This window comes from Streptomyces sp. NPDC057565 (assembly GCF_042801455.1).
In the GTDB taxonomy this organism is placed as follows: domain Bacteria; phylum Actinomycetota; class Actinomycetes; order Streptomycetales; family Streptomycetaceae; genus Streptomyces; species Streptomyces yanii.
Map to the genome: position 1 here is coordinate 112,543 of NZ_JBHVFU010000012.1, position 43,001 is coordinate 155,543.

Annotated in this window: 42 protein-coding genes; 23 read left to right on the plus strand and 19 right to left on the minus strand. The window is 69.8% G+C overall.

The annotated features are described in order from the left end of the window. Positions 1-78 precede the first annotated feature (78 nt). A complete protein-coding gene (locus ACFU8W_RS22790; protein ID WP_384040027.1) occupies positions 79-777 on the minus strand; it encodes a response regulator in 699 nt (232 codons plus the stop codon). Then, a complete protein-coding gene (locus tag ACFU8W_RS22795) occupies positions 774-2,372 on the minus strand; it encodes an ATP-binding protein (RefSeq protein ID WP_384040030.1) in 1,599 nt (532 codons plus the stop codon). The genes ACFU8W_RS22790 and ACFU8W_RS22795 overlap by 4 nt, the downstream gene beginning before the upstream one ends. 217 nt (positions 2,373-2,589) lie before the next feature. Here ACFU8W_RS22795 and ACFU8W_RS22800 point away from each other — a divergent pair, with 217 nt between their 5' ends. The 8 genes from ACFU8W_RS22800 to ACFU8W_RS22835 all read left to right on the plus strand — a co-directional run bounded on the left by ACFU8W_RS22800 (position 2,590) and on the right by ACFU8W_RS22835 (position 8,677). Continuing rightward, entirely contained in the window at positions 2,590-3,405 is an 816-nt protein-coding gene (locus ACFU8W_RS22800; RefSeq protein ID WP_037693453.1) for an ABC transporter ATP-binding protein, read from the plus strand. Continuing rightward, a complete protein-coding gene (locus tag ACFU8W_RS22805) occupies positions 3,395-4,258 on the plus strand; it encodes an ABC transporter permease (protein WP_345510790.1) in 864 nt (287 codons plus the stop codon). The genes ACFU8W_RS22800 and ACFU8W_RS22805 overlap by 11 nt, the downstream gene beginning before the upstream one ends. Before the next feature lie 52 nt (positions 4,259-4,310). Beyond that, complete coding sequence (locus ACFU8W_RS22810; RefSeq protein ID WP_384040033.1) at positions 4,311-5,360, plus strand: ABC transporter substrate-binding protein; 1,050 nt, start codon at positions 4,311-4,313, stop codon at positions 5,358-5,360. A 343-nt stretch (positions 5,361-5,703) separates the two neighbouring features. Continuing rightward, positions 5,704-6,168 (plus strand): hypothetical protein, encoded by a 465-nt coding sequence (locus ACFU8W_RS22815; RefSeq protein WP_384040036.1) that lies wholly within the window; start codon positions 5,704-5,706, stop codon positions 6,166-6,168. A gap of 84 nt (positions 6,169-6,252) precedes the next feature. After that, positions 6,253-6,795: a DUF664 domain-containing protein gene (locus tag ACFU8W_RS22820; RefSeq protein WP_384040039.1), complete on the plus strand. Its 543-nt coding sequence runs from the start codon at positions 6,253-6,255 to the stop codon at positions 6,793-6,795. 255 nt (positions 6,796-7,050) lie between these two features. Continuing rightward, positions 7,051-8,040, plus strand: coding sequence for a D-cysteine desulfhydrase family protein (locus ACFU8W_RS22825; protein ID WP_384040042.1), 990 nt, complete (start codon positions 7,051-7,053; stop codon positions 8,038-8,040). A gap of 44 nt (positions 8,041-8,084) precedes the next feature. Then, positions 8,085-8,264: a hypothetical protein gene (locus ACFU8W_RS22830; RefSeq protein ID WP_384040045.1), complete on the plus strand. Its 180-nt coding sequence runs from the start codon at positions 8,085-8,087 to the stop codon at positions 8,262-8,264. Positions 8,265-8,437: 173 nt separating this feature from the next. Continuing rightward, a complete protein-coding gene (locus tag ACFU8W_RS22835) occupies positions 8,438-8,677 on the plus strand; it encodes a DUF6296 family protein (RefSeq protein ID WP_345510798.1) in 240 nt (79 codons plus the stop codon). 58 nt (positions 8,678-8,735) lie between these two features. Here the strand turns inward: ACFU8W_RS22835 and ACFU8W_RS22840 are convergent, their stop codons facing one another. Beyond that, complete coding sequence (locus tag ACFU8W_RS22840) at positions 8,736-8,888, minus strand: hypothetical protein (RefSeq protein WP_384040049.1); 153 nt, start codon at positions 8,886-8,888, stop codon at positions 8,736-8,738. Between the two features lie 563 nt (positions 8,889-9,451). Here ACFU8W_RS22840 and ACFU8W_RS22845 point away from each other — a divergent pair. Continuing rightward, positions 9,452-9,919, plus strand: a complete 468-nt coding sequence (locus tag ACFU8W_RS22845) for a GNAT family N-acetyltransferase (protein WP_384040052.1) — start codon at positions 9,452-9,454, stop codon at positions 9,917-9,919. A 538-nt stretch (positions 9,920-10,457) separates the two neighbouring features. Here the strand turns inward: ACFU8W_RS22845 and ACFU8W_RS22850 are convergent. Then, positions 10,458-10,649: a DUF6381 family protein gene (locus tag ACFU8W_RS22850; protein WP_327248010.1), complete on the minus strand. Its 192-nt coding sequence runs from the start codon at positions 10,647-10,649 to the stop codon at positions 10,458-10,460. A 140-nt stretch (positions 10,650-10,789) separates the two neighbouring features. On the opposite strand from ACFU8W_RS22850, the gene ACFU8W_RS22855 reads away from it, so the two are divergent. Then, positions 10,790-11,485, plus strand: coding sequence for a ribonuclease H (locus ACFU8W_RS22855; RefSeq protein ID WP_384040055.1), 696 nt, complete (start codon positions 10,790-10,792; stop codon positions 11,483-11,485). A gap of 133 nt (positions 11,486-11,618) precedes the next feature. Further along, on the plus strand, positions 11,619-12,386 hold the full coding sequence (locus ACFU8W_RS22860; protein WP_384040058.1) for a CDP-alcohol phosphatidyltransferase family protein: 768 nt from the start codon (positions 11,619-11,621) through the stop codon (positions 12,384-12,386). Here ACFU8W_RS22860 and ACFU8W_RS22865 read toward each other — a convergent pair. Then, positions 12,352-12,801: an adenylyltransferase/cytidyltransferase family protein gene (locus ACFU8W_RS22865; protein ID WP_345510803.1), complete on the minus strand. Its 450-nt coding sequence runs from the start codon at positions 12,799-12,801 to the stop codon at positions 12,352-12,354. The genes ACFU8W_RS22860 and ACFU8W_RS22865 overlap by 35 nt on opposite strands. A 213-nt stretch (positions 12,802-13,014) precedes the next feature. On the opposite strand from ACFU8W_RS22865, the gene ACFU8W_RS22870 reads away from it, so the two are divergent. The 3 genes from ACFU8W_RS22870 to ACFU8W_RS22880 are packed head-to-tail and all read left to right on the plus strand — an operon-like array spanning position 13,015 to position 17,200. Continuing rightward, positions 13,015-14,277 (plus strand): glycosyltransferase, encoded by a 1,263-nt coding sequence (locus ACFU8W_RS22870; RefSeq protein ID WP_384040062.1) that lies wholly within the window; start codon positions 13,015-13,017, stop codon positions 14,275-14,277. Then, positions 14,274-15,959 carry a lipopolysaccharide biosynthesis protein gene (locus ACFU8W_RS22875; protein ID WP_384040064.1) on the plus strand — a complete coding sequence of 562 codons (1,686 nt, stop codon included), beginning with the start codon at positions 14,274-14,276 and terminating at the stop codon, positions 15,957-15,959. The genes ACFU8W_RS22870 and ACFU8W_RS22875 overlap by 4 nt, the downstream gene beginning before the upstream one ends. Further along, positions 15,956-17,200: a hypothetical protein gene (locus ACFU8W_RS22880; RefSeq protein ID WP_384040067.1), complete on the plus strand. Its 1,245-nt coding sequence runs from the start codon at positions 15,956-15,958 to the stop codon at positions 17,198-17,200. The genes ACFU8W_RS22875 and ACFU8W_RS22880 overlap by 4 nt, the downstream gene beginning before the upstream one ends. Here ACFU8W_RS22880 and ACFU8W_RS22885 read toward each other — a convergent pair. Continuing rightward, positions 17,169-18,683 carry a hypothetical protein gene (locus tag ACFU8W_RS22885; protein WP_384040069.1) on the minus strand — a complete coding sequence of 505 codons (1,515 nt, stop codon included), beginning with the start codon at positions 18,681-18,683 and terminating at the stop codon, positions 17,169-17,171. The genes ACFU8W_RS22880 and ACFU8W_RS22885 overlap by 32 nt on opposite strands. A gap of 106 nt (positions 18,684-18,789) precedes the next feature. Between ACFU8W_RS22885 and ACFU8W_RS22890 the strand changes: the two genes are divergently transcribed. After that, entirely contained in the window at positions 18,790-19,956 is a 1,167-nt protein-coding gene (locus tag ACFU8W_RS22890; RefSeq protein WP_384040072.1) for a glycosyltransferase, read from the plus strand. Between the two features lie 22 nt (positions 19,957-19,978). Here the strand turns inward: ACFU8W_RS22890 and ACFU8W_RS22895 are convergent, their stop codons facing one another. The 5 genes from ACFU8W_RS22895 to gmd are packed head-to-tail and all read right to left on the minus strand — an operon-like array spanning position 19,979 to position 27,543. Next, positions 19,979-20,806, minus strand: coding sequence for a glycosyltransferase family 2 protein (locus tag ACFU8W_RS22895; RefSeq protein ID WP_384040075.1), 828 nt, complete (start codon positions 20,804-20,806; stop codon positions 19,979-19,981). Continuing rightward, positions 20,803-21,501, minus strand: coding sequence for a hypothetical protein (locus tag ACFU8W_RS22900; protein ID WP_384040078.1), 699 nt, complete (start codon positions 21,499-21,501; stop codon positions 20,803-20,805). The genes ACFU8W_RS22895 and ACFU8W_RS22900 overlap by 4 nt, the downstream gene beginning before the upstream one ends. Continuing rightward, positions 21,498-23,750: a LamG-like jellyroll fold domain-containing protein gene (locus tag ACFU8W_RS22905; protein WP_384040255.1), complete on the minus strand. Its 2,253-nt coding sequence runs from the start codon at positions 23,748-23,750 to the stop codon at positions 21,498-21,500. The genes ACFU8W_RS22900 and ACFU8W_RS22905 overlap by 4 nt, the downstream gene beginning before the upstream one ends. Beyond that, complete coding sequence (locus tag ACFU8W_RS22910) at positions 23,750-26,533, minus strand: LamG-like jellyroll fold domain-containing protein (protein WP_384040081.1); 2,784 nt, start codon at positions 26,531-26,533, stop codon at positions 23,750-23,752. The genes ACFU8W_RS22905 and ACFU8W_RS22910 overlap by 1 nt, the downstream gene beginning before the upstream one ends. Then, the gene (gene gmd / locus ACFU8W_RS22915) at positions 26,530-27,543 is read right to left on the minus strand and encodes a GDP-mannose 4,6-dehydratase (protein ID WP_266989069.1); all 1,014 of its coding nucleotides are present in this window, start codon (positions 27,541-27,543) and stop codon (positions 26,530-26,532) included. The genes ACFU8W_RS22910 and gmd overlap by 4 nt, the downstream gene beginning before the upstream one ends. A gap of 114 nt (positions 27,544-27,657) precedes the next feature. Between gmd and ACFU8W_RS22920 the strand changes: the two genes are divergently transcribed. Then, complete coding sequence (locus ACFU8W_RS22920; RefSeq protein WP_384040085.1) at positions 27,658-28,641, plus strand: GDP-L-fucose synthase family protein; 984 nt, start codon at positions 27,658-27,660, stop codon at positions 28,639-28,641. Between the two features lie 109 nt (positions 28,642-28,750). Here ACFU8W_RS22920 and ACFU8W_RS22925 read toward each other — a convergent pair whose 3' ends face one another. Next, positions 28,751-30,301, minus strand: coding sequence for a sugar transferase (locus ACFU8W_RS22925; RefSeq protein ID WP_384040258.1), 1,551 nt, complete (start codon positions 30,299-30,301; stop codon positions 28,751-28,753). Between the two features lie 324 nt (positions 30,302-30,625). Between ACFU8W_RS22925 and ACFU8W_RS22930 the strand changes: the two genes are divergently transcribed. Beyond that, entirely contained in the window at positions 30,626-31,891 is a 1,266-nt protein-coding gene (locus tag ACFU8W_RS22930) for an FAD-binding protein (protein WP_384040088.1), read from the plus strand. 15 nt (positions 31,892-31,906) lie between these two features. Here the strand turns inward: ACFU8W_RS22930 and ACFU8W_RS22935 are convergent, their stop codons facing one another. After that, complete coding sequence (locus ACFU8W_RS22935; protein ID WP_384040261.1) at positions 31,907-32,902, minus strand: MASE1 domain-containing protein; 996 nt, start codon at positions 32,900-32,902, stop codon at positions 31,907-31,909. 82 nt (positions 32,903-32,984) lie between these two features. Continuing rightward, on the minus strand, positions 32,985-33,827 hold the full coding sequence (locus tag ACFU8W_RS22940; protein ID WP_384040091.1) for a PP2C family protein-serine/threonine phosphatase: 843 nt from the start codon (positions 33,825-33,827) through the stop codon (positions 32,985-32,987). A gap of 289 nt (positions 33,828-34,116) precedes the next feature. Between ACFU8W_RS22940 and ACFU8W_RS22945 the strand changes: the two genes are divergently transcribed. The 4 genes from ACFU8W_RS22945 to ACFU8W_RS22960 all read left to right on the plus strand — a co-directional run bounded on the left by ACFU8W_RS22945 (position 34,117) and on the right by ACFU8W_RS22960 (position 36,904). Next, positions 34,117-34,416 (plus strand): DUF1876 domain-containing protein, encoded by a 300-nt coding sequence (locus ACFU8W_RS22945; protein WP_345510815.1) that lies wholly within the window; start codon positions 34,117-34,119, stop codon positions 34,414-34,416. Between the two features lie 164 nt (positions 34,417-34,580). Beyond that, positions 34,581-35,033: a VWA domain-containing protein gene (locus ACFU8W_RS22950; RefSeq protein WP_384040095.1), complete on the plus strand. Its 453-nt coding sequence runs from the start codon at positions 34,581-34,583 to the stop codon at positions 35,031-35,033. Further along, a complete protein-coding gene (locus ACFU8W_RS22955; protein WP_384040097.1) occupies positions 35,026-36,138 on the plus strand; it encodes an XdhC family protein in 1,113 nt (370 codons plus the stop codon). Before ACFU8W_RS22950 ends, ACFU8W_RS22955 begins: the two co-directional genes overlap by 8 nt. A 10-nt stretch (positions 36,139-36,148) precedes the next feature. Beyond that, positions 36,149-36,904, plus strand: a complete 756-nt coding sequence (locus ACFU8W_RS22960; RefSeq protein WP_384040100.1) for an SRPBCC family protein — start codon at positions 36,149-36,151, stop codon at positions 36,902-36,904. Here the strand turns inward: ACFU8W_RS22960 and ACFU8W_RS22965 are convergent. Beyond that, on the minus strand, positions 36,892-37,122 hold the full coding sequence (locus tag ACFU8W_RS22965) for a hypothetical protein (RefSeq protein ID WP_384040264.1): 231 nt from the start codon (positions 37,120-37,122) through the stop codon (positions 36,892-36,894). The two genes, ACFU8W_RS22960 and ACFU8W_RS22965, sit on opposite strands and share 13 nt — an antisense overlap. Positions 37,123-37,316: 194 nt before the next feature. Between ACFU8W_RS22965 and ACFU8W_RS22970 the strand changes: the two genes are divergently transcribed. Continuing rightward, positions 37,317-37,958: a DUF6629 family protein gene (locus ACFU8W_RS22970; protein WP_384040103.1), complete on the plus strand. Its 642-nt coding sequence runs from the start codon at positions 37,317-37,319 to the stop codon at positions 37,956-37,958. Between the two features lie 3 nt (positions 37,959-37,961). Here the strand turns inward: ACFU8W_RS22970 and ACFU8W_RS22975 are convergent, their stop codons facing one another. The 4 genes from ACFU8W_RS22975 to ACFU8W_RS22990 form a co-directional block, all read right to left on the minus strand. Next, the gene (locus ACFU8W_RS22975) at positions 37,962-38,558 is read right to left on the minus strand and encodes a hypothetical protein (protein WP_384040106.1); all 597 of its coding nucleotides are present in this window, start codon (positions 38,556-38,558) and stop codon (positions 37,962-37,964) included. Further along, positions 38,519-38,752 carry a hypothetical protein gene (locus tag ACFU8W_RS22980; RefSeq protein ID WP_384040109.1) on the minus strand — a complete coding sequence of 78 codons (234 nt, stop codon included), beginning with the start codon at positions 38,750-38,752 and terminating at the stop codon, positions 38,519-38,521. The genes ACFU8W_RS22975 and ACFU8W_RS22980 overlap by 40 nt, the downstream gene beginning before the upstream one ends. A 433-nt stretch (positions 38,753-39,185) precedes the next feature. After that, positions 39,186-40,886 carry an acyl-CoA dehydrogenase family protein gene (locus tag ACFU8W_RS22985; protein ID WP_384040112.1) on the minus strand — a complete coding sequence of 567 codons (1,701 nt, stop codon included), beginning with the start codon at positions 40,884-40,886 and terminating at the stop codon, positions 39,186-39,188. Between the two features lie 74 nt (positions 40,887-40,960). Further along, the gene (locus ACFU8W_RS22990) at positions 40,961-41,572 is read right to left on the minus strand and encodes a TetR/AcrR family transcriptional regulator (protein ID WP_384040115.1); all 612 of its coding nucleotides are present in this window, start codon (positions 41,570-41,572) and stop codon (positions 40,961-40,963) included. Positions 41,573-42,032: 460 nt separating this feature from the next. Here ACFU8W_RS22990 and ACFU8W_RS22995 point away from each other — a divergent pair, with 460 nt between their 5' ends. Next, complete coding sequence (locus ACFU8W_RS22995) at positions 42,033-42,821, plus strand: hypothetical protein (protein ID WP_384040118.1); 789 nt, start codon at positions 42,033-42,035, stop codon at positions 42,819-42,821. Positions 42,822-43,001 lie beyond the last annotated feature (180 nt).

The following is a 43,001-nucleotide window of genomic DNA, read 5'->3' on the forward strand; positions in this document are numbered from 1 at the left end:
CGTGATCTCCGCCGGCACCGCAGCCGCCCCGAGCACCGCTGATGGTGCTGTGCCGGATGCCTCAGCGCCTCACGGTCCTCAGCTCGCCCCGGCCCACGCGTAGCGGTGTTCCGGTCGGCCGGTGTCGCCGTACTTGAGACTGAGGATGATGCGGCCCGCGCTCTCCAGATACTTGAGGTATCGCTGGGCCGTGGAGCGGCTCAATCCGGCGCGGACAGCGACCTCGTGTGCCGACAGCGGTTCGTCGGCTGCCGACAGGACGTGGCGGATGACGTCGGCGGTGGGCGCGGAGTGCCCCTTGGGCAGGCCCGCCGCGGCAACGGCCTGCGGAGTGCGAAGTGCCCCGAAGATCTGGTCGACCTGCTCCTGCCCGGCCTCGCCCCGGCCGCTGCCCACACCTTCCAGAGTGCGGCGCAGGGCGGCGTAGCTCTCCAGCTTGGACCGCAGACCGCCGAAGTTGAAGGGCTTGACCAGGTACTGCAGGGCGCCGTAGCGCATGGCGGTCTGCACAGTCGTGACATCCCGAGCGGCCGTCACCATGATCACGTCTGCCGTGTGACCGCGCTGGCGAAGCCGCCGTACGAGCGTCAGTCCCGTCTCGTCCGGAAGATAGTGATCGAGCAGTATGAGGTCGACATGTTCGCGCTCCAGCACGGACAGTGCCTGCGCGGCGGTGTGCGCGCGAGAGACGACGCGGAAGCCGGGCACCTTGGCCACGTACGCCGCGTTGATCTCGGCCACACGGAAGTCGTCGTCCACCACGAGGACGTCGATCATTGAAACTCTCCCACTTCGGTCAGCTGCCGGACGGCGAGTGTCTCGGGCAGGACGACGGTGAAGACCGCCCCACCGCCGGCCCTGGCACTGACGCGGGCCACGCCGCCGTAACGCTCCGCGAGCCGGCGTACCAGTGCCAGGCCGAGCCCACGACCCCGATGTGAGGGGGACTCCTTGGTGGACCAGCCCTCGGTGAAAATCTGTTCGCGCAGATCGGGCGCCACACCAGGACCGTTGTCGCTGACCCGCAGGACCGCTGTGGTGCCCTCCGCGAAGAGTTCCACTTCGATGAGTGAAGCGACGTCCAGTGCGTTGTCGATCAGGTTGCCCAGGACGGTCACCAGATCGCGCGGGTCCACCACCACGTCGGGGAGCAGGGTGTTGGGGGAGATGCGCAACGACGCGCCCCGCTCTGCGGCGATGGCCGACTTGCCCACCAGCAGCGAAGACAGCAGAGGGTCATTGACGCGTTCCGCGACCTGCTCCGCCGATGCCCGGTGGCCATGGGCCACCTCCGCGACGAACTCCATCGCCGCGTCGTGCCTCCCGAGTTCCAGCAGCCCGAGCAGGGTGTGGAGCCGGTTGGCATGCTCGTGGTCCTGGGCGCGGAGCGCGTCGAGAAGGCCGTGCGTGGAGTCCAGTTCGCGGCCGAGTAGCTCCAATTCGGTGCGATCGCGCAGGGTGACCACCGCGCCGCCGTCACCGGTCGGCATACGGTTGGCGATCAGCACGCGTCCCCTGCAGACGGTGAGCAGGTCCGCGCCGTCGACGTGCCCGGCCAGCACCTCTGCCGTACGGCCCGGGGGCAGCACCTCACCCAGCACGCGTCCGACGGCGTTCTGGGTCAGCTCGAGCAGGCGCTGCGCCTCGTCGTTCAGCAGGCGGATCCGCCCCCGGGCATCGACGGCGAGAACTGCTTCGCGGATGCTGTGCAGCATGGCCTCGCGCTCGTCCAGCAGCGCCGAGATGTCGGCGAAGGCCAGTCCATGCGTGCTGCGCTGCAGGCGTCGCGAGACGGCCAGGGCAGCCAGCACACCCGCGGCGAGCGCAGCCCCCGCGTAGAGCAGAAGTCCGGGAATGGTTCCGAGCAGCCGCTCGTGGACGCTGTCGTAGGCAATGCCCACCGAGACGGCACCGACGACGGTCCCGCTCCTGTCGCGGAGGGGGACCTTCGCGCGCGCGGAGCGGCCCAGGGTTCCGTCGTCGATCTGCATGATTTCCCGGCCGGCCAGGGCCGTGCTGGGATCGGTGGAGACGTGCTTGCCGATCTGTCGGGTGTCGGTGTGCGACCAGCGGACCCCGCGGGTGTCCATGACCACGATGTAGAGCGCACCGGTGGCCCGCCGGATCCGCTCCGCCTCGGCCTGCACCGGACCGCTGGGGCTGGGCTCGGTGCTCGTCAGCTGGAGCACCAGCCCGGGTTCGGCGGCAGTGGTCTGGGCGATGGACAGGGCCTGACGCATCGCCTGGTCGTCAAGCTGGTGGCTGAGCGGGGCAAGGAAGAGTCCGGTGACGAGCATGACCACCCCGGTCGTGATGGCCACCTGAGTGAGCAGGACCTGCGCGAAGACACGGCGGGGCCAGTGAATTCGCATGCGTTCGCCCTCTGCCTTCCGCCAGCCTGGAACCCGAAGATCCGTTTTGCCTTGTGTGAACGCAACGTAAACGTCGCCGCCGCCTCTGACTAGCCCTCGTTGCGCTTTCGTTCTGCGAGCGTGAGCAGAACGAGCAGAACCGCAGGTTATGGGCAGAAGCGGGAGTTGTGAGCGCAAGGGTGCCGCCGCGCTCAGGACACACCTAGCGTCCCGCCTCATGAACAGCGAAACGAGCCCCGCCATCGAGCTGCGGGGCGCGAGCAAAGCGTTCCGGACTCCGTCGGGGGCGCTCCACACCGCCGTACGAGATCTGGACCTCACGATCGGGCGCGGTGAGTTCGTCGCCGTGGTGGGACCGACTGGATGCGGCAAGTCGACCACGCTGACCCTGGTCAGCGGCCTGGAGGAGCCCACCGAGGGCGAGGTGTTGGTGGCCGGTGAGCCGGTGCGCGGCATCGGCGACAAGGTCGGCTTCGTCTTCCAGCAGGATGCGGTCTTCCCCTGGCGCACCGTGCTCTCCAACGTGATGGCAGGTCCCCGCTTCCGGGGTGTGCCGAAGCCCGAGGCGAAGGAACGCGCCCGGGAGTGGCTCGCCCGGGTCGGCCTGTCCTCCTTCGAGGACCGCTATCCCCACCAGCTGTCCGGCGGTCAGCGCAAGCGTGTCGCGCTGGCGGCCACGTTCGTCAATGATCCCGAGATCCTGCTCATGGACGAGCCCTTCTCCGCACTTGATGTGCAGACCCGGGCCCTGATGTCGGACGAACTGCTGGAGTTGTGGGCCGGAACCGGCGCCTCCGTCGTCTTCGTCACCCATGACCTGGAGGAGTCCATAGCGCTGGCCGACAAAGTCGTGGTCATGACTGCGGGACCGGCCACCGTCAAGGAGGTCTTCGAGATAGACCTGCCCCGCCCGCGCAAGGTCGAACAGGTGCGTCTGGAGCCCCGGTTCCTCGAGATCTACCGGGAGATCTGGTCCTCGCTCGGCGAAGAGGTTCGCATCACCCGCGAGAGGGGTGCTCTCCATGTCGCCTGAAACCATCACCGCGAGCGCCGCCGTGACCAAGACCGAGCGGACCCAGGCCAGAGCGAGGGCCAGCCGCAACCGCAGGTTCCTGGTGCTCGGCAGCCGGATCGCACTGCTCTTCGCGGTCATCGGGCTGTGGGAGTGGCTGGCCCGGACCGCGGTCATCGACCCGTTCAACTTCTCCATGCCGTCGAAGATCTGGGACCAGATCCGCACCTGGGTCGTCGACGGCACCGCCCAGGGCTCCCTGTGGGAGCAGATCTGGTACACGCTCTACGAAGCGCTGCTCGGCTGGGTCATCGGTGTGATCGCCGGTGTGCTGCTCGGTATCGCGCTGGGCCGGATCCGCTTCGCCGCAGATGTCCTGGGCCCGTACATCAAGGTGCTCAACGCCCTGCCGCGCATCGTGCTCGCCCCGATCTTTCTGATCTGGTTCGGCCTCGGCCCCGCCTCGAAGGTGGCCTCCGCGGTCGTCCTCGTGTTCTTCCCCGTCTTCTTCAACGCCTTCCAGGGCGCCAGGGAGGTCGACCGCAACCTCGTCGCCAACTCCCGCATCCTGGGGGCCAGCAACCGCCAGGTCACCTTCCAGGTGGTCATCCCCTCGGCCACGTCGTGGATCTTCACCAGCCTGCACGTGAGCTTCGGCTTCGCGCTCATCGGCGCCATCGTCGGCGAGTACATCGGCGCCACCAAGGGCCTCGGGCTGCTGGTCGCCGCTTCCCAGGGCACCTTCAACGCGGCCGGCGTCTATGCCGCCATGGTCATCCTCGCGATCGTCGCGCTGCTGGCCGAGGGGCTGTTGACCTTCCTCGAGAAGCGGCTCTTCCGCTGGAAGCCTGCCGACGCCGATTCCGCACGCTGACGCCGCACGCCATCCGAACATCCCATTGCTTCTTCACAAGGACGTGAACCAGTTGCGTACATTCACCCGGATCTCGGCCGCCGCCGTCGCAGGCGCACTCGCCCTGACCACGCTGACCGCATGTGGCGACAACTCCACCTCCACCTCCACCTCCGCCTCCGGCGACAAGAACGTCAAGGTCAAGATCATGGTCGGGGGCCTCGACAAGGTCATCTACCTGCCCGCGATGCTCACCGAGCGCCTGGGCTACTTCAAGGACGAAGGGGTGTCGGTCCAGCTTCTGACCGAGCCCGCGGGCGTCCAGGCCGAGACGGCCCTGGTCTCCGGTGATGTGCAGGGCACCGTCGGCTTCTACGACCACACCCTCGACCTTCAGGTGAAGGGCAAGCAGGTCGAGTCGGTCGTCCAGTTCTCACAGGCTCCCGGCGAAGTCGAGATCGTCTCCAACCAGGCAGCGGGCGACATCAAGTCGGCGAAGGACTTCAAGGGCAAGAAGCTCGGAGTGACGGGCATCGGCTCCTCGACCGACTTCCTGACGAAGTACCTCGCCGTCAACAGCGGTGTCCAGACCGATCAGTTCTCACCCGTCGCGGTGGGAGCGGGGCAGACCTTCATCTCCGCCCTCCAGCAAGGCTCCATCCAGGGCGGTATGACCACCGACCCGACTGTCGCCACCATCCTGGACAAGAAGCTCGGCAAGATTCTCATCGACATGCGCACCCCGGAAGGCTCCAAGCAGGCGCTCGGCGGGCTCTACCCCTCCTCCAGCCTCTACATGCAGACCGAATGGGTCAACAGCCACAAGGAAACCGTCCAGAAGCTGGCCAACGCCTTCGTCAAGACGCTGAAGTGGATGTCGACGCACAGCGCCGACGAAATCGCGGCCAAGATGCCCGCCGACTACGCGCAGGGCGGCGGCACGGCTCTCTACGCGCAGGCCATCAAGAGCACGCTGCCCATGTTCACCACGGACGGCGTCATGCCCGCGGACGGACCCGCCACCGTCGAGCGCGTTCTGAAGTCCTTCAACCCGAACCTGAAGAACGCCAAGGTCGACCTCGACAAGACGTACACCACCGAGTTCGTCAAGAACGCGGGCTGACCGCACGCGTCGATCGCGCCTGCGCACCGGCGTGCCGGCTCGCCGGAAAGTCTCGGTGCGCAGGCGCCTCCGGCTCACGCGACGGCCCGAATGACGTACCCACTGGTTGGCGGAGCTCCCGAACTCGAACGACTCGCCTCGGCGAAGACGTCGTTCGCCCGGGGCTCCGCTTTCCTGCGAACGGCGGAAGGCGCGGAAGGCGGCCGTGCGACACCGGCGGGCGTCCGGGCAGAGGCGGCATACGTGATCCGGCACCGAGAGGCAGGACCTCACCGTGAGGCGCCGACGCCGCCTTCTGGCTATGGTCGACGAGGGGTCGAGTAGCTGATCGACGGAGGCTCCCATGATCATGAAAGTTGAACCACGCGATGTGGCCCCGCGCCTTGCCACCGGCGCGTTCATCCTGAACTCAGGGTTGAGCAAACTGAAAGCGGACGAGGGGACGGCCGCGGGAGTGCACGGCATGGCCTGTGTGGCCTATCCATTCCTGAAGAAGCTGGACGCACAGCGCTTTACCCGGCTGCTCGCCTGGTCGGAGATCGCGGTCGGCGGAGTACTGCTCGCTCCCTTCGTTCCGACCCCACTGGCCGGGCTCGCCCTGACCGGGTTCTCCGGCGGGCTGGTCGGCCTGTACCTCCGTGTCCCCGGACTGCGGGAGCCCGGCGGCCTGCGACCCACGCAGAACGGCGTCCCGATGGCCAAGGACTCCTGGATGCTGGGGATCGGGATCGGCTTCCTGGGCGCGAATTCACGCTGGGGAGGCGGGTGTGCGACCCGGCGCCGGCGGCGCCGGTGCGGACGGCACTGACCGGACGACCGACGCCGGACCGGCGGTGCTCTTCGAGGCGTGTCGATGGCAGGGCCCGGGTGGGGGAGCGGCGATGGTGGTCGCATGAAAAGCGCGGACCTTTTGACGGATGCGTTCACACGAGTCCAGGAGTCGGTGCACTCGGCGGTCGAGGGTCCTTCCGTCGACGATCTGCACGTGCGGCTCGACGAGGGCGCCAATTCGATCACATGGCTGGTGTGGCACCTCACCCGGATTCAGGACGACCATGTCTCGGACGCGTTCGGTGTGGAGCAGGTCTGGTTCTCCCAGGAGTGGGCCTCCCGATTCGACCTGCCTTTCGAGAGGGGAGCCACCGGGTACGGGCACAGCAGCAAACAGGTCGCGTCCGTGAAGGTGGATTCGCCCGAACTGCTGCTCGATTACCACGACGCGGTCCACGAGCGGAGCGTCGAATTCATCCGTGGGCTCGACGCCAGGTCCCTGGACCGCATCGTGGATGAGGCCTGGTCGCCGCCAGTCACCCTCGGCGTCCGGCTGATCAGCGTCATCGCGGACGACCTGCAGCATGTCGGCCAGGCCGCATTCGTCCGGGGCTCGCTCGAGCGGCGGCAGAGCGGGACGCGTACGGGACGGCTGCCCGGGTGACCTGGACCGTAGCGCCCGGCCGACCGTCATGGTGACGGGCGCGGTATGGCCTCACGCGCAGCCGCCGGCCGCCCATGAAGCCGACCCTTCGCCGGCATCCATGCGGTTCGACTTCACCGCGACACTCCACCGGTTGCTCGAAGGGCTGCTCAGCGGGGTGCTGACCCGCGCAACGCAGTGAGGCGCGGGCAGCCCCGCGACGGGCATCATGATCAGAGCACACATGTGACGGCATCAGAACGCAGGACGGTGGGCATGACCCCGGACAGTCTCATACCGCAGCGAGCCGTGTTCGGGACGTGGCCGACCCCGCTCGAGCCGATGCCACGGCTCGCCCGTGCGCTCGGCCTCGGCGCGGACGACCTGTGGATCAAACGCGACGACCTCACGGGTCTCGGTGGCGGCGGCAACAAGGTACGCAAGCTGGAGTGGACGTGCGGCGCGGCCCTGGCCGACGGTGCCACGGTCCTGGTGACCACGGGTGCGCCACAGAGCAACCACGCTCGTTTGACCGCCGCCGCCGGCGCCAGGCTGGGGCTCGACGTCGTACTCGTGCTCGCGGGAGCACCAGGGGCATCGGAATCCGGAAACCTGGCACTCGACGGTCTGTTCGGCGCCACGGTCGTATGGGCCGGTGACGTCGACGACCAGGCACTCGACGCCACCGCACAGCAGGTTGCCGCCGGGCTGCGACGGCAGGGCGGTGTCCCGGCGGTCATCCCCTTCGGCGGTTCCAGCGTGCTGGGCGCGCGCGGATACGTCGAGTGCGGACGTGAACTCCTCGCCCAGGCCCGCGACCTGGAGACCGTCGTCGTAGCGGTCGGTTCGGGTGGCACGATGGCCGGCCTCGTCGATCCACTGGGTGCCTCCCGCGTGATCGGTGTCCATTGCGGCGCCGTCACCGACCCGGCCGGGACCGTGTCCGCGTTGGTCTCCGGACTGTCCGGTACGGACTGCGCGCCGGACAGCCTGAGAATGCGGCTCGACCAGGTCGGCGACGGCTACGGCGCCCTGACGGAGCAGTCCATGGCCGCCCTGACACTGACAGCCCGCACCGAAGGCATCGTGCTCGACCCGATCTACACCGGACGCGCGATGGCCGGCCTGATCGCGGCGATCGAGGACGGGGACGTGCTGCCCGGGCAGCGGACGGTCTTCCTGCACTCGGGCGGTCTGCCCGGACTCTTCGGTCACCGGGCGACGCTCGCGCAAGCGGAGGCGGCGTTGACCGTTTCACGACCATAGACGGCGGGCTCGCCGCGGCGGCCGCCACCACCCTGATCCAGCGCATGTGGCCGCCCCCTGCCACCGAGGCGCACTCCGCGGTGCTGCGCGCCCAGCACGACACGGGGATCCGGGCGGATCTGTGCCATGGGATGGCGGACCGCCCGGACGCGGGGGGCGGCGGCGGAACCGTCGCTCCCGAGGGCCCGTCCCCCGTGCCCGCGGTGCGAGCCACCGCACCCTGAGCCGGGGATCAGCGGTCCGGTCCTCCACCGGCGGTGAGGCACTCCAGGGCTCCGCGGCAGGCCGACTCCTCGATCACGACGGAGTCGCCCTGAGGCACGGTGCCCTGCTGTGGGCGACAATGGAAGACACAGGCAGGACATTCGCAGCCGCCGATTCTGGTCCGGAGCCACCCATGGATTGCCCGGAAAGTTATGAGCTGGTATTTCAGGCGTCCGCCGTCGAGGACGACACCGTGATCGTTCGGCGCACCGCGAAAGAGGGGGCCGGCGGCTATCCCATCTACGAGGACGAGACGGGAATCGTCCGCGCGGAGATCAGCGAGCTCGGTGAGGTACGCATGCTGGCCAGTGGCGGACACCAGGTGTTCGGATCACCGCAGGTCCGCGCGGTCACCGAGCACACCGAGACCTGAGGAGACAGTGCCGCCTCGACCGTCCGGTGGACCTCGAACCCCAGCGTGGACTACCCCGCTACGCCCGCTCGTCGTCCCCGGAGTCCATGAGAAGCCGAGCCGCGCGGCCCAGGGTGAACACCGTCGTCCGCGTGTCGATGGGTGCCCCTCGCACGGACTCCTCGGGCGCCATGAACCGCCGTGACCCCGGCAGCCGGTCGTCGGCCGGCATGCGAGATCCACCGCGCACCTGTCACCCACAGTGATCCGGTGGAGCCGCGGGACGATCGCCGGGTGGCGTACAGCGGTGGAAGGCCCACCCGCGGTCGAGCGACCGCCGGCCGGCTTCCGTGACCGCCGCCTTGGCGAACCACCGCTCACCTCCGGCCGCCTTGCGATCGCACGCACTGGACGACGCTCCTCATGGGGCAAACATTGCCGGTCGCGGCACTAAGGGCTGTCCCGTAACCGCTGGCGGGCGCACGACGACAGCTATGGCACCTCGCTGCGTTGCCGGAACGCACCAATATCTCCAATATGGGGATGCTCCTCCACCTTGCGATGCACCGTACGGTCCAGATACGGCTCCAGGGCGGACAACTCGGTTTTCTCCAGCAACGGGTGCGAGGTCATGCACAGCATGACGCCCTCGCCCGTAGCTCGTCCGCAGATCGTCCGAGGGCCGTTCGCACCATTGCGCCCGCGCCCGACCGGCGCGAGGCGGCCGGGTAAGAGCCCTGGATGATGGGCGCACCACCAGACGGCCGCCCTGACCACCCTGACCGGAGGTATCCGATGAACGGTGCTCCCCACGTACGGCACGCGCGCCCCGCCGATCTGCCGCGCATCGCCGAACTCGCCGCCGAGCACGCCGCGTACGAGAAGGATGCCTCGCCGTCCCCCGGCCTGGCGGAGCGACTCGCGGTGCTCCTCTTCGACGTTCCGGACCCGCAGTTGCGCTGCCTCGTGGCGGAGCGGGCCGACGGAGAGGTCGTCGGGTATGCGACCTGTATGCCTGAACTGTCCACCTGGGAGGGGCGCGAGTACCTTCACATGGACTGCCTCTTCCTCCGTGACGGCAACCGGGGACTGGGCCTCGGGGCGCTGCTCATGGATGCCGTAGCGGCAGAGGCGCAGCAGCTGGGGCTCACCGAGGTGCAGTGGCAGACGCCCGCATGGAACGAAGGAGCGATCCGGTTCTACGACCGTCTCGGCGGCCGGGCCAAGGAGAAGATCCGCTACACGCTGCCGGTCATGGACTGAGCGTCCGCTCCTCGGTGGGGAGCCAGTTGCCGTGCGGGCCCAGCGGTACGCGTACGGGGATGCGGACCCGATCCCGGGTTGTCGGCAGGGGATGACGAGCAGCCAACTGCTCGCGTCCGTACGGTCGGTGGCGTGCGTCATCCAGCAGCCGTTCCCACCGGACCCGTTCCCCGTGGAGGGGGCGAAAACCGGTTCGCCGACCGACAGGTCGCCGGTCCGCCCCAGCGCCGAGGCTCCGGTGCCGCGCTCGGTGTCGCCGCCGTGCAAGCGCTGCACGCGCGGACACCCTTCGGGCTCGGGGCCCATCCTCGGGCTGGTCCTCGACCGCCAGGATCTGCGCCGGCTGGAGACCTGTGCCCAGGTTCTGTCCAACGGCGTGATCGCCGCGGTGGCGCTGGGCTCGCCGGCATTCGTGCCCTTCGCGCAGCCACGGTACGTGCCGGGGTCTGAACCGTGTCCGAACGTAAGCGAGGTCGGTGGCCTGCCGCTCACTCATGGAAGAGCGGCAGACCACCGACCGTTCACGTGGTGCGGCTGCCTACTTGGGCCGGCGCATGTCGCCGGAGCCCATGTTGCCGAGCTGCTCGCTCTGCTCCTGCAGCTTCCGCGCCTTCTCCTGGAGCCGCTGACGCTGCTCCGGGTCGGTCGCGCGCTCCGCGGCCTCGGTCAGGTGCCGGGCCTTGTCGCGCATCTCCTGGGCGCGGCCACTGGTTTCGCCTGCAACGCTCATCGTCACTCCTAGGACGGTAGGGAAGAGCGGGCTCATTCAGAGAACCAGCGTCCGGCTGTCACCGCATTCCGAACCGTTACGCTCCGTTACCGGCTGCCCATAGGGTCGTGGGCCGGGTCGGCGCTGGCATGATCAGGGGTATGAACGAGTGCATCATCGCCGCGTGTGACGGGGCATCGAAGGGGAATCCGGGGCCTGCGGCCTGGGCATGGGTCGTGGCCGATGTGCAGGGGACTCCGCAGCGTTGGGAGGCGGGGCCGCTGGGCACGGCGACCAACAACGTCGCCGAGCTCACCGCACTTCAGTCGCTGCTGGAGGCCACGGATCCGGCCGTCGAGACCGAGGTCCGGATGGACTCGCAGTACGCGATGAACGCGGTGACGAAGTGGCTGCCGGGGTGGAAGCGGAACGGCTGGAAGACCTCGGCCGGCAAGCCCGTGGCCAACCAGGAGCTGGTGGTCCGCATCGACGAATTGCTGAGCGGCCGGACCGTCCGCTTCGTCTATGTGCCGGCCCATCAGGTGGACGGCGATCCGCTCAACGCCCTTGCCGACCAAGCAGCCAGCGAGGCCGCCGTGACGCAGCAGGCGGCCGGCACGGCGCACGGCTCCCCGCTGCCGAAGCCCGCCCCGGCCAGGGCGTCCGAGAGCCGGGGCAGCAGCGCGGCGGCGAAGAGGAAGACGGCGGGCGCGGCACGTCCCGCGCGCACCGGGGGCACCATCCGGGCCAAGTTCGCCGGGCGTTGCCACTGCGGAAAGCCGTACGCGGCGAAGGACATGATCGCGAAGAATCCGAACGGATGGGGTCACCCGGAGTGCAGATCAGCACCCGCCTGAGCCGACAGTCTGCCGGGCCGGGACCGGGGGAGAGCTCACCTGAATGAGGTTCTCCGTGCCATGATGCGGCTCCGGCCGCAGCGCTTTCGGTGTTTCGCCGGCGCTGCGGGAACGGCTGGACGCTGGGGGGCGGATGGGATCCACAGGCACGGTGCTGCGCGAATTGCGCGGCGCGCAGAAGACCGCAAAGGGTGTGTCGCTCTACTCGCGGTATGTCAACCGCCCGGCCGGGCGTGTGCTTGCCGCAGGCGCCTACCGGATCGGGCTCACACCCAATCAAGTCACCTTGGTCAGCGCGGCCTTCACTTTCACCGCAGTTGCCTCGGTGGCGCTGGTCCGGCCCTCGTGGGGGCTCGCCTTCGCCGTGTACGCGGGGCTGGCCGTCGGCTTTGCCTTCGACTCGGCCGACGGGCAGCTCGCCCGGCTGACCGGACGCGGCGGGCCGGACGGAGAGTGGCTGGACCATGTCGTGGACTGCGCCAAGCTGATCCTCGTACACACCGCCGTACTGATCTCGTTCCAACGGTTTGCGCAACTGCCCGGCGAGGGCTGGCTGCTGCTGCCGCTGGGTTTCCTGTTCGTCGCGGTGCTCACCTTCTGCGCCGGTCTGCTGCGCGAGCAGCTCGGCAAGGCGGCAGCCGGCCCCGCACCGGCCGGCCCCGCACCGGCCGGCCCCGCACCGGCCGGCCGTGCCACGGCCCCGGCCCCGGTGTCCCGGGTGCGGGCCGTGGCGCTGCTCCCCGCCGACTACGGGGTGTTCTGCCTGGTGTTCCTGCTGTACGGCGACGAGACCGCGTTCCGTATCGGCTATGCCGCACTCGCCGTCGTGCACGCGCTGTTCCTCGTGGCGTTCCTCGTCAAGTGGTTCAGGGAGCTGAAAGCGCTCCGGGCTGCGGACTGACGAGGGTGTCCAGCGCCCGGCGCAGCTGGGTGCTGGACGTGTGCACGGTGTAGGGGAAGTAGACCACCTCCACACCGACCTCGGCGAAGTCGCGCTCGAGTCGTTCCCCCTTTTCCGTGCCGCGCCAGTCGTCCCCCTTGAAAATGACGTCGAACCTGACCTGCTGCCACGTCTCGACCTTGTCGGGAACGGTCTCGACGAACGCCGCGTCCACATAGCGCACACTGCGGACGATCTCCAGCCGCTCCGGCAGCGGGATCACCGGCTTGTGGCCCTTGGCGAGCGCGGCCATCTCGTCCGAGACGACCCCCGCCACGAGGTAGTCGCACTGGCTGCGGGCATGCCGCAGGATGTTCAGGTGCCCTACGTGGAAAAGGTCGTAGACCCCCGGCGCGTAGCCGACCCTGTGCACCATCCGTTCTCTCCCCCCACGGTGAACATGATGTCCGTGTTCCGGTCGCAGGTATCCGGACATGGCATCCGGTCCTGCGGGATATCGGTATCCGTGCTGATGGTGCAATGACCTTACTGTGAAGACCACTTGCGCATCACGTGAACGGATAAGCTCACTTTTGGGGTTGTTCCCTCGGGGGAACAGAGGCTGTACCGGGGGGAAGGTGATCGTCCAATGTCCGATGCTGATCACGACAAGCCGTTCGCATACCGCAGGCTTCTCGTGGTGTCGACCAACTATGCTCCGGAGCTGACCGGAATCGGCCCGTATGCCGCACAACTCGCCGAGCACTGGGCCGCGTCCGGAGCGGAGACCCACGTCCTCACCGGCATGCCGCACTACCCTTCCTGGCGCACGGACGCCGAGTACAGGGGAGTCTGGCGAACTACCGAGAGTCGCGCCGGGGTGCTGGTCCACCGGCGGAGACACTATGTGCCGCCCCGTCAGACCGCTGTTCGCAGAGCTGCGTTCGAGGCGACCGTGCTCGCGCACGGTCTGCTCGCACCGCCCGGGTCCCGGCCGGACGCGGTGGTATCCCAGATGCCGAGCCTGGCCGGCGGTGTCATCGGCGCCAGGCTGGCCCGCCGCCACCGGGTCCCGTACATACCCGTCGTACAGGACCTGATGGGCGCCGCCGCCGCGCAGAGCGGCATCCGTGGCGGGGACCGGGCGGCGGCCGTCGCCGCGAGGGCCGAGCGGTACGCGCTCCGCTCAGCCTCCCTCGTCGGCGTCATCCACGAGAGCTTCGTCTCCCGTGTCACCGCCTACGGCGTCGACCCGGGACGCATCCGCCTGGTCCCCAACTGGAGCCATGTGCAACGCCCTTCCATCGACCGTGCCGCGACCCGGGCCCGGCTCGGCTGGCACGCCGACACCCCGGTGGTGCTGCATTCCGGGAACATGGGGCTCAAGCAGGGACTCGACGTCCTCGTCGACGCGGCCCGACTGGCTCCCGATGTGCGCATCGCGCTGATGGGTGACGGCAATCAGCGCGAGGAACTGCGCGCCCGCGCGGCCGGCCTGCCCAACCTCGACTTCCTGCCGCCCGCCGGTGCGGACGAGTTCACCGACGTCCTGGCCGCCGCGGACGTCCTCGCGGTGACACAGCGCGCGTCCGTGCTCGACATGAGCGTGCCGTCCAAACTCACCTCGTACTTCGTCTCCGGCCGCCCCGTTGTCGCCTCGGTGGCCGACGAGGGCGGCACCGCCCAGGAGGTGCGTCGCTCCGGCGCCGGGGTCCTGGTCGCTCCCGAGGATCCCGGCGCGCTGCTGGCAGCCGTACGCAAGCTCGTCGAGGGACCGGCCGAGGCGGACGCATTGGGCGCCCGAGGGCCGGAGTACGTCGCACGTCACCTGAGCCGCGAAGCGGGCCTCGCCCGGTTCGACGCCCTGCTCACCGAGGTCCTCGAAGACCCACAAGGGAGACCACGCCGATGACGCATCCGATCCGCGCGCTGGAGGAGCAGGACGAACCCGCTCTGCTGCGCGACCAGTTCCGGCAACTCCTGCGCTACCGCGTACTCCTCGCCGTCGGCGTGGTCGTCGGACTGCTGGGCGGCGGCTGGCTCGCCCTCAGCAGTGAGGCGAGCTACACGGCCACCGGCGAGGTGTTCGTCCGCAACGCCACCTCCGACCCCTTCGCCACCGGCGCCTCCGCCGACAAGGGGATCAACATCGGCTCCGAGCGGCAGACCGCTGTCAGCGACGCGGTGGGCACCATTGCCGCTCGCGCCCTGGTGCGGCGCGACGACCGGGTGAAGGTCGGGAAGCTGCTCGCCGGTCTCCAGGTCACCAACCCGCCCAACACCCTCGTGCTGCGTTTCTCCTACACCGCCCGCACCCCCGCCCTGGCCAAGCAGCGGGCCGAGGCGCTCGCCGACGCCTATCTGGAGATACGCAGGGAGCGCACCGAGAACAGCATCGACAACATGGTCGACGGCTACCGCGCCCAGCTGAAGCCGCTCACCGAACAGCGCGACAAGCTGGCCGGCGAGTCGGCCGGGACCAGCGGTGACGACGTGACCAGCGCCCGAGCCAACCTGGTGGTCGCGATCTCCGAACTGAGCAGAAAAATATCGGAGTTGCGCGCTCTGGACACCACGCCCGGCTATCTCAACAAGAAGCCCGTCGCACCGGAGAAGCCCACGGGGGCGGGACTGCCCCTGCTGCTCGGGCTCGGCGGCGTCGTCGGGCTCGCGCTCGGTCTGCTGCTGTCCTGGGTGCGTCTCGTCTTCGACCCGGCGGTTCGCTCCACCCGGGAGCTGGTCCGCTCGCTCGGTGCCCCGCTGCTCGGCACCCTGCCGAAGGAACGCGGCTCCCAGGGGGCGCTGCTCGCCATCGGACGAACCGGCAGCAGGCTCGCCGAGGAATACCGGGCGGTGGCGTTCCGTCTCGCCTACGACCCGTCGTTCGAACAGCGCCGGCGACTCCTCGTCACAGCCCCGCGCGGCGACAACGAAGCGGCCACCGCCGCGGCGGTCAACCTGGCAGCCGCCTTCGCCGAAATGGGCCGTGACGTGCTCCTCGTCGAGGCCGATCTCCGTACCCCGTCCCTGGCCCGCGATCTCGGCCCCGCCGTACAGGGAAGGCCCCGCTGGGCCGCGGAGGGCGACGACCGCGCCTGGCCGTCGGACAGTCGTACGAACGTGGACGTGCCCGGCTCCGGCGCCTTCACCCTGATCGCCGGACGCCGGATCGACAACGTGCCGCGCGCATTGACCTCGGCGCCCGTCAGCCGCATCGTCGCCGAGGGGGACCGCCCCGGCTCGGTGGTCATCGTGCTGGCGCCACCCGTGCTGTCCTACGCCGACGCCGTCGCCCTGATCGACCGAGTCGAGGGCGTCGTGGTGGTCTGCGACCCACGCGAAGTCCACCGCAGCGACCTGGAACGGATCCGCGAGATCATCGGCGCGGCGGGCGGCACCGTACTCGGCACCCTGCTGCATCCCGGGCGTGGCCGCTTCGAGCGCAGGGCGCGCCAGAAGTCCGGCAGGCGCCGCACCAACGGGGGCCGGCCGGGGCAGGACGGCCGCGGTGGACCCGAGGGCTCCGAACACACCGGCGATCCCACCGAAACCCTGGGACTGCGCACCTTCGACACCTCCGCAGGGCGCCGGTGAGAGCACGCACCGCGGTCGTCAGCTCCGTCGCGGACCAAGGGGTGGCGGCCCTCACCAACATCCTGGTGCTGGTGGCGGCCGCACGGCTCTCCACCGTCGCCGACTTCGCCCGCTTCTCGGCCGTGTATCTCGTCTTCACGGTGCTGCTGGGGATCTCCGGCGCCTACACCGGACAGCCGCTCGTGCTGCGGCGCGGCGCCGGCGAGGAGGTGCGCGGCGCCTGCCGGTCGGCGGTCGACTTCACCCTCCTCGCCGCGTCGGCCCTCGGCGCGCTGCTGGCCGCGGTTTGCCTGTTCGTGCCCGGGGACACCGCGCGCGCCCTGATGGTCCTGGGGCTCGTCCTGCCCGTCGTGCTCGGACAGGACGCCATGCGCTACGCCTTCTCCACCCTGCAGCGGCCGCACCTGGCGCTGGCGAGCGATGTGCTGCGGCTCGCCTGTGTGCTGGGCGCCCTGGCCGTCCAGCCGTACGGCGCCCCGGCCGCACGGCTCGTCGCCGTCTGGGGGCTGTCCGCGCTGCCCGCGCTGCTGCTCTCCGCCGCCCTGCTGCGCCGCCACGTCGCCGGTACGCAGCGGAGGTTGAAGGTTTTGATGCGGCGAGGACACCTCGGGCGGCGGTTCGTGGTCGAGTTCGGCGTGGGCAACGCGACCAGCCAGCTCTCCGTTCTCGGACTCGGTGTGTTCGGCAACCCCCTGGTCGTCGGCGCGCTGCGTGGCGCGACCACGCTCTTCGGGCCGCTCAACGTGTTGTTCACCTCCGCCACCAGCTTCGGTCCACCCCTGCTCGGACGGCTCGGCTCCGAGGGGCGCCGGATACGCGCCACCGCCGGTGTGGCCGCCGTCCTGGCCGCCACGGCCGCGGTCTGGGCCACCGCGCTCGCGCTGCTGCCCGACGGTGTGGGCCGCCATCTGCTCGGTGACACCTGGCCCACGGCGGCGGCACTGCTGCCGGCGACCGGCAGTCAGTACACGGCGATGGCCGTCGGCACCTGCGGGCTGCTGGCGCTGCGGATGCTGGACCCGCGCACCACTCTCGCCATCCAGGTGGTGTTCTCGCTCGCCGCCGTCGCGTTCCTGGCGGGCGGCTACGCGGTCGGCGGCGTGCAGGGTGCTGCCTGGGGGCTGTGTCTGGGATCCGTCTGCAAGGCGGTGGCGACCTGGATCCGGGTGGCCGGGCTGCACCGTCGCACCGCGCCCGCGCAGCCTCCGGTCAGCGTGTCCGCGTCCCGCCCCGGCCCCTGAAGCTCGTGACCAGCAGCAGGCAGAGTGCTCCGATGGCCAGCTTCCCGACGGACTGCAGCAGCGGTCCGCGCAGCAGGATGAATGTGTACCCGGCGATCAGCGGCGCCGCGATGGCCAGGACACTTCCGGGTCCGGGTCCGTCCCGGGAGACCGCCAGCGCGTAACGGCGGTCGGTGCGCGCGGCGGCGTACCCGATCAGTGCGAGACCGCCGACCATCCCCGGCGCGCCGAAGTCGACCCAGAACTCGGTCCACAGCGGCGCCGAGAGGTTGGTCATGTTCATCCCCATCCACTGGCCGACCCGGACGCCGGTGTCCTCCGGCTTGCCGCTCCACACCGCCCGCGGCACGAAGAACAGCGCGGAGCCGACCAGTTGACGCCCGTACGTGTGGTCACGGGTGTCGACCCAGGAGATGGTGTTCGCGAACATCACCGTCTGGTCGTAGTCCTTCGTCGCCAGCGGTTCGAAGACGGACGACGACTGCACCGGCCGGTACCCGGCGTCGTCGTACCGGAAGCGGTCCGCGTACGGGAACAGCACCAGAGCCCCGACCACCCCCGTCGCGAGCACCGACCGGTACATCGCGGCGCTGCTCGGGAACGCGGTGAAAAGGAGCGAGACCAGCACCGTCAGGAACCAGTAACGGGCATTGGAGATCGGGTTGTTGACGATGATGTTGAGGATCGCGAGCGCCAGCCAGACCAGAACCGTCGAGGGGGAGCGCCGGGCCCGCCGCGAGGTCACCAGTCGACGGGTGTAGAACAGCAGCGCCAACAGGGCGGGCACCGTACCGAAGCCCTTGAGGAAGGCGGAGCCCACGTTCGACTCCGGGGACGCGACCGAACTGACGGCGACGGTGGCGCTGATCTCCTGGCGGCTGGTGAAGAAGATGGCGGGCCCGCCGAGCTTCAGGATGTAGTACCCGCTCGCGGCGAACGCGATCAGCACCAGCAGCCGCAGTCTGATCCGGTGCGCGGTGGCCGGGCCGCCCCCGCTGCGCACCGCCGTGCGACGGCGCAGCGGTCGCCGGGACGCCAGCAGCGCACCGAGGTCGAACGCCGCGCAGCCCACCAGGATCAGCGAGATCGCCGTCACCAGGTCCGACCGGGGCCCGACCATCGGCGTCGGGGTCTGGCCGATGACCGCCTGGGCGAACGGAGCAACCCCCATCGCGATGTACACGAACATCCAGAAGACGCCCTGGAGCAGCCGCCGTCCGGTCGACAGGATCATCGTGGCCAGCCGCGCACCCGCATAGCAGGTCAGGACGAGCTGCAGCCAATAGGCCGTGTCGCGGACGCCCGTGCCCGGCTGGGCGGCGATCACCGCGGGCAGGAAGCAGACCAGGCCGAGGATGAGCGGCACGGCCAGCGCCCGCGAGAGCATCGCCCAGGACATCGGCTTCGCCGGAGGCTGGACCCGCCGGCCACCGCCACCCCGTTGCAGGGGTATGGACGGCACCGTCTCGTGCACGGACGTCATACGTCCCCCGTTCCGTGGACCGGTGAACACTCTAACGAATCAACCCACTTGGGGTAATCAGGCTGACTACTCTGTGAAGAGTAGGCCGAGGTCGAGGGGGACTCTGGTGAAGATCCTGCACATCGTCACGCTGCACACTCCGGACCATGCGTTCGGCGGTCCGACCCGAGTGGCGCTCAACCTGTCGAAGGTCCAGCGTGCCCAGGGCGACGACGCCCGGATCATGGCGCTCGGCGACGGCTTCGTCGGCGAGCTGCCGAGTGAGGTCGAGGGCGTGCCCGCCCACCTCTTCCAGGCCCGTCACCTCCTGCCGATGTTCGAGGTCAGTGGCATCACATCGGGCGCGCTGCTGCTGGCCGCCCGGCGCAGGATGCGCGGGGCGGATCTCGTCCATGTCCATCTGATGCGCGACCTGGTGACGCTGCCCGCCGCCCTCCTCACGCTGGCCCTGCGCCGCCCGCTGGTCGTCCAGACACACGGCATGGTGGACCCGACCGAGAAGCGCGTCGCCCAGCTGACCGACCTGCTGGGCGTCCGTAAGGTGCTGCGCGGCGCCGACGCGGTGCTGCACCTGACCGAGATGGAACGCCTCGATGTGAATGCCGTGGCCGCCCCGGTGCCGCTCACCCGCACCGTACGGCTGGTCAACGGCGTACGCCCGCAGAAGCGCAAGCCCGCCCGGGACCCGGGGCAGCCGCCGACGGTGCTCTTCCTGGCCCGGATCCAGGAGCGCAAGCGCCCGGAGGACTTCGTCGCCGCGATGCCCGCAGTCCTTGCGAAGTACCCGGATGCCCGGTTCGTGCTGGCAGGACCGGACACCGGAGCACTCCCCGGAACGCTGGAACTGGCCGCGAGACTGGGAGTGCTGGAGTCGCTCGACCATGTGGGACCGCTCGGCCACCAAGAGGTTCTCGCCGCCGGACGGCGCGCCGATGTGTACGTACTGCCGTCGATCGAGGAACCGCTCGGGGTCTCGGTCCTCGAAGCGATGTCGGTCGGTACGCCCGTGGTGATCACCCGTACCTGCGGGCTGGGCCCCGATGTAGCGGAGGCCGGGGCGGGCCGGGTGATCGACAGCCGGGTCGGCGAGGACGAGGCCAACGCCCAGAAGGTCGCGCAGGCGATCCTCGAACTCCTGGAGCCGAAGGCCAACGCCGAAGCAGGGGACGCTGCGTGGCAGCTGGTCAATGAGCACTTCACCATCAAGGCCGTGGCACAGACCCTCCGGCGGACCTATGAGGACGTGGTCCGCCGGAAGGCCGCACCCCGCTGACACCGGAGACGGTGCGGGAGGCTCACCCCACCTTGCCCTCACGGGACTTGAGGGCGATCTGCCACCGGTAGAAACTCATCGCCAGCGCGAAGTCGAAGCCCGCCCGCCCGTCGAGGAAGCCCCGCCGGTAGACGTACATGTACGCGAACGACACCAGCGGCTTGAACGGCGCCTTGTGGAACAGCTGACCCTGGCGCGACTTCACCTTCCGGACCTGCTCCTTGACGTCCGGATGGTGCTCCAGCCACGCCTCCCAGTCCGAGTAGCGGTTGTGCCGCTCGAACCACGCCGTCACCGGGTCGAGGTCCTGGTGCTCGATCGGGTGACGGAGCGTACCCGCCGTCGCCGCGACCGGCTGGTAGTGCCCCTCTACCTCGCCGATCCCGGGCGCCGCGAGATCTCCGACCTCCGGATAGTGGCACCGTGTCCGGTCGGTCAGGGACCGCTTACGGATGGTGTACCCGTGGCGCAGCCTACGGCCCGAGAACCAGTAGCCCAGCGGGATGTCGTACGCCGCCGGCTTCGGTGCCCCGGGATCGGCGAAGAGCTGCCGCAGCTCGGCCAGCAGACCGGGGCTGAGCCGCTCGTCGCCGTCGAGCAGCAGGATCCAGTCGAGGTCCGTGCGGACGTTCTCCAGGCACCACTGCTTCTTCCGCGGATGACCCCCGTCCCAGGTGTACGTGACCACCTCGGCGCCGCAGCTCTCGGCGATCTTCGCCGTGTCGTCGGTGCTGTGCGAGTCGACGACGACGACCGCCTCGAAGTGGCCGAGGACCGATTTCACCGCCTCGGCGATGTTGAGGCCCTCGTTCTTCGTGGGGATCGCCACGGCTATCGGCAGCTTGCTCATCCCTTGTCTCCTTCGGGCAGCCAGGCGTAGCAGCCTGTGGAGGTGAAGGCGCGGGCCGTCGTCGCGACGGTGATCCCCACCCGCTTCCCGGAGCCGGAGGCGCCCGACGCCAGGTTCTTGCCGCCCGCCCCCGTGACCTGCCAGGTGCAGCTCTTCGTGGGGGTGACGGCGTAGTAGCGGCCCGGCCGGATCTGCTGGTTCTTGTACGTGCCGTCGGCGTACCCCAGAGCGGCCCGGTCCACCAGGTCCTGATGGTCGGTGCACAGGTGCGCGACAGCGGGCTTCGCACCGGCGACCTCGCCGGTGACGATGGCCGCGACCGCGGTGTCCTTGTCGACCTTGACCAGGTACGACAGCTTGTCGCAGGTCTCCTGGCCGGTCTGGAGCACCGCTGCCGGGTCCATCCCCTTGGGCACCCGGTCGACCAGGTACTCCTTCTGCCTCTTCGTGAAGGAGCCGGTGGCCGGGGTGAGTTCGTCGGTGGGCAGTTTCGGTGGTTCGCTCGTCTTCTTCGCCGACGGGCCGGCGGACACGCCGGCGTCGGGCCCGGCCGTCGCCGCCGCGACGGGGGACTCGGCGGCCGACGGCTTCGCGTCACCCGCCTCCCGGTGTTTTCCGTCGGAGGACGAGCCGCAGGCGGCCAGCGCCGCCGTCAGTACGACGACGGCGGCGCCGGCCAGGAACGGATACCTCATCCACCCGTCCTCAGGGCGTAGTGGGCACTGATCGTGGAGCTGCTGAGCGCGGTCGGGTAGACGGCGGTCTCGTCGATCTGCCCGGCGAAGAAGTCGCTCGTCGGACGGTTCGGCCAGCTGGAAAGGTTGTCCCCGCCGACCCGCCAGTACCCGTTGTAGTTCTCGTTGGCGGTGTACAGGATGTTGGACGCGCGCAGCTGCCCGTCCACGTACAGCGCCATGCCGGAGCTGCCCTGCGTGGCGACGACATGGTGCCAGGCGCCGTCGTTGTACGCCCCGGAGGTGGTGATGGTCCGGGTGCCGCCGCTGTACACGCCGAAGATCAGCCGCCCGTCATTGCGCATGTACACATGCTTGTCGTACTGGTTGCTGTTCTGCATGGTCAGGTTGCCGAAGCCGATGATCTTCCCTCCCCCGGTGGTGGTGGTCTTGATCCAGGTCTCCACCGAGAACTTGGTCGGCTGCGCGTGCCGCTCGTTGCTGTACGCGTACTGGGTGGTGCCGTTGAAGCCGATCGCGGTCGACGGTCCGGAGACCGCGGCCGGAGTCTGCCGGTAGGCCGGGCTGTTGCGCAGGAAGCCGTTGTCCAGACCGGTCCCGGTGTCGGCGGCGAACGTCGACGTCCCCTCGTCGTACCGCCAGTACAGCGACGCACCGTCGGCGAGCACCCTGGCCGGGTAACTCTCCGCTGCGGAGGCCACGGTGGCGGTCTGGGCGGGGGACTTGGCGCTCGTGTTGGTGCCGTCGCTCGCGCTGATCCGATACGTGTGTGTCTCGCCCGGAGCCACGTCGGTGTCGGTCCATCTCAGCTGCGGCCGGTCCCAGAACACCGAGTATCCTGTGGTCGTGTACACGGGGGTGCTCGCACCGTCCTTGTAGATCCGGTACGTGAGTTCCCCGTCGTCGGTGTCGAAGCTGGTCTGCCAGTTGACCTCGACCTTGCCCGGGGCGACCGTGGAGAGGCTGACGTTGGGCACCCACGGGGCCCCGGTGTCCGGGCCGTCGGCGAACCGGGTCAGGCCCTGCTGGGCGGCGCCGTTGACCGTGGTGAACTCACCGCCGACCCACAGGTAGTGGTGCCCGCCCTGGTCGGTCTGGGCCATCACCCGCGGTCCGACCGGCTCCCCGATGCCGTCGTTGGTGTCCGGGAACCACGGCAGCAGCTTCGGGTCGTTCACCGACTGGGCGAGGAGATGCTTGCGCGGCTGGTCCGGGAACTCGCCCATGCTGGAGCAGTCATGGGCGTGACTGCCGCTGTACAGGACCCCGTCGTGGACCAGCACGGCCTGCGTGGCGCCGAGGCAGGTGTCCCGCCAGCGCTGCTCGAAGTTGCTGAGGTTCAGCGCGATCCGTCCGTCGAAGACACCGCCTCCGGTACCTTCGTTGGCGGTGTAGAAGCCGGTGGCGTCCGTGGTCAGGTCCTGCACCGTGGAAGTGTTCGGGATGAAGCCCGGGTAGCTCTTGGTGATCGCACCTGTGGTGGCGTCCACGACGGCGAGGGCGTGCGACGTGGTGCCGTTGACGGTGAAGAAGTCACCGCCGATGAGCACATGCTGCCCGTCGGGCGTCACCTGGACGGCGCGGCCCACCTCGTCCGTGTTGGCCGTCCACGGCTTCAGCTGGGCGCCGGTGGTGACCGCGGCGAACTTGTTCCGGGTCTGACCGGCGACGGTGTTGAAGTCGCCGCCCAGATAGACGGTGTCGTCCGTGACGGACAGGGCCCGTACGGTCGCCGAGACGGCGACCTTGAAGTCCTGGCGCGGGGTGCAGGTCGCCGTGTCGATCGCCGCGATATTGCTGACGCCGACCCCGTTCACCGCACCGAACTGCCCGCCCGCGTACAGCGTGGTGTTGTCGGGGGAGAGGGCGAGGGCCCGAACGGTCGCCGTTCCGGAGGAGAGGGTGAACGACAGGCTGCAGCCGGTCGGTGCGCCGGTCGCCGCGTCGAACGCGGCGAAGTTGACCGCGGGCTGTTCGGACGTGCCGGCCGCCGCGCCCGGGGGACGGACGGTGGAGAAGGTGCCGCCGGTGTAGACGACCCCGCCCGTCGCCGCCATCGACCACACGATGCCGTTGGTCTGCCAGGTGGAGAGGTTGTCCGCGGTGAGCGAGACCGGCGGTGTGAGAGACGCCGCCGGGGAGGCCCCGACCGCGGTCGCGGCCAGGGCTCCGGCGAGCAGGCAGAGCGCGGCGGACGCGGCACGCACCCGGCCACGTCCCGCGCGTCTGCGCCCCGTACTTTCGTTCATCATTCAGCTCCGAAGGTGAGAACGAGCTGCGGCCGGTAGGCCGCGGTTGATACCTCGCTCGACCAGATGCGGAGACTGTCCGTCCCGCTGCTGGTCAGGGCGAGTGAATAGACGGAGCCGAGTGCTCCGCCCAGTGCCGGTGCGTTCAGCTCCACCGAGTGGTCGGTGGAGACCGAGGTCGCGCCGGTGATGGTCCCCAGCACGGTCGAGGAGAGCGACGGCCGGGTGTTGTAGGTGACCGCCGACTCGGTCCAGGTGCCGGTGACCGGTACCACGGTGTGACTGTCGGAGGAGCCCGCCGTCGAGTCGGACGACGTGCGGAACATGAGCCGGGCGCCCTTGAGGACCTGTCCGGCAGGGGCCGCGGGCACGGTGAAGCGCAGATAGCTCAGATACGCCGTACTGCCGCGCGAGGCGAGCTGGTTGTCGTTGTAGTTGGTGTTCGGCGCGACGCTGTTGACGTACGCGTCGTCGTCCGGAGTGAGCGTCACGGTGGTGTCGCCGGGGCCGGACGGGGTGTCCGCCAGGGTGTGGTGCGCGGCGACCTGGGCGGCGGTCAGCGCCGACGGGTAGACCGCGGTCTCGTCGACCTGCCCGGCGAAGTAGGTGCTGGTGGGACGGTTCGGCCAGGCGGTCGGCATGGCGTCGCCGCCCACCCGCCAGTACCCGTTGTACGAGCGGTTGCCCGCCGTCGTGTTGGATCCGACGGCCACCCCGTCCACGTACAGCCGCATGCCGGACGGTCCCTGGGTGGCGACGACATGGTGCCAGGTGTTGTCGTTGTAGGAAGCCGTTGTGGTGAGGGTGGGCCTGCTGCTGGTGCTGCCGACCTGGACGCCGAAGGCGAGGCGCCCGTCATCGGTCATGTAGACGAGCTTGTCGGAGATGCTGCTGGTGTGGCCCTGGGCGGTGCCGATGTTGTTGCCGTATCCGACGATCCGGCCGCCGCGCGTGGTGTTGGTCCGGAACCATGTCTCTACGGAGTACGGCGTCGGCGAGGTGTAGTGGTGCAATCGGTCGCTGTACACGTACTCGTCCGTGCCGTTCAGCGACAGTGCCGCCGAACCCGCGACCGCGGCCGGAGTGGACCGGTACGTCGGCGCGTTCATGTACACCCCGCCGTCGCCACCGGCCGAGGCATCCGCGGCGAACGCCCCGCCCGCCTCGTCGTAGCGCCAGTACAGATTGGCACCGTCCGCGAGCACCCGCTCCTGGTACGGGCTCGCCGAGGCGGCCGCGGTGACGGAGGCGGCGGCCGACAGGGCGCTGGTGTTGGTCCCGTCGCTCGCCGTGATCCGGTACGAGTACGTCCGTCCGGCCACCACATCGGTGTCGGTGAACGTCAGCTGCGGGCGGCTGAAGAACAGGGAGGACCCCTGCGTCGTGTACACGGGTGTCGAGCCGCCGTCGCGGTAGATCCGATAGGTGAGCAGGCTGTCGTCCAGATCCAGGCTGGACCGCCAGCTGACCTTCACCTCACCGGCCCGGGGAGCGGAGACACTGACGGCGGGCACGGACGGCGTGCCCGTGTCGGGCGTGTTGGCGAACCGGGTCAGGGACTGCTGGGCGACCCCGTTGACCGTGGTGAACTCGCCGCCCACCCAGAGAAAGTCGCGGCCGTCGCGGGAGGACACGGTCAGGGCGCGCGGCCCGACCGGCTCACCGATTCCGTCATTGGTGTCCGGGAGCCAGCCGAGCATCGCCGGATCGTCGACGGACTGGGCGGTGAGGTGCTTGCGGACCTGGTTCGGGAAGCCGCCCATGGTGGAGCAGTCGTGGACATGGCTGCCCGCGTACAGCACTCCCCGGTAGACCCGCAGCGTCTGTGTCGCCCCCTGGCAGGTGTCCCGCCAGCGCTGGTCGAACGTACCGAGCCGCATCGCGAGCCGGCCGTCGAAGGAGCCGCCTCCCGTGCCTTCGCCCGCGACGTACCAGCCGTCGGAGGCGGTGTCGGTGACGATGTCCTTGATGACCGCGGTGGACGGGATGAAGTTGCCGGTGTAGGCGCGGGTCAGCGCGCCCGAGCCGGCGTCGGTCACGGCGAGCGCGTGCGAGTCGGCGCCGCCGACGGTGAAGAAGTCGCCGCCGATCAGGACGTTCCGGCCGTCCGGAGTGACTTTGAGGGCCCGGCCGGGATCGTCGGCGTCCGGGTTCCACGCGGTCACGGCACCGGCCGCGGTGACGGCGCCGAAGAAGCGCCGGGTCTGGCCACCCACCGTCTGGAAGTCGCCGCCCGCGTAGACCGTGCCGTTCGCGGCCACGTCGAGCGCCCGTACGGTCGCCCCGAAGTTCGGCGCGAACCCCGAACGGAGGGTACAGGTCGCGGTGTTGATGGCCACCAGGCCGTTGGCGGCCGTCCCGTTGACAGCGTTGAAGTATCCACCGGCGTACAGCGTGGACTTGTCGGGGGAGAGCGCGAACGCCCGGACCGTGGCGGTGCCGCTGCTGCGGGTGAAGGAGAGCGAACAGCCGGTGGGCGCCCCGGTGGCCGCGTTGAACGCGGCGAAGTTGACGGCGGGCGTCGTGCTGCTGCCCGCCGGGGCACCGGCCGGCCGTACGTTGGTGAAGGTGCCGCCCGCGTACACCACCCCGTTCGCCTCGGCGAGTGCCCAGACGATCCCGTTGGTCTGATAAGTGGTCAGGTTGTCGGCCGTGAAGCCGACCGGCGGAGTCAGCGCCGCGGCCGGGGGAGCGGTGGCCGCCGAGGTGGTGAGTGCGCCCGCGGCGAGCGCGAGGACGGCGGCGTACACACCACTGCGTCTGAGACGTCCTGGTGCTCTCATCGATCCACCCGCACGGCTGCACCGGTGAGTTGATCGGAGAGTTGCCGGATGTCCGCCTCGACCATGATCCCGGCCAGCTCCTGTGCCTTCACGACGGGCTTCCAGCCGAGCAGTTCCTCGGCCTTGGTGGCGTCGCCGATCAGGGCGTCGACCTCGCTGGGGCGCTCGTACTTCGCGTCGTACCGGACATGATCCCGCCAGTCCAGCCCGGCGTGCTCGAAGGCGAACTCCAGGAACTGCCGGACACTGACCCCTTCGCCGGTGGCCACCACGTAGTCGTCCGGCGAGTCGCACTGCAGCATCCGCCACATCGCGTCGACGTACTCGGGGGCGTAACCCCAGTCCCGTACGGCATCGAGATTGCCGAGGTGGAGGTGCTGCTGGAGCCCCGCCTTGATCCGTGCGACGCCGCGGGTGATCTTGCGGGTCACGAAGGTCTCGCCACGGCGCGGGGACTCATGGTTGAAGAGGATCCCGTTGACCGCGAACATTCCGTACGCCTCACGGTAGTTGACCGTCGCCCAGTACGAGTAGACCTTGGCGACGCTGTACGGGCTGCGCGGATGGAACGGGGTCGTCTCGTTCTGCGGCGGTGGAGTGGCGCCGAACATCTCGGACGACGACGCCTGGTAGATCCGGGTGTCGATGCCGCTGGCGCGGACCGCCTCCAGCAGTCGGATGGTGCCGAGCCCGGTGATGTCGCCGGTGTACAGCGGCGCGTCGAACGAGACCCGGACGTGCGACTGCGCACCCAGGTTGTAGACCTCGTCGGGCTGGATGTCGCGCAGCAGGTTCACCAGCGCGACTCCGTCGGCGAGATCGGCGTGATGCAGGACGAAGGACCGGTTCTCCTCCTCAGGGCCCTGGTAGATGTGGTCGATCCGCTCGGTGTTGAAACTCGACGAGCGGCGTATGAGGCCGTGGACCGTGTACCCCTTGTCGAGCAGCAGCTCGGACAGGTACGAGCCGTCCTGCCCGGTCACGCCGGTGATGAGCGCGGTCTTCGCCACGACTCCCCCCTTCTGTGGTCGTCTGTGTTGCTGTTGGTGCACCGAAATATCGTGATCTGAGCGATCCGCGGCAAAACGTCACCGCGACATACGGTTACTGGCACAATCCGAACCATGACGACTGATCTCCCCGGCCCTCCCCAGGAATCCGTCCGCCCCCTGCTACGTCCTGGCTCCCGCATATTCGTCGCGGGACACCGAGGTCTCGTCGGCTCGGCGGTGGTGCGCCGTCTCACCGCCGAAGGCCACGAGGTGATCACCCGCGGCCGTGACCGGCTCGATCTGCGCGATGCCGTACCGACCGAAGCCTTTCTGCGTGACATCCGCCCGGACGCCGTGGTGCTGGCAGCCGCCAAGGTCGGCGGGATCATGGCCAACAGCACGTATCCGGTGCAGTTTCTCGAGGACAACCTGCGCATCCAGCTGAGCGTGATCGCCGGTGCGCACGCCGCCGGGGTCGAGCGGTTGCTCTTCCTCGGCTCGTCCTGCATCTACCCCAAGCGCGCTCCCCAGCCGATCCCCGAGGACGCCCTGCTCACCGGCCCTCTGGAGCCGACCAACGAGGCTTACGCGCTTGCCAAGATCGCCGGGATCGTGCAGACCCAGTCGTACCGGCGGCAGTACGGCGCCTCGTACATCAGCGCCATGCCCACCAATCTCTACGGGCCCGGCGACAACTTCGACCCGGAGTCCTCGCACGTCCTGCCCGCCCTGATCCGCCGCTTCCACGAGGCGGGACGGGACGGTGCACCGGAGGTCACCCTCTGGGGCTCCGGCAGCCCCCGGCGCGAGTTCCTGCACGTCGACGACCTGGCCGCCGCATGCCTTCTGCTCCTGGAGCGTTACGACGGCGACGAACCCATGAACATCGGCTGCGGCGAGGATCTGACGATCCGCGAACTCGCGTCCACCGTCCAGGATGTGACGGACTACCAAGGTCGTATCTCGTGGGACACGACGAAGCCCGACGGCACCCCGCGCAAGCTTCTCGACGTCTCCCGCCTCTCCTCCCTCGGCTTCAAGCCGCAGATTCCGCTGCGTGACGGCATCGCCCGGACCTACGCCTGGTGGCTGGACCACCAGGACGCCCGGGACTGACCGCGCCCCCGGCCGGGCCGGGCGGGCCGCCGCAGAGCGCCCCCGGCCCGCCCGGCCGACCCCGTACGGTCGGTCGAGGTTCATCTTCCGCATCCGGTTCCCGCCGCTCTCAGTACGCCCCGCGGCCGTCGGTGACGGCGCGCAGCGTACGGGCCATGAGTCCCAGGTCCGTGGCCACCGACCAGTTGTCGACGTACCACAGATCGAGCGAAACGGTCTCCTGCCAGGAGAGGTCGGAACGCCCGCTGACCTGCCACAGCCCGGTCAGCCCGGGCCGGACCGCGAGCCGCCGGAGCTCACGCTCGTCGTAGCGGGACACCTCCTCCGGAAGAGGCGGACGAGGACCCACCAGGGACATCTCGCCGCGGACGACATTGAGCAGCTGCGGCAGCTCGTCGAGCGAGCTCCGGCGCAGCAGCCGGCCGATCCGCGTCACCCGGGGATCACGGCGGATCTTGAACATCGCACCGTCGTTCTCGTTCGCTGCGAGGAGCTCCGCCTTGTGCGTTTCGGCGTCCTCGACCATGGTGCGGAACTTCCACATGGTGAACGGCCGGTTGTGCCGGCCCTGGCGGATCTGGCGGTGGAACACCGGGCCCTCGGATGTGATCCGTACGGCTGCCCCGATCAGGAGCAACAATGGCGCCAGTAGCACCAGTCCGAGCGCCGCACCCATGCGGTCCACCGCACCCTTCAGGGCCATCTGTGGCCCGCGGCGGAGCGGAGGCACGATGTGCAGCAGCGTCAGCCCGGCCGCCGAGGCGGGCCGGACCCGGCCTGCCGCGATCTCCGAGAGGTCCGACAGCACGGACAGCTGCAGCCCCCCGTCGTGCAGGCCCCAGGACAGTTGCCGCAGCCGCTCCCCGGAGAGCTGTGGTCCGGGTATCACCAGCGCCAGGTCCGCCTCATGGGCGAAGGCTCCGCCCAGCACCGTCGACACGTCGTCGTCGGCGGGAGCCGGTGCGAGGTGCCCCGGGACCGGGACCTCGCAGCCCAGTGATGCCTCTCCGACGGGTATGGCCGCAACGACGTTGTATGCGTGGTCCGTTCGGGAACCGAGCAACCGCACCGCCCGGTCCACCCCCGAAGCCTCACCGACCACCAGCACGCGGTGCTCGGCGCGTTGCCGACTTCCTGGCCACGGGAGTTGGCGCACGAGCGAAACGGCCACGGTCACCAGCAGGCCGGGCAGGAGTGCCACGACCACGGTCACCGGTCGTACCGGCTTGCCGAACACCGCGCTGAGGACGGCCAGTGCGCCGATGAGCAGCAGCCAGTCCCCGGGCGCGGTCAGTACGCCTCGGAGGCCCCCCGGCCGCCCGGCTGTGTACCGGCCACGCGCCAGCCGGGTTCCGCACCACACCAACGCGGCGACGAGTGCCGACAGTTGGGCCTGCGGGAGCCCGCCCGTGCGAAGGATGAGCCAGGCCGGTATCCCCAGCCCGAGTAGATCGGCCCCGAGGACGAGCGGCAGGTGCCGGCCCGGTCGTCTGTTCGGGGCGAGCGTCTGGTCAGAACGTTCGCGCTGTACGGTCGGGGCACTCCACAGCTGTTCAAGTTCCCTGCTGCGAGGCCGGTTTGAAGTGGTCCGTCGTAGTGGCGCCCCCGCCAGTCCCACGGATCCGGGAATGTCGGATTCGGGTAGCTCGACATGCCCCATGAACCCCCCAGTCACAGTTGCATCTCCACAAACGAGACGCATCCGCCGATCCTATGGACTGACGGATGCGCCCTCGCTCGCTGCACGATATCCACACACGTGCCATTTCGCTGGAGTTCTCGTGAAGTTCAGACATAAACGATGGCTCGGATCTCGTCCCGTTCCGCGCTGGATACAGGAGGTCTGCGGTCGGCTGTTGGTATTTGGCGGGTTCCGCCCTGGGATTATGTGCGGATATGTCACGCCCTCGCGATGCCGCACCCACGTCTGGGAGGATGCACCCATGGCGGCGAGCGCCGGCAAGCAAGAGAAAGAAGGCGTGCGGTGACTCCCGCGGAGAAGAACTGGGCCGGAAACATCACCTTCGGGGCGCGGCGCCTCCATGCCCCCCGCTCGATGGCCGGGATCCAGGAAATCGTGGCCTCCGGCACCACGGTACGGGCACTGGGCACCCGGCACTCCTTCAGCACCGTCGCGGACACGGCCGGAGACTTCGTGTCGCTGGCCGGACTGGACCACGTCGTCGAGATCGACCCGGCGGCCGGATCGGTCACCGTCGGCGCGGGTCTGCGCTTCGGGGAGTTCTCCGATGTCCTCCATGAGAACGGCTACGCCCTGCACAACCTGGGCTCACTGCCGCACATCTCCGTGGCGGGCGCCTGCGCGACCGGCACGCACGGCTCGGGCATCGGCAACCGTTCGATCGCCGGAGCGGTCCGGGCGCTGGAGATGGTCACGGCGGACGGCGGGATCGTGGAGCTGAAGCGCGGCGACGCGGACTTCCCCGGCGCTGTGGTCGCCCTGGGCGCCCTGGGGGTGGTGACCCGGCTGACCCTGGACCTGGTGCCCGCCTTCGACGTTCAGCAGTGGGTCTACGAGGATCTGCCGCGGTCCCGGCTCGGTGATCCGGACGGATTCGACGAGGTGATGTCCGCCGCATACAGCGTCAGCCTCTTCACCGACTGGCGCGGTGGCCCGGTCAACCAGGTCTGGCTCAAGCAGCGGGTGGACGCCGGAGGAGCGCGGCAGGCACCCGCCGAATGGCTCGGTGCACGGCTCGCGGACGGCCCGCGACACCCGATCCACGGCATGCCCGCTCAGAACTGTACCCGGCAGCAGGGCGTCCCCGGCGCCTGGCACCGACGACTGCCTCACTTCCGGCTGGAGTTCACCCCCAGCAACGGGGACGAGCTGCAGTCGGAGTACTTCGTGGCACGGCGCGACGCCGCGGCGGCGTACGAGGCACTGGACCGGATCCGGGACCGGATCGCCCCGCTGCTGCAGATCGGTGAGATCCGCGCCGTGGCCCGCGACGACCTGTGGCTCAGCCCCGCAAGCGGCATCGACGCCGTGGCCTTCCACTTCACCTGGGTCCCGGACACGGCCGCCGTCACGCCGGTGCTCGGCGCGATCGAGGAGGCGCTCGCACCGTTCGGGGCCCGGCCGCACTGGGGCAAGGTGTTCACGACCGCGCCCGAGACGCTGCGCGCGCTGTACGGGCAGTACGCCGACTTCGAGAAGCTGATGGCCCGGTACGACCCGTCCGGCACCTTCCGCAACGACTTCCTGGACCGCCACTTCCCGCGGTGACGCTCAGTGTGAAGGTCAGTGACCGTCGCGCTTGTGCCGGTGTCGGGGCGGCCACGCGGTCGCCGATCTTCCCGGCGCGAGATGTTCCACCACCTCGGCGAGCTCCTCGCAGGCCTGCTCGATCCTGTGCCGGACATTCATGCCCTCGCTGACGATCGATGCCAGCAGCAGCGCGGTGAGGGCCATGGAGCCGTTGAGGACCGTCAGATTGAGCATGATCTCAAGGATCGTGTGACCGGTGAACGGTCCCACTTTCTCGCTGCCCGCGATGATCGCCAGCACGGACAGCACCAGGGCACACGGCGCGCTGCCCGCGAGCTGGAAGCGCAGCGCGGCCCAGATGAGCACCGGGAACGTCACGTAGAGCATCGACAGTGAGCTTCTGGTGGCCACCAGGCCGAGCACGACGCAGACGACTGCCAGCGCGGTCGCCTCAGCCCACCGGTCGGTCCTCCGCGGCAGCCGCGCCCTGCGCATCACGAGGAGCACGGGGGTGACGATGAGTACGCCCATGGCGTCCCCCGCCCACCAGGCTGCCCAGACCGGCCAGAATTGGCCGAACGGCAGCCTGCCGGTGACGGCCAGCATGGTCGTGCCCATGGAGGCGCTGATCAGCATCCCGGCCATCGCACCGAGGAAGACCAGGACCACCCCGTCACGCAGCCGGTCCAGCTCCTTCCGGAATCCGGCCTGACGGAGCATGAGGTACGCGCAGACCGGCGCGAGCGTGTTGCCTGCGACGATGCCGGGGGTTGCGAGGTTGACCGGACCGGTGACGGTGGCGACGACGAGCAAGGATCCAAGAGCGATACCGGGCCAGATACGCAGGCCGAGATAGAGCAGAGCGCTCAGTGCGATGCCCGTCGGTGGCCAGAGGGGGGTGACTCTGGCGCCGTGGACGGTCACCTGCCTGAGCAGACCGATCTGTCCCGCAGCGTAGTAGGCGGCGGCAACCGCCAGGATGCTGAGGGCGGTCACCGCCGTGCCTCTGGTTCCCTCACTGCGGATCACAGCTCTCATGAGACACCGCGGGCCCGGGGCGGCGGCTGTGTGACACGCTCGGCTCGGGGATGCTCACGGTGCGCTGCCGGCGTCACCGGTCGTCACGCTGTGCGGCCCGGGGTGCGTCGTGGCGCAGGACGAGTACGGCGGCATCGTCCTCGTGCCCGGTGCGTTCCGCCGCCTGCAGCACCGCGTCGGCCAGCTCGTCGGCCCCGGCCGCGGCGCGTGGGGCCACCAGCTGCACCACCGTGTCCAGGCCCTCCTCGATCGGGAACGACGGCCCCTCGACCACGCCGTCGGTGAGCAGCACGAACGCCCCCGGGGCCGTCAGCCGGTGCCGCGTGACCGGATACTGCGGACCGGCCTGAATGCCCAGCGGCAGACCGCCCGCGTCCTCGAAGATGCCGGAGCGTCCGTCGACCGTCGCCCATACCCCGGCCACATGTCCGGCGCGCGCGGTGTCGAGTACCCACGTGCGCGTGTCGAGACGGGCGAACGTGCAGGTCGCGAAGAGCGTGCTGTCGACGGACAGCAACAGATCATTGGTGCGGCTCAGTATCTCGCCCGGATCCGAGGTCGTGGCGGCGAACGCCCGCATCCCGATCCGGATCTGCCCCATGAACGCGGCGGCTTCGACGTCATGGCCCTGTACGTCCCCGATGGCGAAGGCGAGCGTGCCGTTCGGCAGCGGAAAGCAGTCGTACCAGTCGCCACCGATGTCCAGGCCACTGCGGGCCGGCGCGTAACGGGCCGCCGTCTGCAGACCGGGGCGGGTGAGCAGGGTGGCCGGCAGCATCTCGCGCTGCAGCGCCTCGGCCAGCTCCACGCGCGCCTGGTGCAGCTGCACCTCCTGCCGCGCCCGGGCGGTGAGCCGCTGCAACGTGGCGAGCAGCTCCTCCGAACTCACCGAAGTGGGAGGACGACGCCGGTTCATGGGCCGCTCCGCAGTGCATTTGTTCGCGAGCCGCAACACACAGGGCCTGACGTGGCGGGACGGAACCGTGAGGCCCTTCTTCCGGCTGCCGCCTGCATCATATTTCGGTGGTGAACACTCTGCAGCGCGAGCAGCCGTCGGCCGATCGCATCGTGCCGACCAGATCGCATCGTGCCGACCAGAAGGGGCCGGGGCGGGAGCGCGCGAACGGACGCGGGTGGAGAGATGCTGAGAACAGGACCGCGTCGTGGCGGCTCACCGTGGCCGCGCGCGGGCGAGGAGGTGCGCAATGACACGCACGCTGGAATGGAAGCTCCGCCTGGATCTGTCCGAGGAGGAGGGCACGACCAAGGCCGAAGCCGTGCTGGACACCGGTTCCGAGAAGCTCACCGGCCACGGGGTGGCGCGCTGCAACCCGACGGACGTGGATATCCCCAGCATCGGTGACGAACTCGCGGCGAGCCGCGCGATGAAGGATGTCGCCGGCCAGCTGATGAGAGAGGCTGACCGCGAAATGGAGGCGGTGGGTGCCGGACCCCCCAAGGGTCCCCTCGGCAAGCCGTACGCCTGGACCGATGTGTCGAGCTGAGGCCTTGGATCCGGATCGGACCGGATCAGGGCGTGGCCCGCCGCCGAGTGACCGGTGTCGTCGCGGTGCGCGCGGCTGCACGGCGGAGGGGGACACAACGGGAAGGCTTCCCCCATGCCTTCAGGGCTGTTCCCGTCCCGCGGAGGACGTATGACCCGTATCTCATGGAAGTGTTCACGATCGGCACCCGGCTGACCCGGGTGACCCGCGAGATGACGCACCGCGATCCGGACACGGCACCGGCCGTCGTTGCGGCGGCCGTCCCCGACCGGAGCGACGGCACCCGGCAGGGCGAGATGCCGGGTGCCGTCCTCGACACAGGGGGGCGACGCGCCACCGCACGTGGAACCGCGGCCGTCGTGCTCTCCGACGGCCGGGAGCGCGGCCACTCCGCGCTGCTCGCGGATCGGATGCGGTGGCTGCACCGGCCGGCACACCGGGTGGTGCGGTCCAACCCGCGCCGGGCCGCACCGGGTTCCGAAGCACGGGCAGTGGTCATGGCAGCAGCGCTGCCCAGCGTGGACGCGTTCGTCGACGAATACAGCCTGCAGGCCCTGGAGCAGTCGGCGGCCGTCGTCGGTGGAGCCGCACCGGCAGGCGGTGAGTGCCATGCGTGAGATCTTCCCGGTGCTGAGCCGCTGGTACGCCTGCGGTGAACCGTTCGGACTTGCGACGGTCGTCGCGGTCACCCGCAGCGCGCCCCGCGGCCCCGGGGCGGCGATGGCGGTGGGGCCCGGAGACGAAGTCGTGGGCAGCGTCTCCGGCGGCTGCGTCGAAGGCGCCGTCTTCGACCTGGCCAAGGAGGTCGTGGAGACCGGACGGGCACAGCTCCACACCTTCGGATACAGCGACGAGGACGCCTTCGCCGTCGGGCTCACCTGCGGAGGCGAGATCACCGTCCTGGTACGTCCCGTGTCGGCCGTCACCGACCCCGCGTTCGGCGAGGTCGCCGCATCGGTCGCCGCACACCGTCCGGTGGTGGTCGCCACCGTGACCGACGGCCCCGCCCCGCGCGGCGCCGCGCTCGCCGTATGGCCGGACACGGTGTCCGGTTCCCTGGGCACCAGCGGCCTCGACGTCGCCGTTACCGCCGACGCCCGGGGTGAACTGGCCCAAGGGGCAACGGGCCTGCGTCACTACGGACCGCGCGGCGAACGCCGCGAGGACGACGTCACCGTGTTCCTGCAGTCGTTCGCGCCGCCGCCGCGCATGCTGGTCTTCGGCGCGATCGACTTCGCCGCCGCCGTGGCCCGCATCGGCGCGTTCCTCGGCTATCGGGTCACGGTGTGCGACGCCCGCCCGGCCTTCGCCGATGCCCGCCGCTTCCCGGCCGGGGCGGAGGTGGTCGTCGACTGGCCGCACCGTTACCTGCGCGGCACCGACACCGACGAGCGGACCGTGATGTGTGTACTCACCCACGATCCGAAATTCGACGTCCCGCTGCTGGAGGTGGCCCTGCGCTCCCCGGCCGCGTACATCGGCGTGATGGGGAGCCGCCGCACCCATGAGGATCGTCTGGCCCGGCTGCGCGAGACGGGACTCGGCGAGGCGGAGCTCGCGAGACTGCGCTCGCCCATCGGCCTCGACCTCGGCGCCCGTACCCCCGAGGAGGTGGCCGTCTCGATCGCCGCGGAGATCGTCGCGCTTCGCTGGGGCGGTACCGGCGCCCCCCTGGCGGACACGGCCGGGGCGATCCACCGGCCGCGACCGAAGGCCGTGTGAGGAGGAGACCATGCAGCTGCACAACTCATTCACCGTTCCGGTACCGGTCGACGAGGCGTGGCGGGCGCTGCTCGACGTCGAGCGGGTCTCGCACTGCATGCCCGGCGCCATCGTGGAGGACTTCGACGGCGAGACCATCAAGGGCTCCGCCGAGGTGCGGGTGGGGCCGATCACCGTGACCTACCGCGGCACGGCGACCTTCCTGGAGAAGGACGAACCGGAGCACCTGATCGTGCTGGCAGCCAAGGGCAAGGAGGTGCGGGGCCAGGGCATGGCCGCGGCCGCCGTCACCGGGACGCTCGTCGAGCGCGGCGGCGGCACGACCGTCACGCTCGACACCGACCTGACGATCACGGGACAGCCCGCCCGGTTCGGCCGCGGAGTGATGAGCGACGTCAGCGACGAGCTCATCGGGCAGTTCGCCGGGTGCCTCTCCGCACAGCTGTCGGAGGCGGCAGCGGCCGCGCGTGGACCCGCAGCGCAGAACGGCGCCGCGGAACCGGCTGCGCGCGGGCCCGTCTCGTGGACCGGCGCCGCGGAGCCCGAACCCGCGGCACCGCTCGTGGGCGGCGGCACAGGCGCATACGAGGCGGAACCGGTCGATCTGCTGCGCAGGTCGGGTACGCCGGTGGCCGAACGCGCTGCGGCGGTCCTCGGCGCGGCCGCCCTTGCCGCGCTGGTCGTGGTTCTCCTGCGCGCGATCTGCCGCCGGCGGGTCGGCCACGGCCGGACCGTCGTGGTCGCGATCGGTTCTCAGCCGACGTAGGTGATGTCCGAGGCGGAGCGGATGCGGTTGCTGCCATCCGCTCCGGTACCGATCCCGGTGGGCTCGCCGTTCATCACACCCTTGTACTCGGTGCAGATGTCGATATCGGCGCCGGCATCGTCATGGATCGTGAGGCCCGAGAACTCGGCCGTGTCACTGTAGTCGGTGTTGATGCCCACGAGGCTGTCTCCCGGCGAGATGACTCGGATGTTCTGCAGCTGGACGTGCCGTCCTTACATCGTGGAGCAGTTGCCGCACGAGCGGTGCAGCTTGCCGAAGTCCTCGACGAACCCCGGCAGGGGCAGCCTGCGGGCGCCCTCGGCGCTCGTGTCACCGCAGATGCCGGCCGCTCGGACCGTAGCGTTGCCCCTGCCAGAGATCGATCCGTGCGATTCCGGGGCGGGATGACGCCATGTGCTGGAGTGCCACCGCCGATCTCGTGGCCGGAACGGGCATCGCCGCGATCGGAGCGGCCTGCGTCGCGCGCACCCGCCGGACCCGTGATCTGCCGCTCGCCGCACTGCCGTTGCTCCTCGGAACCCATCAGATCATCGAGTCGATCGTCTGGCGCTCCGGTGGCGGCACGGGCCCCGCCACCGTGGCCTGGGCCGTCATCGCCCTGCCGCTGCTGGCGTTGTGGGTGCCGCTCGGTGTGCTGTGCGCCGCGCCGCCGCATGCCCGGCACCGACTCCTGATCCCGCTCACGGTGGGCGCCGTGACCGCCGCCTCCCTCGCGTCCTGTCTGGCCACCCGCCCCGTGACCGCAGAGATCCGCGACCACACCCTCGGCTATGTCCTCGACCTTCCCCACTCCGAACTGCTGGTCGTGGGTTACCTCGTGGCCACGGTCGGCTCTCTGCTGCTCTCCGGCGACCGGCTGCTCCGGCTGCTCGGCGTCCTCGTCGCCGTCGGGGCTGGGGTGTGCGCGGCGCTGTGGCGGCTGGAGTCCGTCTCGACCTGGTGCGCGTTCGCGGCGGTGTGTTCGGTCGTCCTCCTCGGCCGGGCGCGACGCCGGCCGCCTGCGGATCCACGGACACCGGCGCAGAACTGCTGAGGTTCACTCCACCGACGGGGCCGGCAGCCCGATGGGATTGGGGAACGGCAGCACCTTGGCCTCCAGCACCCGTCGTGTCGGCAGCTCCAGCGCGGCGAGAAGTGTATCCACGGTGGTGTCGTCGAGCGTGCGCAGCAGCCGGGCGGCCAACCGGTCGGTGGCGTCCTCGATCAGAGCCCGCTCCTCATGGCCGCGCGGCGTGGCGGCTCCGTCCGCGTCGACGAGTCCGCGCGCACGCAGCCGCTCCTGGGCCGCAGCCCACTCCTCCTCGTTCCAGCCCCGGTCGAGCCGGATCCCCTCGCGGGGGACCCGGTCGGTCGCGGCGGCGAGAACGAGGGCCTCCGGAGCGTCCAGACCATGGTCGGCGAGCACGGCTACATGGGCGTCTCCCCGGAACTCCCGTACAGATGTGCCGAGTTGCCACAGCCTCTCCACCGGTTCATCGCGGTCGCAGAGCGGGCGGTTGGCGGCGAACAGGGGCCGGGCCATCAGGGGCGCGTCCTCCACCATGGCCGCCAACGGCGGGCAGAGCTCACCGGCTCGGGCCTCGATGCCGGGGATCACCCTGCGCAGCGCCTCGGCGGCCCGCTGGGCGCGCATGTCCTCATCGCCCCGGGAGCGACGATCTGCCACGCCGCGGGCAGTGCCCGCGCCACCATCCCGGGGGCGAAGACGCCGAGTGCGGCGGCCGCACCCGGGTCGGCCCGCCCCATCGGGGCGGTGCGCGCGGCGAAATACCCCATCCAGAACCGTTCCTGGGCAGTGAGCAGGAGTGAGTCCTGGCTCACCGGCACGCCCCGAACGGTCTTGGGCGCACTGGTCCTCCGCTTTCGCGTCCCGGTCGGCGACGCATATCCCGTATGCGGTCCGTCCCAGGCGGGCGGTATCCCTCACGACCTGGCCATATGGGTGTGGCCAGAGGCGACGGGGAGGCCCCGAACCATCTCGCTGGTGGCGCGGGGGCCCCGACTGCTGACGCCACACCCGGCGTCCCAGATCGCACCGAGAACGTTACGCACGCCCCGCCAGGCATTCCCGCAGATCGTCACGCCGTTCACTCAATCGTGGCTACCTGCGCCAAAGCGGCTTGCATGCCCAGCAGTTGTGAACCCCTTCAGGCCAAGGGACTTGCCCATGGCGCGGCAGTGCGCATCGAAATACGTGACCGCATGGAGGGGTTCGGTTCGTAGCCACAGGGTGCGGGATCTCGACTTCATGCACACCAAGTTAACGCGCACCGAAATGCCGCTCCACGATCGCCGTGGTGTCGGTGCCGCGCGGCAGGATGCCGTACTGGTGACCGCGGTCCGCGCCGAGGCGTGCGGCGACGAACGCCTCGGCCATGGGTGCCGGAGCATGCCGCAGCATCAGCGAGGACTGCAGGGCGAGCGCCATTCCCTCGACCGTCGCCCGCGCACGGAACTCCGCGGCGAGCGGATCGCGCAGATCCGCGACCAGCTCCTGACGCACCCGACGCACATGGGCGTCCAGCACAGCACTGGCCCCGGCTGTGGTCTCCAGCTCGGCCCAGAAGGCATCCAGGGACTGTGGGGTCCTGGCAATACCACGCAGCACATCGAGCGCGATCACATTGCCGGAGCCCTCCCACACCGCCATTACCGGCTGCTCGCGGTAGCGCCGGGCGAGCGGCCAGTCCTCGGTGTAGCCATTGCCGCCCAGACACTCCAGGGCCTCGTACGCGTGGTGCGGACCGCGCTTGCAGATCCAGTACTTGGACACCGCGGTGGCCAGTCGGCGGAACATCGTCTCGGACTCGCTGCTGCCGGTCTCGTAGGCCCGGGCGAGGCGTAGCGAGGTCCAGGTCGCCGCCTCCGTCTCCAGGGCCAGGTCGGCGAGGACCGCTGTCATGGCGGGCTGCTCGACCAGCCTGGCACCGAAGGCGCTGCGGTGCTGCGCGTGCCAGATCGCCTCGGACACCGACTGGCGCATGCCCGCGGTGGTGCCGAGAACACAGTCCAGACGGGTGTGGTTGACCATTTCGATGATGGTGGGAACGCCGCGACCGGGCTCGCCGACCCGCACCGCCCAGGTTCCGTCGAACTCCACCTCGGACGACGCGTTCGACTTGTTGCCGAGCTTGTTCTTCAGCCGCTGGATACGGACGGTGTTACGGGTGCCGTCGGCCAGCACACGCGGTACGAGGAAGCAGGTCAGCCCGGCCGGGGCCTGGGCCAGAACGAGGAAGGCGTCCGACTGCGGGGCCGAGAAGAACCACTTGTGGCCGGTCAGCAGGTGGGTCCGGCCGTCGGGGTCGGAGGCCACCGGAACCGCGCGGGTGGTGTTGGCGCGAACGTCGGATCCCCCCTGCTTCTCCGTCATGCCCATGCCGAACGTCAGCCCCGACTTGCTGCCCGGAGCGATCAGCCGGGGGTCGTACGAGCGGCTGAGCAGGCCCGGGAGCCAGTCACGGCCCACCTCGCCGTCGCGCTGCAGGACGGGGACCACGGCGTGCGACATCGACATCGGGCAGGCGTGACCCGGCTCGATCTGGGCGAACAGCATGAACGACGCCGCCCGCGCGACCGCGGCACCCGGCTTCGGGTCGGCCCAGGCCGCGGTGTGCGTGCCGTAGCCCACGGCCGCGCCGATGACCTCGTGGTACGCGGGGTGGAACTCGACTTCGTCGACGCGATTGCCGTACCGGTCGTGGGTGCGGAGCACGGGAGGCGAGGTGTGCGCGAGCTCCGCATTCTTCTGGAAGGGTTCCGAGCCGACCAGGCTGCCGATCTCATGGAGCTCCGGCTCGTGCCAGGCCGCGCCGAATGCCCGTACCGCCTCGGAGAGCGGTGGATTGGTGCCGTACTCGTCCAGGCCGGTCCGGGGCGGCACCTGATTGGTGACCTCGTGGGTGGGGTGCGATGCGGGAGCCCCCGAGCGGAGGCCGGTGGGGTGGGCGGTGACGGTCATGGCGGCGGTCCTGTCTGACGTCGGCGGTAGGAGTTTCGGCCGGGAGGTTGCTCTGCTGGTACGGCGGTGCGCGGTCAGGTGCCGCCCGCTCCCACCGCTCTCAGGCACAGTGTGGCGATCTCCGCCACGATCGGCTCCGGGTCGGTGCGTTCCCCCACCGGGGAGAGCGGACCGAGCAGCGCCTCACTGATCGCTCCGATCACCGCGGCGGCCGAGAGCCGGACGTTCTGCACGGGCAGCTCGCCGGCCTCGATCCCCGCGGCGATGATCATCTCGGCGAGGGTGTGGTAGCCGCGGCGATAGGCCAGCCGCTCCGCCTCGACCAGCGGATCGACCGGCTCGGCAAGCAGCGCCCAGGCCGTGCGGGGTGCTCGCAGCGCCCGGAACGCGAAGACCTCGACCAGGGTGCGCAACTGCTCCGCCGCCCCTCTTGTGGCGCCCACGGCCTGCTGTACCGCGGTGAGCTCATGACCGGCGACATGACGGAAGACCGCGGCGAGCAGCTCCTGCTTGGAGGCGAAGTGGTTGTAGACGCTGCCGGTGGCGACTCCGGCTCGCTCGGCGAGCGCGGAGATGCTGGCCGCGGCGTATCCGCCCTCGGACAGCAGTTGCCGCGCGGCGTCCAGCAGCCGCTGGCGATGCGCGAGCCGGGTCGCCTCGGTACGGGCGGTGGGGCGGTAGGCCATGATGATCTGAACCTCGATTCATAACTTCGGCTCCCACTGAACCACCGCCGCGCCTGCCGCGCAATGATCGGCGGCCGCGGGCGGGGAGGTGGAACCCTCTTTCTCCTTTCTCCGGGTAGCAGAAAGCCCGTTCGAGATCGGGCGAGCGACGGCTGTTACAGAAATCCGCGCCTTTCTCGCAAGGGTGAGCTGTGGTGTACACGGCTCGACGTGGTGCGCGCTGTGCCGGGTGTGCCGGTATCGAGCGGGTAGATGCAGCGGTCAGTGATCGACAGGTGCCCGGGTAGTTGAATGCGTGCCTAATGCACGCGCGTGTGACGGAAATGTCTGCATTTCGTAACACGCATCGAGGCAAATGTCATAAATCGGGCTATCAGGCCAAAGTGTGCGCTCTCGGCTTCACGCCGGGATCGATCAACGCTCGGACCACACGGTCCGGGCCTGCACCTGAGGGGTTTTCATGTCCCGTTCCGCATGGCGGTTCACTGCTACCGTCATTGCTGCCGGCGCGTTGGTGGGCGCCGCCGCTCTCCCGGCCGCCGCCGCCGACAACGACCGCGGTTATGGCCGGCCGAGCTCGTATTCCGGCGTCGCCCTGGGCGAGATCCAGTACGACAGCCCCGGATCCGACAACGGCACCAACCGCAGCCTTGACCGCGACTACAAGGACCGCGACTACAAGGACCGCGACCGCAAGGACCGCGACCGCAAGGACCGCGATCACAAGGACCGCGATCACAAGGACCGCGACCGCAAGGACCGCGATCGCAAGGACCGCGACCGCAAGGACCGCGACCGCAAGGACCGCGACCACAAGGACCGCGACCACAAGGACCGCGACCACAAGGACCGCGACCACAAGGACCGCGACCACAAGGACCGCGACCACAAGGACCGCGACCACAAGAACCGCGATCACAAGGACCGCGACCGCAAGGACCGCGACCGCAAGGACCGCGATCACAAGGACCGCGACCACAAGAACCGCGACCACAAGAACAGCGACAACAAGAACCGCAACCACGCCGGTTGGGGCCACAAGGACCGCGATCACAAGGACCGCGATCACAAGGACCGCGACCACAAGAACCGCGACCACAAGAACCGCGACAACAAGAACCGCAACCACGCCGGTTGGGGCCACAAGGACCGCGATCACAAGAACTGCGACCACAAGGACCGCGACCACAAGAACCGCGACAACAAGAACCGCAACCACGCCGGTTGGGGCCACGACGGTCGTCGTTGACCCCCTGCACCCACCTGTCCTGACCCTCTGACCCCCGCTCCCTGACCCGGGAGCGAGGCCCCGCCCCATCCGCCCGCGGCGCACCCCGCCCCATCCGCCCGCGGCGCACCCCGCCCCATCCGCCCGCGGCGCACCCCGCCCCATCCGCCCGCGGCGCACCCCGCCCCATCCGCCCGCGCG

Bases quoted from the DNA above. Each gene is read 5' to 3' on its own strand.
- ACFU8W_RS22940 (WP_384040091.1), bottom strand. From the start codon at position 33,827: ATGAACCGGCGTCGTCCTCCCACTTCGGTGAGTTCGGAGGAGCTGCTC.
- ACFU8W_RS22815 (WP_384040036.1), top strand. From the start codon at position 5,704: ATGATCATGAAAGTTGAACCACGCGATGTGGCCCCGCGCCTTGCCACC.
- ACFU8W_RS22950 (WP_384040095.1), top strand. From the start codon at position 34,581: ATGGAAGTGTTCACGATCGGCACCCGGCTGACCCGGGTGACCCGCGAG.
- ACFU8W_RS22820 (WP_384040039.1), top strand. From the start codon at position 6,253: ATGAAAAGCGCGGACCTTTTGACGGATGCGTTCACACGAGTCCAGGAG.
- ACFU8W_RS22860 (WP_384040058.1), top strand. From the start codon at position 11,619: ATGGGATCCACAGGCACGGTGCTGCGCGAATTGCGCGGCGCGCAGAAG.
- ACFU8W_RS22875 (WP_384040064.1), top strand. From the start codon at position 14,274: ATGACGCATCCGATCCGCGCGCTGGAGGAGCAGGACGAACCCGCTCTG.
- ACFU8W_RS22970 (WP_384040103.1), top strand. From the start codon at position 37,317: ATGTGCTGGAGTGCCACCGCCGATCTCGTGGCCGGAACGGGCATCGCC.
- ACFU8W_RS22920 (WP_384040085.1), top strand. From the start codon at position 27,658: ATGACGACTGATCTCCCCGGCCCTCCCCAGGAATCCGTCCGCCCCCTG.
- ACFU8W_RS22790 (WP_384040027.1), bottom strand. From the start codon at position 777: ATGATCGACGTCCTCGTGGTGGACGACGACTTCCGTGTGGCCGAGATC.
- ACFU8W_RS22855 (WP_384040055.1), top strand. From the start codon at position 10,790: ATGAACGAGTGCATCATCGCCGCGTGTGACGGGGCATCGAAGGGGAAT.
- ACFU8W_RS22800 (WP_037693453.1), top strand. From the start codon at position 2,590: ATGAACAGCGAAACGAGCCCCGCCATCGAGCTGCGGGGCGCGAGCAAA.
- ACFU8W_RS22990 (WP_384040115.1), bottom strand. From the start codon at position 41,572: ATGGCCTACCGCCCCACCGCCCGTACCGAGGCGACCCGGCTCGCGCAT.
- ACFU8W_RS22845 (WP_384040052.1), top strand. From the start codon at position 9,452: ATGAACGGTGCTCCCCACGTACGGCACGCGCGCCCCGCCGATCTGCCG.
- ACFU8W_RS22865 (WP_345510803.1), bottom strand. From the start codon at position 12,801: ATGGTGCACAGGGTCGGCTACGCGCCGGGGGTCTACGACCTTTTCCAC.
- ACFU8W_RS22960 (WP_384040100.1), top strand. From the start codon at position 36,149: ATGCAGCTGCACAACTCATTCACCGTTCCGGTACCGGTCGACGAGGCG.
- ACFU8W_RS22805 (WP_345510790.1), top strand. From the start codon at position 3,395: ATGTCGCCTGAAACCATCACCGCGAGCGCCGCCGTGACCAAGACCGAG.
- ACFU8W_RS22975 (WP_384040106.1), bottom strand. From the start codon at position 38,558: ATGCGCGCCCAGCGGGCCGCCGAGGCGCTGCGCAGGGTGATCCCCGGC.
- ACFU8W_RS22795 (WP_384040030.1), bottom strand. From the start codon at position 2,372: ATGCGAATTCACTGGCCCCGCCGTGTCTTCGCGCAGGTCCTGCTCACT.
- ACFU8W_RS22955 (WP_384040097.1), top strand. From the start codon at position 35,026: ATGCGTGAGATCTTCCCGGTGCTGAGCCGCTGGTACGCCTGCGGTGAA.
- ACFU8W_RS22945 (WP_345510815.1), top strand. From the start codon at position 34,117: ATGACACGCACGCTGGAATGGAAGCTCCGCCTGGATCTGTCCGAGGAG.
- ACFU8W_RS22830 (WP_384040045.1), top strand. From the start codon at position 8,085: ATGTGGCCGCCCCCTGCCACCGAGGCGCACTCCGCGGTGCTGCGCGCC.
- ACFU8W_RS22885 (WP_384040069.1), bottom strand. From the start codon at position 18,683: ATGACGTCCGTGCACGAGACGGTGCCGTCCATACCCCTGCAACGGGGT.
- ACFU8W_RS22995 (WP_384040118.1), top strand. From the start codon at position 42,033: ATGTCCCGTTCCGCATGGCGGTTCACTGCTACCGTCATTGCTGCCGGC.
- ACFU8W_RS22985 (WP_384040112.1), bottom strand. From the start codon at position 40,886: ATGACCGTCACCGCCCACCCCACCGGCCTCCGCTCGGGGGCTCCCGCA.
- ACFU8W_RS22825 (WP_384040042.1), top strand. From the start codon at position 7,051: ATGACCCCGGACAGTCTCATACCGCAGCGAGCCGTGTTCGGGACGTGG.
- ACFU8W_RS22895 (WP_384040075.1), bottom strand. From the start codon at position 20,806: ATGAGCAAGCTGCCGATAGCCGTGGCGATCCCCACGAAGAACGAGGGC.
- ACFU8W_RS22905 (WP_384040255.1), bottom strand. From the start codon at position 23,750: ATGAACGAAAGTACGGGGCGCAGACGCGCGGGACGTGGCCGGGTGCGT.
- ACFU8W_RS22910 (WP_384040081.1), bottom strand. From the start codon at position 26,533: ATGAGAGCACCAGGACGTCTCAGACGCAGTGGTGTGTACGCCGCCGTC.
- ACFU8W_RS22900 (WP_384040078.1), bottom strand. From the start codon at position 21,501: ATGAGGTATCCGTTCCTGGCCGGCGCCGCCGTCGTCGTACTGACGGCG.
- ACFU8W_RS22925 (WP_384040258.1), bottom strand. From the start codon at position 30,301: ATGGGGCATGTCGAGCTACCCGAATCCGACATTCCCGGATCCGTGGGA.
- ACFU8W_RS22850 (WP_327248010.1), bottom strand. From the start codon at position 10,649: ATGAGCGTTGCAGGCGAAACCAGTGGCCGCGCCCAGGAGATGCGCGAC.
- ACFU8W_RS22870 (WP_384040062.1), top strand. From the start codon at position 13,015: ATGTCCGATGCTGATCACGACAAGCCGTTCGCATACCGCAGGCTTCTC.
- ACFU8W_RS22835 (WP_345510798.1), top strand. From the start codon at position 8,438: ATGGATTGCCCGGAAAGTTATGAGCTGGTATTTCAGGCGTCCGCCGTC.
- ACFU8W_RS22840 (WP_384040049.1), bottom strand. From the start codon at position 8,888: ATGCCGGCCGACGACCGGCTGCCGGGGTCACGGCGGTTCATGGCGCCC.